The following is a 57,671-nucleotide window of genomic DNA, read 5'->3' on the forward strand; positions in this document are numbered from 1 at the left end:
AATTTTGTTTAAAGTAGCTTCTTTGTCTAACCAGACTGGCGCAATTTGTGCCATAGCTATTTTTAAGTTTGTATTCATTTATAAGCGGTTTAATACAACTGATACATCAATTAGTAAAATGGAAAACACACCAGCCACTATAATAAACTTCAAAATATTATGAAGTAAGAGATAATGTGGTTTCTTGTTGGATTTCCAGACTATAAGTAGAAAAAGTACAAGCAACATTACACTTAGATAAAAGAAATAATACATATGCCCTATTTTGAAAAACAAAATCAAAATTATTCCCGTCGCAATAGTAAGAATAGCTAATATAGTAAGCATTAGCTTTGAGGTTTTTTCACCGTATACTACAGGAACAGTCTTATAATCTAGTGCTAAATCCCCTTTTAAATTCTCTAAATCCTTGGTCAATTCGCGCATAGAGACCAATAAAAATAAAAATATAGCGTGTGCGAAAATCACAAGTTCAAAATTTCTGTAGTAAATAAAGATGGCAAAAAAAGGAGTGATGGTTAAAATTGCAGATATTAGGTTGCCCGTCATTGGCTGTTTTTTTAATTTATGCGAATAGAACCATATGGCAAATATATAGGCTGCAAAAAACATTACGGCTCTAAAGGACACATAGCTTGCACAAACGACAGCCAAAAAATTGAGCACAAAATAAAATGACAACTTGGTATTTTGACTTACCAAACGATCTAACATAGTCTTTCTAGGTCTGTTGATAAGGTCTTTTTCAGAGTCGTAAAAATTATTAATAATGTAACCTGCGGCTATAGTGGCTGAAGACGCCAAAACCAACATGAGTAAATTGATGTCAAAAAGCACAGTACCTAAAGGCTTATCTGGTGCAAAGATGTAAATGGATGCTAAGTACATAGCTACAACAATGACTAAAACATTGTAACCACGAACTACAGAAAACATACTGAAAAATTTGAGTAAAATATGTTTCTGCCGTCTTGAAAGCATAGCTATAAATTAAAAAACCTCACAAGTTTCTAGAACCCGTGAGGTTTAAATGTAATATTTTTAGAATTAAAAATTGTAAACAACCTCTAATTTCTGTCCTTTGAGAGCTTCTTTGGCTTTCTCAATATCTTCGGTAAAACCTAATATATAGCCTCCACCTCCAGAACCACAGAGCTTCAAATAATAGTCATTAGTTTCAATACCTTTTTTCCAAAGCTCATGAAATTGCTTTGGTATCATCGGCTTAAAATTGTTCAACACTACTTTAGATAATTGCTTGGTGTTTCTAAACAACGATTTTATATCCCCTTTTAAGAAATCCTCAACACAGGCATCGGTATGTTTGATGAATTGTTCTTTCAACATACTTCTAAACCCTTCATTTTTCATGTTTTCCATAAAAATGCTCACCATTGGTGCCGTTTCACCAACAATGCCACTATCCAATAAAAACACGGCGCCTTTTCCTTCTGTTTTTTGGGACGGAATTCCAGTAGCTTCAATATTATCCTTAGAATTAATTAATATTGGAAGACTTAAATAACTGTTCAATGGGTCTAAACCAGATGATTTGCCGTGAAAAAATGATTCCATCTCAGCAAATATAGCTTTCAACTTTAAAAGCTTTTCCCTAGTTAAATTTTCTAATACCGTAATCTTATCTGAAGCGTATTTATCATAAATAGCCGCAACTAAAGCACCACTGCTTCCTACACCATAACCTTGGGGGATAGAGGAATCGAAGTACATCCCAGAAGTTACATCATTTTTTAGCTTCTCAATGTCAAAAGACACTAAACTTTTATCTAGATTTTCTAAATACGTTGCAAAACGCTTTAAGCTTTCATTAGATTTAATAGCGTCATATGATGGGTTTTCATCGACCTTTAAAGCACCATTATAAAAATTGTAAGGAATGGACAATCCCTTAGAATCCTTAATGATTCCGTATTCACCAAAGAGTAAAATTTTTGAATAAAAAAGTGGTCCTTTCATTTTGTGTTGGGCAAATTTCTTGAGCAAATATAAGGATTATAATCCTACACAGCTTATAATCAAAACCTAAGACGACGTTAATTTTTCATTAATTGTGCACCTTTACCTACATAATCGGTTATGTATTTCTTGTTTTGGCAATAGTCTGCTAATTCATTTTTAATAAATCGCAGCACGCTGTCTTTTTCATTTTCTGGGTATAATACATGTACATTTGCACCAGCATCTAGCGTAAAACAGACATGAGAATCGGTAGATTCTCTATAGGCCCAAATCTTGTTGATAATTTCTAGTGTTTTTGGTTTCATTAAAATAAAGTAAGGCATGCTGGTCATCATCATGGCATGTAGCGTTAAGGCTTCACTTTCAACAATTTTTACAAAACTGTCTAAATCGCCCGAAGCAAAAACCGCTTTTAGTCTTGCCAAATTGTGATGCGCTTGTTTAAATCGCTCCGTTGCAAAAGGGTGACCATGCATTAATTGATGTCCAACTGTACTGCTCACTTGCTTTTCTCCTTTATCGACCAAAAGAATCGTATCCTGATAATTTTTAAAGTTGGGATGTACTTCGCCATCAAACTTTATTCCATATAAATTCGAACTTTCAGTACTCTCATTTTGTCCCCAAACCACTAATTCACCTTCAATACTTCTGCACGCACTTCCCGAGCCTAATCGGGCTAGAAATGATGCTTTTTTATTGAAATAATCTTGAGATTCTTCGTCCTGACGCTTGCCGTCAGGACTCTGAATGACAGATAGTTTCTCCTCAATACTCATTAGACACAAAGCGAGTGCACTCATGCCTGATGCGGATGAAGCAATTCCTGAACTGTGTGGAAACGTATTGGAGGTCTCAATAGTAAAATGGTAATCCTTAAGAAAAGGCATGTAGGTTTCAATACGCTCAAAAAATGTCTGGATTTTTGGTTTGAAAGCTTCATTTTTTTCACCTTCAAAAATTACATCAAAACTAAAACCATCGTCTTCTTTTTTAGTGTAAGTGACCTCAGTAATGGTTTTACAATTTGAAAGTGTAAAACTTATTGAGGGATTTTCCGGGATTTGATGTTGGCGTTTTCCCCAATACTTTACTAGAGCGATATTACTTGGCGAAGACCATTTCACCTTGCCTTTTTCAATATTAGAATTATAGGATTCAAGAATAAAATCTTGTGCTGTCATATAAGTAAATTTCTGATGCAAAAATAACGAAATTCGATGGCTTGATTTAGTTTTCTAAAGACATGTCTAACAACTTTACCATCGTCTTGAAGTTTCTTGATGTGGCATTAACATTTAATTTCTTTTCAAAAAAATTAAGATTGAATTTTGCATTACCATAACCATTGGCGCAATAAAAATACAAACCGTCATTGAGGATAGCATATTCTTCATTCTCATAGGTTTTCTTGTAAGCTTCCTTAACTAAATCCTGATTAGGAATATCTGATAGTATAGCAAAATAGCTATTTGTTTTTTTCTCTTGCTGAAAAGGACAATCGTTAAATATCTTAAGTAGTTGATCTCTTGTTCTTACCAAAACTGGGACCTCAAAACCGAAATGGTGTAAAATTGATGCCTTTATGGTTTCTTCCAAAACTCTTGAATCATCTATTGCAGATTGAAAAACTATATTACCACTCTGAATATAGGTTTTTAAATGCTCTAGTCCAGATTTGGATAGTAATTCCCTGAGTTCGGCCATAGGTACTTTTTTATGTCCGCCAACATTAATGCCTCTCAATAATGCAATGTAAGTTTTCATTATTTAGTAATTGATTGTGATACGATGTAAGCTCCTGTCCAAGCATTCTGAAAGTTAAAACCGCCTGTAACGGCATCGACATTAATAACTTCACCTGCAAAAAATAGATTCGAAACAATTTTACTTTCAAAAGTTTTAAAGCTAATATCCTTTAAATCTACGCCTCCAGCCGTGACAAACTCTTCCTTGAATGTGCTCTTTCCCGTAACCTTAAAAACCGAAGCTGTTAATTGTTTTGACAGTTCAATCAGTTGTTCCTTGTTTATATCTGCCCAACGTTGAGCCTCTCCAATTTTTGAAGCTAAAACCAACTGTTTCCAAAGACGTTTTGGTAAACCATATTGGGTAAAACTAACTACTTGTTTTTTTGCTAATTTATGTTTTAAATCTTTAAGTGTATTGATACATACTTCCATATCTTGCTTAATAAAATTAACCTCAATCTCAAAGTTATAATGACGCTTAGCCAACTCAATAGCACCAAATGCAGATAGTTTTAAAATTGCTGGTGCACTCATACCCACGTGAGTAACCAGTAATGGCCCTTCTGACACTAAATCCGTTCCCAAAACCTTAACTTCTACATCTTTAGCTACTACACCAGGAATATCTTTTATGCGTTTATCGTTGATATCGAATGTAAAAAGTGAAGGCACAGCTGGAACAATCGTGTGACCTAAACTTTTAAGCAGATTCCAAATTTTGGGATTGCTTCCTGTAGCTACCACAAGCTTATCACATTCTAAATGCCCTTGGGACGTTTCTACAGAAAACCCGTTCCCTTTCGGGTTAATCAATTTGACAACATAATTATACAATACCTCTACATTATACTTTTTAGCTTCCTGTAAAAAACAATCTATAATCGTTTGTGAGGTATTAGACTCTGGAAACATTCTGCCATCTTCTTCAATCTTAAGTGCCACTCCTCGTTCTTCAAACCAAGCAATGGTGTCACCTGTCATAAAAGTGTGAAAAGGCCCTAATAGTTCTTTTTCGCCTCTCGGATAATTTTTAACCAGTTCTGATGGGACAAATTCTGCATGTGTAACATTGCACCGTCCTCCTCCAGAAATCCTCACCTTCTGTAACCCTTCCTTTCCGCGTTCTAAGATAGCAACAGATAATTTGGGATGTCGTTCGGCGATGTTAATGGCTGCAAAAAAACCAGCAGCTCCGCCTCCAATAATTATAATATCTTTACGTTTACTCAATGTTGTGAATTGAAAACCTAAAATTACAATGTTAAAGCCCAAAAGACTAATATTTCTTTTACTTCTTAGTACGAGTTGTAATACCGGAAACCTAAAAACCCTAATGGATTTACCATTTGATCTCAATGAAGTTTCTGGCATCGCCATCGACAAATCCAATAAGGTGATTTGGATGGTAAACGACAGCGGAAACAAACCACTCCTTTTTGGTATTGATGGTTCTGGTAAAATTTCAAAAACCATAAAAATAGAAGCAAAGAATAAAGACTGGGAAGATCTTACCATGGATCCAAGCGGCAATCTTTACATCGGCGATTTTGGAAATAACGCCAACGCTAGCAAAACACTATCCATACTAAAAATTGCAGCTGATTCTCTAAAAAACAACCCAAAGACTGTGGTTCCGGAGGTAATTCGTTTTAAGTATCCCGATCAAAAGAAATTTCCACCTAAGAAAAGTAAACGTCATTTTGATTGTGAAGCGTTTTTCTACTACCAGGATAATTTATACTTATTTACCAAAAGTCGTTCGCCAAAGCAAAAAGGAAAGACCAATCTTTACACTTTACCAACAAAAAAAGGTAATTATGAAGCGACGTATATAAGCACATTCAACACTTGTGAGGAATCTAGATGCTGGGTCACTTCGGCAGACATAAATGCTAAAGGCGATAAAATGGCGATTCTTACGGAAAATTCGGTTTTTGTATTTTCAAACCTCAACACCAGTGATTTTTTTAAGTCTGATTACAAACGCTATACGTTCGCTTACGATTCCCAAAAAGAAAGCGTTACGTTTAAGAACGATAGTATACTATATATAGCTGATGAATATCTCGGTGTTAGTGGTGGCAACCTTTATAGCTTTAAGATAGATTAAGGGGTTCTTTTTTAATCAACTGTAATTCCCCTAAATATTCTTTAAAATCCAATTGAGAATTTATTCTAGACTTACCGTCTTTTTGATATTCATTAGATTGGTTCTCATCAATTATTCTTGCCTTGGTATTATCGTACCACTGTAGATTAATACAGGTATCTATGATCTTTTTTAGCTTATGGGCTTTAATTGGCACCAAAACCTCTACACGCCGTTCTAAATTGCGCTCCATACAATCTGCCGATCCAATAAACATGTCATTTGTTCCATTATTTCCAAATACATAGACTCTAGCATGCTCTAAGTATTTACCGACTATGCTAATCACTTTTATATTTTCACTCAGCCCTTCAACACCTGGTTTTAAACAACAAATACCTCTTACCAATAATTGCACCTTAACACCTGCTTTGGAAGCTTCATAAAGTTTATCTATAATGCCTTTATCCTCTAAGCTGTTCATCTTAAAAAACAAAAAACCGTTTCCACCTTTTTCAGTAATTTGTATTTCATTATCAATTCTTTGATAAAGTTCATTTCTTGTAGAAAAAGGTGACATCCAGATTGTCTTGGGCAAAGGCTTATAAGTAGTATCCAACAAAAACTTAAAGACTTCATCTAAATCCTTAGTGATATTTTGATCAGTAGTAAGCAGTGCAAAATCGGAGTATATTTTTGCACTTTTCTCGTTAAAGTTTCCTGTACCAATATAGGCTACATCTTTGCTAGTAGTTTTAATTAATAAAATTTTTGAATGTACTTTTAAATCGGGCATACTATAAAGCACTTTAGCACCCATTTGCTGAAGCTTTTCTCCCCAATCAATATTATTCTCTTCATCAAAACGTGCCTTGGCTTCTATAAATACAGTCACCTTTTTATTATTCGCCAAGCATTTAAGCAAATTATGCGCTACTAATGAGGTCTTGGACACTCTATACAACGTTATAAATACAGAATGAACATCAGTTCTTTGAGAGGCCTCCTCTATAAGCCGTATCACAGGATCGTACTTTTGATAGGGTAATGATAATAAATGGTCTTCTTCAACGATACTATCAATAACACTATCAACGTTGTGTAGTACATGATGTGGAATCTGATCCTCATTTGTATTACCTCCTATTCTCTGTTGAATGTTTGGAAATTGAAAAAAATCGCTGAAGTTATGATAACGTGCGCCTGGCATTAAATCGGTTTTCTTCAAATTCAATAGTTCTCTTAAACGCTTAATGAATTTTTTTGGCATTTTACTATCGTACAATATACGTGTAGGAATGCCAAGGTCACGATCTTTAAGGCTCTTCTTTATAAGATTAATAAGTTCGCCATCTTCCTCTTCGTAATACAGCTCACCATCTCTAGTAATCTTAATGCTGTACAGGTCTTTCCCATTATAACCTGGCAATAAGTAACCAATATTATCTCTGATTATTTCATCAAGAAAAGTAATATGTTGTCGCTTTGCCTGTTTCGGAAATTCAACAAATCGGTTACAAGAATCCGTCGGAATATAGATTAACAAGGCCTTATCTACCGTATTAACAAAAAAGTATAGGCTTTTATCCTTAATAAAATCGAAATTAGTCTCTTTTGCCAAATCATAGATTTTAACATAAGGTCTTATCTCTGAAAGAAAAATGTTCTTGGAATATTCCTTTTCGTCGGTATTATAATCAACAGCTTCTATTAGTGATACGCCTTCTTCATTTAACTCCTTTAAAAGCTTATTTCTATAGATATGTCCAAAACGCTCTTGAAGTTTATCTACCTTAGCTTGAATAAGTTTTATGATTTTTTTGGGTTTCTCCTTGAATCGAATCGACGAGTCTTTCTGAAGCTTTCTAAACTCCCTTAATTTTGAAACTCTTACTCTATAAAACTCATCGAGATTGGAAGAAAAAATCGCCAAAAAGTTTAATCGTTCATTGAGTGTATTGCTTTTATCTTCAGCTTCTTGAAGCACTCTCTCATTAAAGGAAAGCCAGCTTAAATCCCTGTTGAAGTAATCTTTTTTTGCCATAACAACAAAAATAGATTTTCCATTTAGCCAAGGTGTTAATCAAATATTATAGGTAGGTTAAGAATAAGGAATTCTAAAACATCTATTGAATCGTATAAGTTGCTCTCACTACTTCACCCAACCTAAAATAACCTAAAACTTCTTCATCTGGATTATTCTGATTAAAGCAATTTCCGCTTAATTGTACCGGCGTGGTTTGAAATGGGCCATCATTTTCACCAGATTGCTCAATGAGAATATCGATGTAATTATAGTATGCTTCAGAAATACCATAAATACTTATATCTACTGTTGCCTCGGGACTTAATTCCTCATTGTCAAATTCAATAAAATTCTCATTCCCATCCGTAAACTGATCGCTCAAAGCTGATAACGTGAGTAAAGGATTCACCGAAGAATTAAATTCACCCAAATAGTAGTTTTCAGTATTTGCAGGGTCGTCAAAAAATACTTTAATCTGAATTTCTTCTTCGTCACCATCACCTTCAATGGTTTGTTCAATACCATTAATCTCTGTAACCGACATTAAGGTTTCTGTTGCGATATAGGTTTCACCATTGTATAAGATTTCCAAGGTATAAGATTCGTCAATCTCAGGCACAAAATCTGTTGTTAAATAATCCCCATTATTTTGGTCTTCAAATACAAATTGCATTCCATCATCATTCTTTATCACAATTACTGAAGCTCCAATAACAGGCACCTCTGGATTATTGTCAAAGAAAGCTGTAGACTCACTTAACTTAATGATTTGTGTTTGTCCCGAAGTACCTTTTTCCCAATTGATGGAAGCCTCTACCACTAATCTAGCACTACCATTCGGGACATCCACATCTACCGTATCTGTACACGAGTTTAAAAAACCAATCAATATAAAAACTAAGGTTATGTATTTATGTATTTTTTTCATTGTTTTAAAATTTAAAATTATAAGAAATTGAAGGTATGATTCCGAAAATAGCAGTGCGTGTAGCTTCGTTTACACCAGTGTCTACATTTTGTCCAAATGTTATAGACGCTGCATTTCTACGATTATAAATATTATAAATACCAAACACCCATTCGCCTTGCCATTTTCGGTCTTTATTTTTCCAAGGGGTTAATGTTGCTGAAATATCTAATCTGTGATATGCTGGTAATCGGTCAGCATTACGTTCAGAAAAGGTTGGAATAGACAATCCATTGTACTGAAATTGTCCATTGGGATAAGTCACTGGCCGTCCTGTTTGAAAAACGAAATTACTACCAAAGCGCCATTTATCATTAAGTTTATAAGTTCCAGTAAAAGATATATCGTGGGTTCTATCCCAAGGTGTACTGTACCAGTTGCCATTATTAATACCAAGACCTCCGGCTGCACCTCCAGGTGTTCTCTGTTCAGACTTTGAAAGTGTATAGGCCAACCATCCTGTAAATTTGCCCTTGTTTTTACGAAGTAATAATTCCAATCCATAAGCTCTAGACTCGCCTATGAGGATTTCAGTCTCGATGGTGTTTTGGGCAATGAGATCAGCACCATCAATATAATCGACACGATTATCAATGGTTTTGTAATATGTCTCAGCTTCTATAGAAAACATGTTGTCTCTAAAATTCCTGAAATAACCTATAGCAAATTGATTGGCAATCTGAGGTTTTAAAAACTTGCCACTTGGTGCCCATACATCCAACGGTGTTGCTGAAATCGTATTAGAAATCAGGTGTAAGTATTGTGCAATACGATTGTAACTTGCCTTAATTGATGATTTTTCGTTTAATTGATAAGACAAAGCCAATCGTGGCTCTAAATTTCCGAAGTCCGCAATGCTCTTTCCGCTACCATATTCGGTCTCCCCAATTGGATCGGCACGCTCGTAAATATCTAATTGCGAATTGTAAACTACGGGTTGCCCATTTTCGTAATCGTTAAGTGTTTGTTTTCCTAATCGGTTAAAATAGCTGTAACGCAATCCGTATTGAGCCGTGAGCTTATCTGAAATCTTATGTTCCAAGCCAGCATAGATACCTGCTTCAAAAGCAAATTTATTGTCTAGTTTTAAGGGGTTAATACCTGAAGTTTCATCAAGTGGATTTAACTCTCCAGGATTGAAATTGTAATAAATACCACTTGCACCAAAATCAAATTTAAATTTATCATTCAAATAATATCCTAAATCATACTTTAGGTTATAATTATCAATATCTGACGTCCAATCAATACCTTGTGAATTAATCTCAAGCGCATAGTTATAACGACTGTAGATTAAAGACAGATTAGAAAACAACTTATCATTGAAAATATGGTTCCAACGTAGGTTTCCTGAAAGATTTCCGTAAGAATTTGTAAAGAAATTGGATAACTCAAAATTATCATTCCCAAAATACCCTGAAAGGTAGAGTTTGTTTTTATCATTTACCTGATAATTTGTCTTAAGGTTTAAATCGTAAAAGCCTGCACGATTTTCATTACCAACCAAAGCTAAAAATATATTGGCGTAAGAAGTACGACCTGCTAAAAGAAACGAACCTTTATCCTTAAAGGTAGGACCTTCCACAGCTAATCTACTAGATATAGCTCCGATTCCACCAGAGAGTTTAAAATCTTTACTGTTTCCATCTTTTTGCCTTATATCTAAAACCGATGAAGCTCGACCACCAAAACGTGATGGTATACCACCTTTGTATAATTTAATGTCTTTAATAGCATCTGTATTAAATACCGAAAAGAAGCCAAATAAATGAGCTGCATTATAAATAATCGCCTCATCCAATAACACTAAATTTTGATCTTCAGCACCACCACGAACATTAAAACCAGAAGCACCTTCGCCAGCATTAGAAACACCTGGTAACAGCTGCAAGGACTTAATGACGTCGACTTCGCCCATAACTGCTGGTATCTGTTTAATGGTTTGACTTGATAGTTTGGCAACACTCATTTGTGGCGTACGTAGGTTAACTTTTTTTGATTCTTCTGCTGTAATAACAACTTCATCCAATTGCCCTGTATCTTCTGCAAGTTCTGCGTTAAACTTTACATTTTTATCAAGAACAATAGGGTGCTCGATGGTTTTATAACCTAAATACGAAATCATCAAGGTATAATCACCCTTGGGTGCGGTTAACGAATAAAAACCATATTCGTTGGTAGTGGCCCCTATGGTGGTCCCTTTTAAAAAAATTGTAGCTCCTAAAAGGGTTTCCCCATTTGCTTGGTCCTTTAGTGTACCACTTATGGTAAATTTATCTTGGGAGAAACTTAAATAAGTAGTTAATAAAGTTATCAAAATCAGTGTTTTATTCATAGAAAATCTATTAGTCAATTATATTAGAAAATGGTTTTTTTTTGATAATAAATAGTGTTATCAATTAGCTTCATTTAGCATATTTTGCTTTTTCATTATTTTTAAAATAAAATAGATGATTGTCGCCGCAATAGCTGCATAGAACCAAAATTTTGCTTCGGATTCAAAAGGTTCTTTCTGACAGAGTCTACAAACCACATCAAACATCCAAAAGAGCAAAAAAATTGCGCAAAAACCATTCTTTTCTTTTTTCAATACTTTTTTAATACTGAATGGATATTTGGGATTCTTATAGTATTTGAAGGTTGGAATAATTGTTGGTACTGTTTCTGCCCAATCTGAATAAAGTCGTCCAAATTTTGCACGAAGAAAACTCTCTTCTGCATACATAATACGCACATAATAAGAGACATAAAACAACACAAAAGCGATAATAAACCAAAAATTTTCTGTAAGCATTGCCACACCCAACCACATAAAAAAGTTGCCCAGATATAATGGATGACGCACAATTGAATACATGCCTGTTGTATTGAGCTCATCAGCGATTTGTCCATCTTTTGTATTTCTTCCAGATGTATTTTTAGGTGTGTGACCAACCGTAATAATTCGAATTGTCAATCCTACTAAACTGACACAAAGTGATAGAAATTCGAAACTTTCTGCGAGCCAAGTATTGGGCTCTTCAATTTCATTATACTCTTTATGGATAAAAACTAACAGTCCTATTCCTAAAGCTATTAATGGCAGATAACTTCTATTTTTAAATAAAAAATCACCTTGTACTTTTAGTTCTTCTTGTAGTGCCATAATTTTAAAATCTATATGTAAAATCGAGTGTTGGCGTATTTTCTGGAAGACGGGAGATGATATTTTCTATTGCAGTAATAGGATCAAAAAAATCTTCCTCTCCATCAACTACACAGCTAAAAAGAAAAAAGAGAATAATTAAAATGAGATTAAAAATCAATAGATTCCTTGGTGTAATGTATGACTTGAATTTCTCCATTTTTAATGGTATAAAGCTTAATTTCAAATCAAAAGTAGAAGAGCAAATAGTTCCTTAAAAATAAACTAGGTTCAGGATACGCATTCTGAACATTTTTTAAAAAAAAGATGTTTTACTTACTGATTTTCAATATTTTAAATAAAAATCTGAATTAAGATTTAAAACGTTCAGAATACGTATTTTGAACGTTTTACTATAGTTGCCATAAAAAAAGAATTGATGGTTGGTAAAATAACCTCAGATAAGTTGTTTTTTATACGCACTTGGTGTAACTCCTGTCAATTTTTTAAACGTAGTATTGAAAGAAGATTTTGAACTAAAGCCCACCTCATTAGCGATGCCCAGCAGAGTGTAGTTTTTGTAGGTCTCGTTTTTTAAACACTCTATAAACTCTTCAACCCTATATTGATTTAATAAATCCTGAAATCCAATTTTTAAATGAACGTTTAAAATCTCTGATAAATGTTGCCTTGGAATGTTCATTTTCTCTGCGACATCATTAACCGTTATCTTATTATTTTTGAAAAGCTTTTCTTCCTCCATCAAACGGAATAAATGAGCCTTATAGTTATCAATATTATTTCCATTTAAACTAGACGTTTTATATTTAGAATCGTTAGACTTTGGAAGGACTTCTTTAGGAGCAATAATAAGCTTATAAAGTACATAATAGAATAAGAAAACTGCTGCTATAATAGTCCCGTAGCTATCTAAAAAGTACGGTGACTCTGTTGAGTTGGTAATTAAAAAGGCTAATTCATCTATGGTAAAAATTATAGTCAATGGAATAATAAATACCAATAGCCACTTTTCCTTTTTCTTTGTTATGATATTGTGTATTGCATAACCAAGCATGGCTAAAAAGGATAGCTCTGTAATTACATGAGCAATTTTAAAAATCAACCCTTTTTCAATTGTATAATAGATGTCTATAGTTTGGTAAATAACAGTTACAACATATGGTACAAAAAACCACAAATCCTTATTGTTAAACTCACTTTTACCAGACTTATAATAACGAACAAACAAAAAGAAGAACGTAATGATCAAAGTATCATGAAAAAGAAACCAGTCAACATTATTTACAAATAAGTTGTAATCGTCATCACCAATTGCGTATAATATTACAGATAAAATACATCCTAGCAATAGCCAAAAATTAACCTTTTTATATTCTCTCTTGCGCTGAAATAGGACGATTAATAAAAAGACACCTTGTAACAAGGCAATTATTTGAATGGTTCTTAACATAACAACAGAAGTAGAAAATGATGCTAACGCAGAATAACAGGTCAGTATTGCATAACATTTCTATAGTTTATCCTAAAAACATAAACATTTAAAAACCAAAGCCCAATTGAAACGCCAGACGTAAATCATCACTGCTATTAAAAACAGAAATATTGGCCGTCATCATTTGTGCCATATTAACAAAGAAACCTCCGCCAACAGAATTGTTCCACTTATCGGAATTATCATTCTCTATCCAAACGCGCCCATAGTCTACACCACCATAAACACCAATATGAATTGGAAGCAATCCCGTTTTTAGCCTACCAAAATTCCAACGTACATCGGTAGATTGCGAAAAAGCCGATTTCCCAGTAAAACGTTGAAATCTATACCCTCTTAGACCTGTTCTTGCCCCTAAGGTTGCGCCTTGATAAAACTCAAAATCGTCGCCTAAATTTACGTGACCTCTTAGATTCGTAGCTAAAACCAATTGACCACTAGAAACTAATTTATAATTAAAGCCCAATTCTGGAATGATATAACCAAAACCTTTCTCTGTATCAACATTGTTTCTATAACCTACATGCAAGGTTGTTTGAAATCCTAAGGTTGGAAATGCGTCATCGTCCTTATTTACAAATTGGTACTTAGCATCTACACCATAAAAATCTTGCATATCAAAAACGGCATCATCAGCTGGTAAGGTTCCAATAAATCGTCCTTCTGTTCGTTCTACCTCATTACTTTCGTACGTAATCCCAAACTTTAAAACACCGCCCATTTTTCCGCGCCAAACTACGGATGGTGTAAATCTTAATGTCCTTATTTTAACCCTATTAAAATCCCTATCTACATCTAGGCCATCGTCCTCATCTGCTTCAGGATTTGGAGTTTCGTTACCAAAACCAAAAAAGTTAACCGCAAAATTAGGACTGTTAAAGTGTGCTTCTATCCCAAAATTGACATTTGGTAAGATATTGGCAAATTCTCCATTGTAATTAAAGTCGAAACCACTTGTTGCAAAATAATAGGACGCAGATATCTTGTGTTGAGATGTGAAAGGATTACGCTCAAACCCATAGTTTGTCAACACAGCATTGGCTCCTATTCTCAATCCATCATCCGGATTGGCTCCAAAACTAGGTAATATCTGAGTTGTATTATTTTTTAGCTTCTTATAATTATACACATTGGTTTTGTAACTATCCGAGAATTTTTTATGCCCTTTTTTTGTGACTACAGTACTATTTTTGGACTTGTAGTCATAATACGTAACACGTTTACCATTTTTTATACTGTAGGTATCATTATTTTGCCCACCGACTAATCTCACTTTTATCAATTGGTCTCCCTCACCATAGACCTCAAACATGTCATCGTCGTCTAAGGCGTAAATCCAGATTTCTTTTGTATCGTCATGGTTATAGGTTCGCTGATGAAAGATGTCTTTTTTCTTACCACCTTTAATTCTGTAAGCAGTGACTTTCGTTTTGCCATTAGGCAAACGTTCTACATCAAACCAATCGTCTTTATTGGTTCCCTTTATTACGGCAAATCTATTGATGAGCGCAAAATAACGATCAGAGATTTTCTGAAGATTGGAACACCTGGCTTTTAAGGTTCTTTTAATATCTTCTACTGTTTCATCTCTAATCTCTTCAGGTATATTCTGAAATGCTTTTTCAATGACATTATCTGTAATATTTTCTTGTATGTGTTTTACCTCAGCATCCCAAACGGCTTTTCCCGATTGCGCAATAATTTCCATATCTAAAGGATATGGCTCAACATTGACACCTTTTACATCTTCAAGATCGTCTGAATATTTACGCAGTAAGCGAGCTGTTGGAATTAATTTTACAGCAGTTCCCAATAAAAAGCCGTCAGACATTCTAGAAAATGCTTGATCTCGATCTCTGGGCATTGGTCGATATACCTTTTTACCATTTTCCTTAAACTCTATCCATCGCCACTGATCTTGGTGTCTATCCCAATCTCCAATAAGCATATCGAATAATCTTGCTTTTATATATGCAGCTTCATCAACAACTATATCTTCATCCTTATGGATTTTCTCCATCATGTCATTAGTACTTATCAATTTGTTTTGATATCCAAAACTAGCTTGATCGCTATGACCCTCTGATGTATGTTCTTCAATCATATAAAGCTCGTCTCCAAAGTCGTCATTATACTTTCCCAAGGTTTCTTGTTTGGGCACATAATAGAGCACTGGGTTGGTATGATAAACGCCTACAGCGTCAGCTAAATCTCCAACTACAAACGGCGCATAAGGATGTGCTCCTGTAAATACATCTAAAATAAGGTCTTCGGTTTCGGTGTCATCAAACTGTCCTTCTATGTATTGATCTTTAAAAATTACGGCCTGTAAATATTGTAAAGCTTGCTTTCTAAGGGCTCGCATAACATATTGTGCACCATTTTTATCTTCGAGACGCAATGATTTTGATTGATTACCGCCGCCTTTTCTCACCGGTTTTAAACCCCCAAATAAGGTATCTAACAAAACATTTGGTGCTTTTACCGGTGTGCTATAATATTTTCTAAAACGATCTCCCCATAAAAACTTACCAAAACCGCTTATGTCAGTCTCTTCCTCGCTATATATAGATGCCGAAGTGTATGGTAAGTCGGTTTTAAAATCGCTTTTGGTATTGCCTTTGTACTCTGAAAATACCTCTGTTTGAAATACGTCTTTATCATCCTTAGCCGAGTAAAAGGATAGGTGGGAAGAACCATCTTTGTACACTACCAGCTTGGCATAACCTTCAGCACCATAACCAAACTTACCGCCTCCTGTATTTCTTACGGCTGTTATTTTTGAACCAGAACCTGATACAATTTGGTGCAAATTATCTTGTACAATATATTGTAAATTATGGTCGTGTCCGGAGACAAATACTACCTTATCATTGGCTTGAGCCAGAGTAACGATATGTCTTTTTAATTCGTTATATCTTGGATTTTGAAGATCTACATTGGCTACACCACTGGTTTTTCTAATCAAGTTTTTTAGTGTTCCTAATATTGGCACAGGCTTCATATGACTACCAAATGAGTATTGACCTCCGTGCGAACCATTGGTATACATCGGATGGTGAATTGCAACTATAGTTGTCTTTCCTCTTGCTTTTTTGATAAGACTATCAAATTCATCTAAAAAATCTGATATGGTTTTAATGTCGCAATCATCGTTAATGGTTGGATGCTTATCCCAATTGGTAACATACCAATGGGAATCAACAAGTATTAATTCTATGTCGTCAGCAACATGAATTTTATCAATAGGACAACCATCTTCTGGTAAAAACGTATTCTTTCCTAAAGCCTCTTCTACAAGCTTCTCTTGTCGTTTTAGACCTTTTACACCAGAATACCAATCATGATTACCTGGAATAAAAATAGCTTCACCTTTAAAGCCTTTTACCGCATCTATTTGCACCTGTAACCTATGCTTGGCCAATTCATACTCGCTTGATGATTTTTCTGGCAGGCCCTTTTCGTAAATATTATCACCTAAAAAAATCGCCGTACTGTTTTTTGAAGCTTTTTCAAGTTCCTTACCAAATGCCTGTATGGCTTTATCTGTTTGTCCAAGTTGAGAGTTTCCTGCATCGCCGATAAGATAAAATGTATGCTTAACTTCTTTTTGAGGTGGTGCTTGCTGCTTATGTTCTTTATCATATTGCACCTTATACGTGGCACATGAATTTATGAATAAAAGAAAGGCAATAAATAAGAAGGCGTTTTTAAACTTCATTTGTCAGTTAGTTAAATAGCAAATAAAGTTACAGTTTTTATCTTATGCCGCAAAAAGTAAAAACCCTCTTAGCTAATTAGATAATCTGTATTTTGCTGGGCTTATTCCGGTTTGTTTTTTAAAGAGTTTACTAAAGTGTTGTGGGTAATCAAAACCTAAATCATATGCAATCTCGCTGATCGATTCTGTACTACCCAATAGTTTATTTTTGGCTTTATTGACCACAAAGGCATAAATATGAGCTTTGGCACTTTTGCCAGTTTCTTTCTTTAACAAGTCGCTCAGATAATTAGACGACATATTGAGTTGTTCACCACAATACTTTACCGAAGGTAACCCTAATTCGGTAGGCTTTTCTGAATTAAAATAGCCCTTTAAAAAAGTTTCAAACTCTGAGACATGGTCTTGATGTAAATTAGTCCTTACATAAAACTGCCGATCATAAAAGCGATTGCAATAATCCAAAATTAATTCTATAGTTGAGATAATCAGTTTCTGGCTGTGCTTATCGATATTCTGATTGATTTCTGTTTCTATCTTTTTTACCAAATCAGTTAAGGTGATCTTTTCATTATCAGAGAGATGCAAAGCCTCATGAACTTCATAATCAAAGAAGTTATATTGATTTATTGTTTTACCCAATACAGATTTACGAATTAGATCTGGATGAAAAGCCAGCATCCAGCCTTTGGCATCAGCGGAGATGGTTTTTTCCTCGACAGACAATACCTGATTAGGTTTAGAAAATACCATTGTTCCATCTGTAAAATCATAGCTATTACGACCATATCCCATTGAGCCTTCTATACCATCCTTTAATGAAATGGCAAACAATTCCGTATTGTATTTCACTCCTAAATACTTACTAAAATCCGGCATGTCTTTGGCCCAAACTACATTCACTAATGGATGTTTAGATGTAGGAAAACCAAAAGCTTTACTCGCTTCGTTTATTGATTTTATATGAATAATTTCGCTCATCAAATAGTTCTTTTTCAAAATAAAACAGGCAAAAGACTTGCAATTGCCTGTTTTGGTATTAGTTTACTAGTTTAAACTGAAACGCTCTTTAGTCATTTGCAAATATTCGCTATCAGACATGGTGTTTCTGGCTTGCATCATTTGCTCAGCATCTTCACCAACCAAATATCTCAATTTGTCTCCGTGTATAGCCTCATCAATTACTTGTGCTACTTTACTTGCTGGACTTGCATTTCCGACCATTTCAGTCATAGCACCCATTAATGCACTAACTATACCTTGGTATTCCGTTAGGCTCTCATCATTGTTAAAGTCTAAAGAACGTCCTGCAAAATCCGTTGCGATAGCACCTGGTTCAACAATCCTTAGTTTAATACCTAGCGGTTCTAGTTCGTATTGTAAGCTTTCTGTAATACCCTCTACAGCCCACTTTGTGCCATGGTACATACTAAACATAGGGAGTGTTACTCTGCCTCCTATCGATGAAATATTCACTATAGTTCCTGATTTTTGCTTGCGCATAACTGGTAATACAGCTTGCGTGGTTGCTAGAAGCCCAAAAACATTTACTTCAAATTGTCTTCTTATTTTTTCCATAGGAATAGCTTCAAATGGTCCACCTGCACCGTAACCTGCATTGTTTACTAATACATCTATAGTTCCGAATTGTTCAACTGTAGCATTTATAGCACTTTCAATAGATGCGTCGTCAGTAACGTCTAAACGTGTCACCAAAACATTGCCTAATTCTGATAATTCAGATCCATCACTAGTATTTCGCATAGTCGCTACTACATTCCAACCTTTTTCCTGAAAATGCTTAGCCGTAGCTTTTCCTATGCCCGAACTTGCTCCTGTAATTAAAATTGTTTTGCCCATTTTTTATGTTTTTTATTGATTATTAAGATAATTAATTTATCTCTTGCATTTGTCTAATTTGCTTAAGCAATATCTTTTTTGGTGTAAAAGGAATGGCTTTCATCATAAGATTTTGTCCAAATGTTAACCCAGAAACCACATCCAACTTCCCTTTTAACATTGCATTATAACCATCTTCGGCTACGGACCGGGCCGTAACTGTTTTCTCGAATATTCCTGTCTCATCCATCCCAGAAGTTTTGGCGAATTCCGTTTCCGTAGCTCCAGGCATTAAATTGGTGACCGTTACATTAGTATCGCTCAATTCTTCAGCAACGGCATTACTTAAGAATGTAACATAAGATTTAGTGGCAAAGTAAATGGCTTGTAAAGGCCCCGGAATAAAACTTGCTGTGGAAGATGTATTCAATATGCTTCCACTATTGCGCTTTATCATTTCCGGAAGAAATAAATACATTAATTCTGTTAATGCCACCATATTAAGATTAATCATCTGCTGCTGGCGTTCCCAAGACAATTCATGAAATTTTCCTCGCAATCCAAAACCTGCATTGTTAATTAAATAGTCTACTTTAATATTTAACTTGCTGACTTCGTTATACAATTCTCTTGCAGAGCCTAGTTTGCTTAAATCCTTTGCAACGGCAAACACCTTTACATCAAATTTCTCTTCGAGCTCAGTTTTAAGCGCTTCTAACTTTTCTTGTCGTCTTGCTACAATTATGACATCTCCTCCTTTTTCGGCATGTATTCTTGCTAGTTCTCTTCCTATGCCACTTGAAGCTCCAGTTATTAATGCTGTAGTTTTCATTCTTTTATCTATTAGTTTTACGATACAAAAGTACTTTTAGAGCAAATCATTAACTTATACATTTTACAGAAGCTTGTATATATTTTACAGTATTCGGAAAATAGATTTAAAATATAACCCTTTTAGTTTACCACTAAGACTATTTATAATACAATTTAACTTATAGATAATATACATCATCGCTAAAGCATTTAAATTTAGACACTCTTTATTTGCGTATACTAATGACAAAAACCAACATTAAAAAAATCGATTTAATCATTACCCAACTCATCTCCATTTTGGAAGCCATGGAGTCTGAGGGAGCGAATTTTGAAAATAATTTAGGTGCCATCCACCCCGATTATCAAAAAAGTGCCAGAAATTTAGCTCACTATCAAACCTTTAGAAAGTATGATTTAAGAAGTACGCAAAAAAAATTACGCAATCTTGGAATTACGCGTTTTGGAAATGCCGAAGCACATATAAAAGCCAGTTTACTAAAAGCCCTAAAACTACTTTATAGTTTAAAACAAGAAGAACCAAATGCCTTGGGCAAAGCAGGACTTTCTATGAAAAACGGAAAACGCTTGCTCAATAAACACACCAAGGAACTGCTTGGCTATCGCTCTAAAGGAAGGCGTGTGCGCATTATGGTCACTTTGCCAACACAAGCCGCTTTTGATTACGAGATGGTATACAATATGGTAAAACAGGGCATGAATTGTGCTCGAATTAATTGTGCTCATGATGATACATATATTTGGGAAAATATTATCAAAAACGTAAGAAAGGCTTCTAAACAGCAAGCCAAAAAAGTAAAAATTGCAATGGATCTTGCTGGGCCAAAAATAAGAACTGGCGCCATTGTTCCTGGCCCACAAGTACGCAAGTTTAGTCCAGAGCGCGATGACATAGGCAATATTATCAACCCCGCCAAAATAGTTTTGGTAGATATTCTAGAAGAGGATTCTGAAAAAGACTGCTTACCTATATCAAAATCTGGACGCTCTAACTTAAAAGTTGGTGAACACTACAACTTCACAGATACAAGAGATAAGTCACGTAGTATAAAGATTATTGAACTCTTAGAAGATTGTGCCATAGCACATTGTTATGAAACGTCTTATTTGGCCTCTGGTATGGTTTTAACTGCTTCAAATAATGAGGAAAAATCATTAATAGTTGGTGAATTACCCGCTATTGAACAGGCTTTAGTTTTAAAAGAAAATGATACGCTTATTATTACTAAAGAACCTCATTTAGGTAGTCCTGCCACATATGATGAAGATGGTAATACTATTGAACCAGCTAGGATTTCTTGCCAACTACCAAAACTATTTAGCTACATAAAAAAAGACGATCGGATTTTGTTTGATGATGGAAAAATAGAAGGTATAATCACATCCCTTGAAGCTGATTTGTTTAAGGTACGTATTACGCGTTCCAAACCCCAAGGTTCTAAATTAAAGGCCGAAAAGGGAATGAATTTCCCAGACACACAATTAGGCATTCACGGATTAACCGAAAAGGATAAAATAGATCTCGAATTTGTGGCACAGCATGCTGATATAGTTAACTTCTCCTTTGTTAATTCTCCGGAGGATGTCGAAGAATTACTTGACGAACTTAAGCGTCTCAATGCCATCAATAAATTGAGTATTATTCTAAAAATTGAAACGCGCACAGCTTTCTATAATTTGCCTAATATTTTGTTGAGTGCCATGAAGGTAAAGCATATAGGTGTGATGATTGCTCGTGGTGACCTGGCAGTAGAAACTGGCTGGAATAGCATCGGAAAGATTCAGGAGGAAATCCTATCCATATGTGCTGCGGCACACATTCCTGTGGTTTGGGCAACCCAAGTGCTTGAAAACTTTGCAAAAAAAGGGATTCCTTCCCGTTCAGAAATCACGGATGCCACTAATTCAATTAAAGCCGAATGTGTTATGCTGAATAAAGGGCCTTATATTTTAGAGGTCCTCAACTTGCTGAATGTAATCCTCAGCGATATGGAATCACTTCACGAAAAAAACGAAAACATGTTGCCAAAACTTCAGACTTCAAACTAAACTTTCTCCCAAAGGCTATCGGCAAAATAGTGCTTACAGTCCAAAAAGTTATTTATCGTTTTGTAGTTCGATGCTAATGCCAACTCATCTATTTGCTGCAAACTGTATTTTTTAGAAAGCTCTGTCCAGATCAATTCATTATAGCGAAAACTGACCGAAGTGTTCAACTTCTTCAATACAACGTCTTGTTGCCTTAAACTAACAATATAACTTCTTACTTCACCCGTTAATGGGTTATAGTGACAATAAAAATCGAAATCGTCAATTTTAAAATCGGCATCTAACTCTCGGTTGATTCTTAAAAGCAAGTTTAAATTAAACCGTTTTGTGATTCCATGTTTATCGTAATACGCATTGTGAATGGTAATAGGATTCTTCTTTAAATCGAAGCCAACAAGAAGCTTATCGCCTTGTTTCATGTTCTCATTAAAAAGTTTCAGTAATTCAATCGCCTTATCTTCTTGATAGTTGCCGATATTACTCCCTAAAAACAAGAGCAAGCTCGGAAAATCACTTTTTTTATTTTGCTTTAAAATCTTGAAATAATCACCCACCTTAGGTTTTATATGAATACTTGGTAAACGTTCCTTAAGTCGCTTTGTTAAAGCATCTATAGCCTCTTTTGAGATATCTATTGGCACATAATTGAAATCAATGTTGTTTTTGGATAAATACTCTAACAACTTAAATGTCTTAAAGCCATCACCAGCTCCTAACTCTACGATATTGAAAGGTTGAGAAAAATGCAAAGCGTTTACTATTTGCTTGGATTGCATGGATAAGATTTCGAACTCGGCATCTGTAAGGTAGTATTCTGGCATATTCATAATCTCCTGAAAGATGCGACTACCATTATCATCGTAAAAATATTTTGAGGACAGGTATTTGTTTTTGGCCGACAAGCCTTTGAGCACGTCTTGTGCAAATGTGTCTATCATACTATTTTGCGAGTCTTATTCCTGAAAATTGCCATCTGTTGTCTGGCGCAAAAAAGTTTCTATAGGTGGGTCTGCAATGCCCTGTGGGTGATGCAACAGAAGCGCCACGCATTACCATAGTATTGACCATAAATTTGCCGTTGTATTCGCCAATAGCACCTTCGGCCTTGGTATAATTAGGATAGGGTAAATAGGCACTATTGGTCCATTCCCAAAGCTGACCGTAATCCAAATATTGAGAAGCAATTTCCCATTCAAACTCTGTAGGAAGACGCATTCCTTTCCATTGAGAATAGGCGAATGCTTCATAAAAAGAAATATGACTTACAGGAAGACGCGCTTCAATCTCTTTAAAGCCATTAAGAGTATATTGCATCCATTTATTATTTACTTTATGCCAATACATAGGTACGCTTATAGCATTGTTTTTAATCCAATCCCATCCATCGGCGTGCCATAAGTTGAAGTCATCATAACCACCAGTTTCAATAAACTCTATAAACTCCGAGTTGGTAACCAATCGGTTTGAAATTTCAAACTCATGAAGATATACTTTATGGTTTCCTAATTCATTATCCCAACAAAAGCAATCTTCTTTATGACCTATGTTATAAACTCCTTCATCTATTTTGATGAATCTTTGGCTTTGATTTTCGGGATGAAGCTTTACTTCAAAATCTAGGGTTGGAAATGAAACTTGATGTCCAAGTATATATTTAATATCGTAAATCAACAATTCTTGGTGCTGTTGCTCGTGCTGTAACCCTATTTCTATAACATCACAAACCTGCTTTGCGACTTCACCTTCTAAAAATTGAGCCATATTTTCATTAACGTGAGCTCTGTAGCTTAAGACCTCTTCTAGAGTTGGCCTGGTCATTAAACCGCGGTTAGCTCTTATAACGCGTTCCCCCACATTATTGTAATAACTATTAAAATAATATGCGAAATCTGTATTGTAAACCTTATAATCTGGTTTGCTCTTAGTTAATACAAACTCTTCAAAAAACCATGTTGTATGTGCCAAATGCCACTTTGGTGGTGATACAAAATCTATGGGTTGCACAGATACATCTTCTGACTGCAATGATTGACAAATTTGTTCGGTGCGATTTCTAATATTTAGAAACCTTTCAGCTGTGATTGGGTTAGATAAAGCGATTTGCACTATTATTCTTGTATTATTTGTGTTTCAAAGACCACTTCGCTTTCTAGTGTTCTATGTACTGGACAACGCGAAGCTATTTCTTTAAGCCTGTCTTTTTGTATAGCATCTAAGTTACCAACAAATTTTAGTTTTTTGCTAATATGATCTAAGTATTTTGGCTTATCTACATTTACTTTTAAATCATCGCTATGTCTTCTAGAGTGTGAAATGTAAACAAAAACTTCTCTTAAGTCCCATTGTTTGCGTTCTGCATACATCTTTAAGGTCATTACCGTACAAGCTGCTAATCCAGCATTGAGATACTCGTAAGGTGAAGGGCCAAAATCATTACCTCCTATGTCTACAGGTTCGTCTGCAATGAATGTATGATTCTTTGTTTGTATAGAAGTCGTAAAATTATCCTCAACTATATTTAAATGACCAACTAACTGCTCTCCTTCTGTACTCAACATTTTATTTTCAACCTTAGGAAAATAACGTTTAGCCCAAGTCCCTATAATTTCACCAACATACTGACTGTCTTTTTCTTGTGTTAGTAAATGATCTGCATTATCTAACGTAATAAAACTCTTTGGGTGAAATGCCGTTTTATACAATTGTTCCGCATTTTCAATACCTACAATTTTATCAAAAGGCGAATGCATGATAAGTAATGGCTTTCTTAAGTTTTTTACTATTGCGGGCAAGTCTGTTTTATCAAACTCTTCCACAAAATCCTTATTAATCTTAAAAGGCCGTCCGCCAATATTTACTTCTGCCTCACCCTTTTTCTCGATTTCGTCAATGCCATGAGAAAACAAGTGCTTAACATGAGTCACTGTTGCCGGAGCACCAACTGTGGCTACCGCTTTTACGGTATCTAATTTTGACGCTGCTACGAGTACGGCCGCACCACCTAAAGAATGCCCCACTAATAAACTTGGTGCCTCATAATGCTCTGTTATGTAAGCATGTACATCTAATAAATCATCTATGTTGGCGGAAAAGTGACTATCTGCAAATTCGCCTTCGCTTCGTCCCAAACCAGTAAAATCGAAACGGACTACTGCAAAACCGTCTTGTGTAAGTGACCTGCTGACATGTCGTACCGCACTTAAGCTACTACTACATGTAAAACAATGGGCAAAAATGGCATAGTAATTAGGTTTTTGATTCGCTGGTAATTCGAGTTGCGCATTAAGGGTTAAGCCTTTTCGGTTGGTTATTTTTAGTTTGGTACTTTTCATTTTTTAAGTTTTAATTTTCCACTTGTACACCGCGCCAAAAAGCAACATGGTTATTTATTTCTTTTGCCAGCTCTGAAGCTTCGGGATAGTACCATGCAGCATCAGTATTTTGCTGCCCATCGACTTCAATTGTGTAGTAGGATGCCGTTCCCTTCCAAGGACAAACTGTATGTGTTTTGCTTGGTTTAAAAAACTCTTTTTTAATACTTTCATGAGGAAAATAGTGGTTTCCTTCAATGACAACCGTGTCATTACTTTCTGCAATAACTTTATTGTTCCAAATCGCTTTCATATATAAATTTTTATTCTTAAGAACTACAAGATAACATAGAACAACCCACTTTGTGCCGAGCCCATTCTGGTCGTTTTGCAAACCACTTCTGGTATTCTGGTTGCTCATCGTATGGCTTTTTGAGCAGATTGAACAGTTCGTCAATTAAATCATAATTGCCTTTATCAGCTTCATCAATAGCCAATTGTGCCATATAATTTCTGAGCACATACTTTGGGTTGACCGAATTCATATGAGCTTGACGCTCTTGGTCTGTTAGTGTCTCTCGTCGTAGTCTTTGGTCGTAAGACCTAAACCAAACTTTCCATTGTTCTGCTACAGCATCCGAAATCTCGGTTGGGTTATAAAACGCTTTTTCAACCTTTTTCAATCCTGTTTCCGCATCACCTTTCTTATAACCTGACAATAGCCTAAAAAATATGGTCATGTCCGTCTCTGAAAGTAGGAGACAATCCTCCAAATCAGTCATTAGATGAACATCTTTTTTATCTTCAATTATAAGTCCTAACTTAGAACGCATCATCTTTAATGACTTTGATTCAAAATCAGTTTGATATTGCTTCAAGATAGTTTCAAAGGGATCGGACTCCTCTACCAACGGATAAAGCGCATTGGCGAGCTGCAATAAATTCCAAAGCCCAATATTGGGTTGATTGCCATAACGATAGCGTTTATTTTGTCGATCAGTTGTATTTGGTGTCCAGCCAAAATCAAAACCTTCAAGCCAACCGTATGGTCCGTAATCTATGGTTAACCCAAGTATAGACATATTGTCGGTATTCATAACACCATGTACAAAACCTATGCGTTGCCAATGGATAATCATCTCTAGCGTTCTATGGGCAACTTCTTGAAAAAGTTTTATATAAGAGTCTTTCGATGGCTTACCCAATTCTGGATAAAAATATTTCAAGGTATAATCTGTAAGCTCCTTAAGGTTTTTGTAATCTTGTCTAGCTGCAAACAATTCGAAGTTCCCAAAACGAATAAATGTTGGTGCAACACGACAAACTATTGCACCCGTCTCGTAAGCTGCATTTCCATCATAGAGCATATCTCTTAAAACCTCATCGCCAGAGATCACTAAACTTAAAGCTCTTGTTGTTGGCACCCCTAAGTGAAACATAGCTTCGCTACATAAGTACTCACGAATAGACGATCTTAAAACTGCCAAACCGTCTCCTTGCCTAGAATATGGTGTTTCGCCTGCGCCTTTTAGCTGTAGTGCCCATCGTTTTTGGTTATGCTCAACTTCAAATAAGTTTATAGCCCTACCATCACCTAATTGCCCGGCCCAACTACCAAACTGATGGCCAGCATAAGCCATGGCATAAGGTTTAGTTTCAGGACACACATTAGAACCTGAAAAAACCTTTAAAAAATCTTGGGAATCGGTATCATTACCATCTAAACCAATGGCCTTAACCATCTCTAAAGAGTAATGAATTAGTTGTGGATTTGAAGGAACTTTAGGCTTTACATAGGAATACATGGCCTCAAAAACTTTTCGTCTTGTATTCTCAGTATTTGGGTCTGAAGGTAATTGGCTATTAAATGTATCGCTAATATTTAGTTTCATGTAAGTATCCTCTAAACTTTAAAAAAGGTAATTAAACGATGTTTATTACGTCTAAGCACTAGGTCGAAAAAGAGTATCTAAACTTGCTAACTCTTGTTATTGGCTAAGTTACCAATTTAGGAATTGAAAAAGGTTATAAATTATTCTTAAATTACGCTCACATTATTAGTATATGGAAAACGTCATCCTAGAAGCAGAGAAATACATAACATCTCATTTAAATGAAAATTTAGACTCGTCCTTTGTTTACCATAATCTGGCTCATACCCAACGGGTTGTAAACAAGATAAAAGAGCTTACCGAAGACAGTGAATTAAGTGAAACTGAAAAACAGCAGCTAATTCTTGCGGCCTGGTTTCATGACTCTGGATTTACCAAAACTATTGAAGGTCACGAAAAAGAGGGTGCTAAAATGGCTTCGGATTTTTTAAAATCCCATAACGTTTCGGATGAAAATATAGAAGCCGTAACCCATCTGGTTTTAGCTACTGAGATGTACTATGAGCCCAAGAATGACCTTGAAGGTTATATTAGAGATGCAGATTGTGCCCACTTGTCTAGTAAGAATTATAGTGATTATGCAGCTCTTTTAAGAAAAGAATGGGAGTTAACACTAGGTAAAAAAGTTTCTAAGGCAGATTGGTTACAAGAAAACATTAAATTCTTAACAAGCCACCGTTTCCATACAAGTTTAGCCACCAGTAAATGGCAGGGTCGGAAAAGTAAAAATTTGGCCAACTTGCTTCAAAGCCAGCACAAAACAAAAACAGACAACGAAAAGTTGAAACAAAAAAAAGCAGAGCTCAACTTTAAAAAGGGGAAATTAGATTTGCCAGATCGTGGTATTGAAACCATGTTTAGAGTTGCGCTTAGAAATCATATTACACTGAGTGATATAGCAGATACCAAGGCAAATATATTATTATCTGTAAATGCGATCATTATTTCTCTAGTGCTTTCGAATTTGGTTTCTAAATTAGACAACCCGTCTAACACCTATCTAATATGGCCTACAGCTATTTTTGCTGTTTCTACTGTGATTTCTATCATATTATCCGTATTAGCTACAAGACCAAATGTTACCAGTGGAAAATTCACCAAAGAGGATGTTGCCAATAAAAAGGTGAATCTCTTATTCTTTGGAAATTTCCATAAAATGAGCCTTTCGGAGTTTGAATGGGCTATGCAAGAAATGATGAAAGACAAAGAATATTTATATGGATCTTTGACCAAGGACTTATACTTCTTAGGATTAGTGCTTAATAGAAAATATAGCTTACTACGCCTCACCTATACCGTGTTTGCTATAGGAATAATAATCAGTGTCATAGCGTTTGGTATTGCCTTTCAGTTTTCTGGAGTTGAGACAAGTGTAAATGACATTGTCGAAACTGCAGGACTTTAAGATTTAATTTCTTTCATTAAATCGTTGTAGGTGTAAAACGCTTTATCATCTTTATCCTTATGATATAGTACACTTACCCTAATAGCTTTTAGACCTGTTACAGCCTGCAAATCTTCTAGTTCTACAATCTCTACATCGTCATCAAGATACTTTTTTGACTGTAAAAATTTAATATATCTAAGATATTCTCTTTCATCTTCTTTCTGGGAATATACAATGCTAATTTTACCTTTTTGGGTCACGCGTTCTGTTGTTCCCTTAATTGCCGCCTTATCAACACGTTTCTTTACAATTTCATATCTGGCATTATAAGTTCCATCTACATCGAAGTGTTTTTCATCCATTCTAAAGCTTATAGATAGTGGCTGATTGAAAACCAATATCATCGAAGCAACATCTAGGGCAACTGGGAATTTTGATTGCATTTGATAGTATGCATTTTCCATTTCTACCATGACTTGTAATTGCCATAACCTTAGGTTATACAAATAAATAGGATTAAAGCTATCTTCTTTGGTAATAGACTCTCCTATATACATGTTGTGCTCTACACCATCTGTTTTAAAACGTTCAAAATAGTGTGGATACATTTGCTGAGCTTCAACTTGCTTTTGGTCTAAAAGCATAGCCATTTCTCGATTAATTAAAGCGATGGTATCATCATACTTCTTTCTGTGATGATATAAAACATTCAACTCATCGTTAATGGTATCGAAATATTCATCAACTAAAGGTTTTAACGCATTGTTTTTTGATAAATGGTCTAATACCGACTGAATATCGTCCTTAAGAAAGGCTGATATTTGATGCTCGCTATCTACTTTAAAATCGTTGGTAAGTCTGGTTAAATATTCATCAATTTGATACACATATTGATTATAAATAGGTAGATCTTCAAGTTTTGAAGCACTTTCCAGAATATCTTTAACCGTCGTTAATTGCATAGTAAGGTCTTGCTTGGTAGCCCAGTTTCTGGCCTTTGAAGATCCTTTTATGTCTATTTGCCCATAGAGTGGATATATATTTTCAAAAGCAATTTTATTGAACGCAGGTTCTTTACCATTTAATTGATCTTTGATAAAATTTCTTGCTTCTTTTTCAAACCTCCAGTGCACGCTTGGGTGAATTGATGTGCATTCCTTTTGAATTATTGCATCAACAAGGTTTTCTTCATCATTTTTTGAACGTTCAACGGCAGAGACAATATATGGTAGTACATCGACCAACTTATTCGCATTAATACTATTTAAAACTTTTGGTTCTTTTGACACAATTTCAAGAATGCCCATAAGTTCATTATCGTTGGCGATTGGTGCAAAAATGGCACTTTTATATCCTTGTTCGTGTAAGACCTTAACATGAGGCGACTTTCCTTTAGAGAGTTTGTACATTCTATCGACGTCAGATACCGAAAAATAAGCCTTTTCACTGATTAGTCTGTTGTAAGACCACTCACAAAGTGCGTTGTCACAAGATAAAGTTTCCTCATTATTGAGAAGAAAACTATTCATTCCCACACCATAAACACGTTCAAACGTGCTATCTTCTTCATTATAAATCGAAAAACCAACTTCTAAATTCTTAAACCCGAATAAGGATCGGAAAATCTCATAAAAACCCTCCATAAACCCTTCATCTTGTCTCTTATCTTCTCCGATTAAAGTCGATTTTATATTTGAAATAGATTGATCGTCAGTGACATCAAAGATATTAGATATGATAATCCCTTTAAATTCATAAGAATCTGGCGGAAATTTTTCTTTCCAAAGCTCAATGTTTTCAAAATTATCCAATAGCTCATCAAAATCATCTTGTGTTATTGGTTTAGCATCTTTTCTCGCATTAATTTCCATAAAATCTGCATTGTACAGAATTTTATAATAACGCATTATACCGTTAGCATCTGGTATTTCGTAAAAAAATGGACGTTTAAAGTTAAGATCATACCCATAACAGGCCTTGAGTATAATGGCACAGGCGATGATATAAGATTGGTCGTAAGGCATGTTCTTTACCTTGAGTTCAAAATCTGGACCTACATTTTTTAAAATGGAGTCGAACCGCTCTGAGGTTTTAAATATATGGTTTTGAAAAGGTACTGTTGCTACTTTAATCTCGTTATGTGTCAGAAGCGGATTGAAGGCATCGTGTAATATATTATTGATTTCGGTCTTATGAGTTTCTAATAACGTTAAATCACTAAAACCTTCTCTCAATACAGGAAAATCTTCAGCAATCTTTAATACTCTATTGGCATTAGAAGCCACATGATCGCTATCCGATGACTTAAGCTTTTCGTATTCATTAAAGAGTTTATTAAAACTTACCTTAATGATAAAAGGAGATTCTATTTGGTCGTTAATATCCATAATATAAAGCGCTTACTTATGTAAAGTTACGAATATTTAGTATAGTCGCTAAATACTAGACTAACTTACAACCTTTTTGTTACGTCAAATATGTTAAAATTATAGCTTTTTTAAACTTATCGCAAAGCCTCCGCCCTCAGCTAAGTTTATACTGATTTTTGATGTACTGTTTAGTTCTATTTTCTCAATATCAATGGCCAAAGGATTATCATCCCAATGGGCATTTTTACCATCTTTGTATATCTTGGCTTCATACATTCCATCAGCATCTAGAAAGCTAAAATCTAACGCTATGGTTCTCGAATTTTCGTCCGTGATGCCACCAACAAACCAATGTCCTGTTCCACGCTCTTTGCGCGCTATGGTTACATAATCTCCAACCGCTCCATTTAATACTTTTGATTCTTCCCAATCTACTCCTACATCTTTTATAAATTGAAGAGGTTCGGGATTAGCTTCGTAATGCTCTACCAAATCTGCCGCCATTTGTACTGGACTGTAAATCACAACATATAATGCTAATTGTTGTGCAAGTGTAGTATTGACTTGATTATCTGCCTTATATTCATCAAATTTAATGTTGAAAATTCCAGGAGTAAAATCAATTGGCCCTGCCAACATTCTAGTAAACGCTACAATTGGCAAGTGCTCTGGTGGATTGCCGCCATCAGTAGACCAAGCATTAAATTCTTGTCCTCTAAGACCTTCGCGCGAAATTATATTTGGATACGTGCGTCTTAACCCAGTTGCCTTAATAGGTTCGTGTGCGTTTACGGCTACTTCATATTTTGCCGCTTTAATAGCTGCATTATTATACTGGTTTACCATGTATTGCCCATGGTGATATTCCCCTTTAGGAATAATCTTACCTACGTAACCCGATTTAACTGCATGCATCCCGTAGTGTTGCATTAAAGCATAAGCAGTATCTTGTTGTTTTTCATATGTTTGGGTAGCTGCAGAGGTTTCATGATGCATAATAATTTCAACCCCTTTTTCTTTGGCATAACTTGTTACTGCGTCTAGATCATAATCAGGGTAGGGTGTTACAAAATCAAAAACACCTTCCCTGTCTTCAAAACCTATCCAACGCTCCCAGCCTGTATTCCAGCCTTCTACCAAAACACCTTTAATGTTATTTTTAGCTGAAAAATCAATAAAACGTTTTACATTTTCTGTCGTTGCGCCATGTTTTCCATGAGCTTTCCCTATATCTGTCCATTGACCATCGATCATTTCCATACCATAATCCCATGTGGATTTGCCTAAGTGCATTTCCCACCAAACACCAGTATATTTCATAGGGGTGAACCATGATACATCACCTAGCTTATTGGATTCATTGAGGTTTACAATCAGGTTGGATTCTATAAGTTCTGGAGCACTATTGGTAATTTGAATCGTACGCCATGGTGTATTGAAAGGAAGACTTCGTTTTACTTTATAATCTGTGTTCTCCGAACCGACCAAGTGACTTTTTAAATTCAGATTTTCGGTATCTACCTTAAGTGTCATTCCAGAATAATCCAATAGCGCTGCTTCATGAAAGCTCAAATGCACACCATCTTCACCTACCATTGTTACTGGTGTATTAACTGCATTTTCAGGAATATATGTTTGAGCCAAGTTTGTTTTTTCTATGTAAGACTTTGCATCAATTTCCGATAACTTTGTTGTACTGTATAAATGCTCGTAAATATCCCAATCTCCAGGAATCCAAAAGGTTTTGTAATCTTGAGTTAAATTAAATTCAGTATGCTCTTCTTTAATACGTGCTTCTGCCCAACTTGGCTGTTGAGGAAATTCATACCGAAAACCAATCCCATCATTATAAACCCTAAAAACTATATTTAATTTTCGTTTTAGTTCGGTTATTTCTTCGAGTTCCACTTTTAGTTCGTTGTAATGATTAACAACATCTAATTGTTCTCCCCAAGGCATTTGCCAAGTTTCATTAAAATTAGTCACATTAGCACCTGTAATCTCTAGATTTTTTGAAAGTGCTTTAGCATCAGTAAATTCAAACCCTAAAAACGAGGTATCTGCAACAATCTTATTCTTAAAATGAACGAGATAATAAGGCCGTCCTTCCTTATTCAGTTGAAGTTTTACTTTTATGTTGCCATTTGGTGAAGTAGTGGATAAATTGACTTGGTTATTGTCAGCTTTTTTACAAGACACCATAAAGGCAATTGCTAGAATCACTAGGAGTTTCATAGAACTAAAAAATTACAGTTTAAGACATTAAAATAATGAATCTTGATTAACCTAAAAAATTAAACTAATAATTACGCTTCAATATTTTTTGGGGTACTCTTTTTATCTGGTAACAAGCTGTTCAAGAGCTTTTCTGAAAGCCTGACAAATGGAAGAAAAACTAATACACCCAATATATTAAACAACATATGGGCATTGGCAATAATACCCCCGATATCTGTTGTGCGCGAAACAGCATTAACCAAACTCACAAATGGTTGAAAAAGAAATAACCCCATAATAATTGTAGTTAAATTAAAACAAAGATGAAAGAGCCCAGCTTTTAGTGCCTCTCGCCTACCATTTATAGTTGCTAATAAGGTATCGGAACAGGTACCTAATTCAGCACCTAACATTATTGCAATGCCGCCAGCAATAGAGAGCACATTTTGTTTTCCCAATAAAATTGCCATCCCAACAGTTCCGCTTGAAGACTGAATAATTAAAGTAACCAAACCTCCAATTAGCGCTCCTTGAACAGGATGCCCTTCGACCTTTGCAATCCAATCTAAAAAGGTCTGGCTATTCTTCAGTGGTCCTAAGGCATTTTCCATAATATAAAGACCGAAAAATAACATCCCAAAGTATAAAATACCCTTACCATATAATCGCCTTTGTTTATTTTTAACAAAAACTTCAAAAATCAAGCCTACAAAAAGAGCAATGACAGCATACTTTCCAATATCAAGAGCGATAATCTGACTAGAAAAAGTCGTTCCAATATTTGCTCCCATAATCAATCCTATACTCTGTTTAAAATTAAGCGATTTGGCATTGATAAAGACAATAACGATAATAATCATTGCAGAAGATGAGCCCATCAAAATGGTTAGTAAGGTACCTATTGCAATTGCCGAAAAAATATTTGAAGTATAGGTCTTAACTATTTCTTTAGCTCTTTCAGTAAACAATTCCGTTAAGGTTTCCGAAAGTTGAGCTATAGCATAAAGAAATAAGGCAAGCCCACCTATTAGAAGCGGTAAAATTTCAGTCATAGATTTCTATAAAACTTTTAAATTACTGAACGTATGAAAAGAAATTGTTACCTAAATGTAAAATTTATTTGGTATTTCGTTGATTTAGGATTTTAAAAAGCTTTACTGCACTATTAAACGGAACTACAACTACTTTTTTTCCAACAGCACAATATCAAAATCGGAATCAATGGTTATTGTCCCATCTTTAACCTCAGCCGATGACATAGAATAAGCATCATTTATTACATCACCATTTTCAAAAACTTTAGACACATCCAAAGTTTTTTTCCCTTTTTTGAGCTCTAAACCAATGACCACAAAATCTTTATAATCCCCATTTTGAAGACTACGGTAAAATACATATGGCTTATTTGAAATCATTTGATGCACTCCTGCACCAATAGCAGGATGTTTGGCTCTAAATTGGCCTAGCTTCTGCCAGTGAGCTAAAACTTCTTTAATCTTCCTATCATTTTCGATCTCGTTCCAATTCATAAACGAACGCAATGTTGCATCGCCTTCTGCACCTTCAATGGCTAATGATCGTGCCGATTCATCACCATAATACACTTGTGAGGTTCCCGGAGACAATAACAACTTGTTGGCTGTTTCAAAGGGTTTTTCTCGTGAAGCATCAAAAGGACTTCCATCATCGTGTGAGCTTAAATAATTTAATGTCCCATAGTCTTTTAAATCCGTTGACAGATGCTTGTAGTATTTTTTAAACATATCTTCATAATCCATCTCCTTGGCGTTCCACTTAAACTCAAAATTGATTAAACTTTGAAAGCTCGGTGGGTCAAAATAGTTGACTTTCTTATCTCCAAAATCAAAAAATTGACCTCCACTTATACCATAGTTATACACCTCTCCCACTAAATAAAAGTTATTATCGTCCATAACCTTTTCTGGATTGTTTTTCTTGAATTCAGCAAATGCATAATCACATTCTTTTTTAAATTCTTGCCATACAAACTCTTCAGTATGCTTTACGGTATCCACACGATAGCCGTCAACGCCAAATTCGGTAATGTAGTCGGTTAACCACTTAATGATATAAAAGCGTGGTGCTCTTGGATGGCCTGTACGTTCAAAAAATTCGTCAAGTTCTTTTACTTCTTGTTCATAACGGCCCTCTGTTTTCCATTTTTCAACTAATTGAGGTGGCAATTCTACATTGTCATTGCTTTCGGTTCTTATATCCGGAAGATTTGCCACCAAAGTGCAGCTAATTGTATTTTCGTAATTATCGTAAGAACACTGCTTATCCGTACGCACCCATTCCTTTGGCCAAACAGGATCTTTTTCTGTCACAGGACCTGTATGATTGATAACAGCATCCAATACGATTCTAATGCCCTTAGCATGAGCTTCCTTTACCAACTCGTGTAAATCTTCTTCTGTTCCGTAATTAGGGTCTATATTTGTCCAATCTTTTGCCCAATAGCCATGGAATCCATAGGTGACTCCCGTGCCCTCATCTGTACCTCCATGAATCTGTTCCACGATTGGTGTCATCCAAATGGCATTGATGCCTAAATCCGTGAAATAACCCTCTTTAATTTTTTGGGTGATTCCCTTTAAATCACCACCCTCAAAACCTCTGAGTTTGGCAGTTTCTTTTGTTCTATCGAAATTGATATCATTGGATGTATCTCCATTATTGAAACGATCTGTCAACAAAAAATATAAATTGGCGCCTTCCCAAACAAATGGTGCCTCTATTGAACTTGTAGGCTCTACAACATTAGCCTTAATTTCTTCTTTTGTTGGATTATTTTTGCAATTGGCAAGCATAATGCAAAATGTGATTAGCGTAAGTGTTTTTTTCATGTTTTTATTAATTCTTCTCGATAGCTCTACTAAGCCTGCCGAAGCACATTTCGACGCACAAAGTCGGAATAATCGAAGTGACGTTAATTACTTTCTATTTTTAATATGAATGATTCCAAAGGCTTAATATCTATGCGTACTTGAGCCTTTCCAGTTTCTACGTTTAGGGTGGAGCTATAGACATTATACAACTGATCCTTAACTGTATATTCACCATCTTGGAGTTTTAGCTTGTTCACCAAATCTTCCGGTAATTGCAACTCAAAACCATAAGTGTTATCTGCATTAAAGTTTGAAACGATAATAAGCTGTTCATTATCGGACCAACGAACAAAACTTAAAACTTTATCATTATACCATTCAGTGTTTTGTTGATTATACAAATGAATGTCTTGATATGCTCCCATTAAGGCAGAACTGTTAATCGTGAAGTTAAGCAGGCGTTTATAAAAATCTCTAAGTTGTAATTCTTCTTTTGTAGATTGGCCGCCATCAAAGTTTTTGTTGTTGACCCATCTTACCATACTAGGCACCGATCCATAATCGAAAATTGATGTCCGAGTTGGATCACCAAAGCCTAAATCTTCGGCACCTGGCTCGCCAAATTCCTGACCAAAATACACCATAGTTGGTGATGTAGTAGATGTTGCCGAAACCACCATTGCAGGTTTACCCTTTAATGCATTTCCAGCAAAATCGGGACTTGCAATACGCTGTTCATCATGATTTTCTAAGAAATGGAGCATATGATGTTCTATATCTCTTAGCTCTTCTAGAATTGGTGGAATATGATCTGTTTTACCATGGCCTTGCATCACATGCTTTAAGGTATCATACAATTGTACCTTATCATACAGATAATCCATCTTCCCTTTTTTAATATAATCGCGATACAAATGTGGTTGATATACTTCTGCCAAAAGAAATGCATCTGGGTTTTTCATTTTTATATGAGAATTCATGTAGCTCCAGAATTCCACGGGCACCATTTCTGCCATATCAAATCGGAAACCATCAACACCTTTGGCTGTCCAATACAAGGCAATATCCCTAAACTTAACCCAAGAGCTAGGAACAGTTTTATCTTTCCAGAACTCGAAATGTTTTTTGTAATCTTCATTATCAAAACCGTCTGGTAATTCGTCAAAATCTTTTTGGCCTTCTGGATTAATGCCATAATTGACTTTTACCGTCTCATACCAATCGTACATATCTGGTTGGGATGCCCTAGATCCATTTCCCGTCCATTTTGCTGGAACTTCATCAAACTTACTATCGGCCATTGGATGATTATCTCCCCCTAAAGGTTGATAACCATTCTTCCATTCTGGTACTTTAAAGGCTTCTCCTGGGTTGTAGTAAAAATTATTGTTTACATCATAGGTAACGGTTGTATCATCTTCTGCGCCAAAATCTGTTGTTCCTTCAGGATTGGTTAAACTTTGATAATTTCGCGCAACATGATTTGGTACAATATCGATTAAAACTTTTAACCCTGCTTTGTGAGTACGTTTTATTAAAGCTTCAAATTCTTGAAGTCTATTTTCTACATTTTCTGCCAAGTCTGGATTAACGTTGTAATAATCCTTAACGGCATACGGTGACCCCGCTCTTCCTTTTACGATATCTGGGTCATCATTAGAAATACCATATTTAGTATAGTCGGTAATGACATCGTGATGAGGAACACCAGTATACCATATATGAGTTACACCTAAATCCTTAATTTCAGATAATGCTTTATCAGTAAAATCATTAAATTTTCCAACGCCATTTTCCTCAAGCGTTCCCCAAGGTTTATTAGTCGTATTTGTATTTCCAAATAATCTCGTAAAAACCTGATAAACAACTTCTTTTTTCTTCATTTCTGATTTTATTTCTCCAGTTTGACTACGGTCTGTGACCGTTTCTTTTGCATCATTTTTACAGGCTATTGATATCAATAGCACCAGTATGAGCATAAATAGATTTTGTTTTTTCATTATACTATATGTTGTGTAGTCAGTTCGAACATCACGCTAAAAGCGTGATATATTGAGAACCTTATATTTTTCACATCTCGATACATTTTTCTTCATACTTTAGAAAACAATCGATTTGATGCTTTGAGATTTAGCTTCGCTGAACCTGCGGTTTCTCGTCGTACTCCCGATAACTATCGGGACTGCTCTATCGAAATGACGAATCTTTTAGTTATTCATGTTTATTGTATATAATGAGGCTTCGACAATGCTCAGCCAGATATTCTACTTATCGAGTTTGACTCGTATTTCTTTTTCTTCTTCTTCTGATGTATCCCAAACAACATCAAGGGTTAAGGTCTTGTAATTTGAATTATAATTCCCATTCACTTTCTCCTTACCAATTTTAATTCGCTTAGGTGGCTTTGGAATATTATGAATGGTCAATTTAATGGTTTTGGTTTCTTCAGAATAATTCTTACCTGTCTCAGCTTCAAGATCTATTTCTAACCAACGACCTTCTATTTCTGCTTCGAATTCCAAAATTTGATAAAGCCCTTTGCCAATGGCGCTTACTGTCTTTCCATCGTCAAAATAAAATTCTCGTTCAGATTCTAGTACTGCCGAATCATGATAGTAATGTAATTGTATAAGCGAATCATCATAATCCTTTGTAGATTGCATAGGCTTTGCAAGCGGGATGAAAGCGCCCGCCCTAACATAAACTGGAATGTAAGCCTCATTAAGCTTTACAGTTTTTGTTTGTCCGCCTTCTATAATTTTATCAGATTCTATATCGAACCAACTACAACCTTTTGGAAAATAAACTTCTTGTTCTTTTTTGCCTGCTTCCAAAACAGGTGACACTAAAATATCTTGTCCCCATAAATAGGTTTTTGAATACTCGAATAAGTCTTTATTATTCGGCTCTTCAAAAAATAATGGTCGCATTAACGGCGTACCTTTTATATGGTTTTCTGCCATTAAATTATAGTTGTAAGGCAATAGTCTGTAGCGCATTTGTATGGCGTAGCTGGCTAATTGTTTTGCTTTTTCACTTCTAAAAACCGGTTCACTGGCTACATCTTCCTGGGCATGAGGTCTATAAATAGGCTGAAAAGCCCCATATTGTAACCACCTAACATAGAGTTCGTCATCTAAATTTGCACCGGCAAATCCTCCTAAGTCACTATGCATATAGGCAATACCTTGCATTCCCATTTGCAAGGAAATTTCAGGTTGTGGCTGTAACCCGCCCCAACCACGGCTTACATCTCCTGTCCAAGGAATCATGCCATAACGTTGTGAGCCTGAATAACCCGCTCTCATTAAAATAAAAGGTCTTTGGTTAGGTTTTGCTTCTAAACTTGCTTCTTGTACCAATCTTGCCCAATCATGACCATAAGTATTATGTACTTCACCTGCAGATCCCGTAGCATGCTGTACCCAATTTGGATGTACCTCAGGTTCGCCAAGATCTCCCCAAAACCCTGTGACACCTAAATTTGCAAGACCTTTATATATATCCTTGAACCAATTGTAACCCTTATCGTCATAGACATCTATGATTCCTGTATTTCCAAAATAAAAATCATATGTGGCGGGATTTCCTAAGCTATCCTTGGCAAGGATGTTCTTCTCTACAGCTTCGTTCCAACGATTGGACGTGGTTAAAATAAATGGCTCCGTAATGAGTATTGTTTCTACGTCTTTGGTTCTTAAATCTGATACCATTTGTTTTGGATCGGGAAAAGAGTCCCTTAAAAATTCGAGATTACCCATAGTTCCTTTTACATCTTTTCCAAACCAATATAAATCTAGAATAATGGCATCTACAGGAATATTCTCTTCCCTAAATTTTTTAATGGTATTTACGGTTTCTTCTTGCGAGTGATAGCCAAAACGACTCGAAAAATTGCCAAGAGCCCAACGTGGCAACATAGGTTGTTTGCCTGTTAAATCTGTATAACTTTCAATGAGATCGTACCATGTTTCCCCAACTATAACCTGATAGGTCTTACGACCGGAAATAGTTTCATAAGTTAGTGTGTTATCCTTTTTGCTGTCTAAGTCTAGATATCCAATGGGTGCGTTATCAAAATGAATCATGTATTTGTTAGATGATAACACTATTGGCATCGTATAATTCATTAACTCACTATGTGTTTCATAGCCATAGTGAGCTCTATTAAACAATGGTAAACGATAGCCTCGACGGTTCATCCCTAAGGCTCTGGCACCTCCGCCGTAAAGTACTTCGTCTTTAGTAAGGTTGAACTCTATTTTTTCGGTTTCGTCAGCGACGATATTATCCTTAACCAAATCCATGGATTGGTGCTTACTTTTATAGTAACCGCGCTTTTCTGATATTATGAGATCACCTTTATTATGATATAAAATCTGAAAAGGAGACTTTATAATTGTTACGGATATATTGTTTGTACTTAAGCGATATACGTCTTGACCACTAGCTATCTTACCCTCATAAGTTTCGGGTTCGTATAAAAGTGTTGGCTCAGTAATAACTGCATGCGAATCTTTATTTAACGCTTCACCATTTGGTACAAAAGTAGTCTCTACAATTTGAGATGTGAAAGGCTTAATTAAGTAATAACCATCATTAACATTAACCTTCAGTTGCTTTCCATTTAATTCAACACTTTTAAATATTCTCTCAGAATTTTGAGCAGTAATTGAAATTGCGAATAAGGGAGCTACAAGTATTAATAGTATTCGTTTCATATGTTTAAAGCAGGTTCCTGCTATTGCAGAAGTGACAAAATCAACTAATAATTATTTCCTAAAAAAAAGGTGATTGGTATATCTAAACGCTTATTCCATGAATTCTCGGAATGATCTGTGTCTTCAAAAAATATGTTTTTAGAGTTAATCTCAGTATATCCTTTTTCCTTTAAAATACTATCTACTTTTGGTGCATATTGCGGATAATGGGCATCGAGTGTTTTATTTCCATAATCAAAATAGACTTTATGCGCACCTGCCTGAGGGAAATTATCATTCATATATTTAAATATGGCTTCTGGATATGGATTATCTTCTACAGGCCTTGCACCGACCCAGTGTGTCGAAATACAACCTGCGCCACCAAAAACATCAGGATATTCTGAAATTGCATACATGGACATTAGACCTCCCATACTCGACCCCATGACATAGGTATTTGATTTGTCTGTATATACAGAATATTCCTTATCAATCAGAGGCTTTATTTCCTTAACCAGGCATTTTAGGTAATTATCGCCATTGAGCTTAAAATTCCCCTTGCCTGCGATATCTACTAGAGAGTCTTTAATTGACTCGTCTATATAATTAAAGGCCTTCTGTGGAAATAAATCTTGCCAGCGAATTTCTGAAATATTGTGAACAGCGACTACAATAAAATCCTTGGTTTTACCTTGGTTCATTAGCTTGCTTGCCCATTCATCAACTTTCCATTCTTGCTTGTTCCATGTTGATGTGCTATCGAATAACATCTGACCATCGTGCATATACAATACGGCATACTTTTCATCTTTTGAATAGTTTTCAGGCAGCCAAACATCAACAGGTCTTGGTGTAATGAATTTGGATGGAAAGCTATCAATTCTCACCAACTTTCCGCTAGATAATTGAGCGGAGTTTAATGGTGTAAAATTATATATCAACTCTGAAGATGAATCTTCAATGGGGTCATTTTTTGGTTGTGCTTTTTCATTTTTACAAGAACAAAGCATCAAAAGAAAACCGAAAACTAGTAATACGTTTTTCATCGTTAAAGTTTTGTTGTTAGGATGGTGACACCCTTAGATTTTAAATCCATTACATCGCCCCATTTTATGGTTTCATCAGTGATTACATTTTTGAGAGTTTTTCCTTTTAGGCCTATTTCCTCCTGATAGTTGAGATCAATGGAAATAACGTCTTCGTTTTTATTCAGAATTAAAACAACAGTCTCGTCACCAAGGGTTCTGTACATAAAATACGTTCCACTAAATGGGGCAAAATGAACGGTTTTACCATCGTGAATGGCTTTACTATCCTTTCTATAGTTGAATAGTTTTGTTATAAACGATTGCATATCTTTTTGAGCCTCAGTGAGGCCTTTACCTGTAAAGGCATTTACAGCATCACCTTGCCAACCACCAGGAAAATCGGTTCTTATAAGACCATGGTCGCCTGGTTTTTCGAAATCATTCATTAGTATTTCCGTTCCATAATACATCTGTACTATTCTTGGCATCATGGCATACGTTGCTAGAGCCATCTTTGTGTTTTCTATATCACCTTCCAATTGGGTGAAAATACGGCTCATATCATGGTTATCTGGAAACACTAATATGTCCTTTGGGCTTGGATAATGAAAATCATTGGCCAAGCCTTCATAAATTTTTACCAATCCTTTATCCCATGATTCTTTCTCATTAAGGGCTTCAACGACTTTTTGCTGCATTGCAAAATCCATAGTTGACCTTAGGTTAGAATCGTAGCCATCTTTGTTATTAGCTCCTTCTTGCCAATAGCCAATCAATAAAGGATTGTAGCTCCATTCTTCGCCTACAATACTAAAGTTTGGATACTCATTCATGATTGCACCCGCCCAATCACTCATAAACTCCTTATCAGGGTAAGGATAGGTGTCTTGACGAATACCGCCTAGCTGTGCCGTTTCAATCCACCATATACTATTTTGTATAATATATTTTGCCATGAAAGGATTGCGTTGATTTAAGTCTGGCATTGCGGCTACAAACCAACCTTCATTATTTCCTTTTCTGTCAGCTTCGGAGGCATAAATATCTTGATTGGTCGTACGTCTATGATTAGAGTTAATGGTATAGGCATTCCCCCAATTCTCTATGTTCTCTTCATAGTTCTTTTGAAGGTTTATCCAATCTTTGAACGGTAAATCTTTCATCCACCAATGGTATAGTCCACAATGATTTGCCACCTGATCCATGATAAGCTTCATCCCTTTTTCCTTCAATTTTGCTGATAAATCTTTGTACTCTTGGAGAGTACCAAATCGTGGATCAATCTCATATAAATCCGTCACTGCATAGCCATGGTAAGACCCTTGTTTCATATCATTCGTTAAAAGAGGTTGTGGCCAAATAGCCGTAAATCCTAAATCGTGGATGTAATCAATATGATTTGTAATACCAACGATGTCACCGCCATGCCTTGCATAATCATCGGTTCTGTCAATAGTGCGCTCTAGCATATTGGACTTTCCTTCAATACTTAATGGCGTATCATTAGCGGTAATTCCGTTTACAAAACGATCAGGTGTTATTAAATAAATTGCATCCGAACTATTAAAGCCAATATAATCTTCAGGTGAATTCTCACGCTCCTTTAATTCATAGGTTTGAGTTAGCTCACTACCATCTTCTTGCTTAAAAACAATGTTGAACTTACCCGGTTTTACATTTTCAGAAATTTCTAAATCCAAAAACAAATAATTGGGGCTATCTGCTTTATTGGCTTTAACTAAGGTTATCCCAGAATGAGAAATCTTAGGTGACGCTGCACCAATATTTGGGTGCTTTACCAAAAGCTGTAGATCATGGTTTTTAAATCCTGTCCACCAATGTGGAGGTTCTACTTTTTCTATATCATTAGCTTCTACTAGGGGTTCACTAGTAGACTTATCATTAGTATTTGATGGTTGCTCTTTACAAGACATCAAAACAACTAATAGAAATGCCATTAGAGTTCTAAATATTGTCATATTTCTAATCTTTTAATGTTCTTGATTTGGGTAACACATTGTTTTAAACTGTTACTAAATTATTGGGTGAGATCGATATTATTTTTCCGTTCACCATAATTTGCAAATCTTTATTGCCTTCTAATTCAAAATGTGTATGGCCTTGACATACGTTTACCTTAAGAATTTGATGTCTAAAATTCACCTTAAACGAGTATGCTTCCCATTGTTTTGGGATTTTTGGTTCAAAGCTCAGCATATTGTTTTTGATACGCATACCACCAAACCCTTCCACTATACTCATCCAAGTACCCGCCATAGATGTGATATGCAAACCTTCATGTACCTCATGGTTATAATCATCTAAATCTAATCGAGATGTTCTTAAATAAAAGGTATAGGCTTGTTCCATGCGATCTAACTTAGCTGCTTGAATGCTATGTACGCATGGTGACAATGAACTTTCATGAACTGTAAAAGGCTCATAAAAATCAAAATGGCGCTCTAATTCTTCCAGACTAAAATGATCTTCAAAGAAGTAAAACCCTTGAAGCGTATCTGCTTGTTTAATATATGGTGAGCGTAATATTCTATCCCAAGACCATTTCTGATTTATTGGTCTTTGGGTTTTGTCTAAATCCGAGACCGTAATTAATTCTTTATCTAAGAAACCATCTTGCTGCAGATAAACACTATGCTTTTCGGAATAAGGGAAAAACATATTATCAGCTACTTTTTGCCAATCCTTTACTTCTGCTTTCGATAATTTGGCCTTGTGCATTACCCGTGTGTAATCTGTAGCATACTCAGATTCTACACGTTCTATATTCTCAATGGCGCAATTTATGCACCATTGTGCAATATAGTTGGTATACCAATTATTATTAACGTTATTTTCATATTCATTAGGACCTGTTACACCTAATATAACATACTTATCCTTGTCTGTAGAGAATGTTGCCCTTTGATGCCAGAAACGCGCAATGGCAATAAGAACTTCAAGTCCCATCTCTGGGATATAACTATAGTCACCAGTATAGCGATAGTAGTTAAAAATAGCAAATGCGATTGCTCCATTTCTATGAATTTCTTCAAAGGTAATTTCCCACTCATTATGGCATTCTTCGCCATTCATAGTCACCATGGGGTATAATGCAGCCCCATTAGAAAAGCCTAGTTTTTCAGCATTTTCTATTGCTTTTTCTAAATGCTTATATCTATATGTCAATAAATTTCTGGCGACACTTTGGTCTTTAGTCGCCATATAGAATGGAATACAATAAGCCTCGGTATCCCAGTAAGTACTTCCTCCGTATTTTTCTCCAGTAAACCCTTTTGGGCCTATATTCAACCGTGCATCCGTTCCGAGATATGTTTGGTTTAAATGGAATATATTAAATCGAATACCTTGTTGTGCTTTAACATCGCCAGTAATGGTAATATCTGCCATATCCCAAATCTTTGCCCATGCTTTTTTCTGGTCTTCCAATAAAGTGGCAAAGCCAGACTTTATAGCTTTCCCCAAAACATGCTTAGCTGCAGTTACTAATTCATATTTATTATGATTTCTGTCTACAGTATATCCGCCAAACTTGTGTAATGTATAGGTTTCATTTTGCTTAACGTTATATTTATAGCTAAATGCAGCACTATTAGAATCGGCACTGATATTTGGTTCAATAATAACCGATTTCCCATCGATAAAAACCTGGGATTCCATGAATGTACAGGTATAAAAATCGGTTTTCATGGTCTTAGCCTGGATAAATGCCTGATTGTTTTCGTGACTTACATTTAAAGTATCCCAGAACTTATCGTCCCAGTTAGTATCTTCGTTGGTTATACCACTGTCTATATAGGGTCTATATGTTATAGATGCATCTGAATTTAAAGGCTTAACCGAATAATTGATCGCACCTAATTCGTCAATATCCAAACTGAGAAAACGTTTAGCAAATACCTCTACCTGTATATCATTTTGAAGTGTTGCTATAAAGCTTCTAGATAGCCAACCCTCTTTCATGTTGAGTTCTCTTTTAAAATTTTCAACATTTTTACAAGTATGTAGGTCTAGTGCTTGATCGTTTACAAACACATTGATTCCTATCCAATTTGGCGCATTGAGTACTTTGGCAAAATACTCTGGGTAACCATTTTTCCACCAACCTACTCTGGTCTTATCAGGATAGTAAACTCCTGCTATATAACTGCCTTGAAAAGTAGGTCCTGAATATTTTTCTTCGAAATTTGCACGTTGCCCCATAGCCCCGTTTCCAATACTGAATAAGCTTTCTGAAGCTTTTACATTATCTGGATCAAATCCTTCTTCTAAGATCGACCAATCATTGGGTATGATATAATCTAAATTCATGAATATTTTAATTTGAAGCCCTTATTAAGCCTCCTAAGTTTTAATTTTCGATTAATGATTTTATAAACTCATCTGAGATTTCTGTAAAATCCCTGAATACATATTTGGCATGTCCTAAAACATACTCACTACCAATGCCAATAGAAATCATACTAGCTACATTTGCGGCCTCAATACCAGCAACAGAATCTTCAAAAACAATACAATGTTCTGGTTTTATGCCTAGTTGTTTTGCAGCTATTAAAAAGACCTCTGGATCTGGTTTAGCTTTGCTTACATCATTACCATCCACTATGGCATCAAATGAAGCCTTTAGATCAACACGCTCTAATATTGTTCTAGCATTTTTACTTGCCGATCCCAATGAGATAGCTTGTTGTAGTTCTTTTAAAAGTTTAAGTATGCGCGGAACATCTGGTAAAATTTCGTCTTCATCCATTTTTGAAATATGGCTTAGATAATCTTCATTTTTCTCTGCCATCAATTCCATAAATTTTTCTTCTGAAATTGTTTTATTTCCCCAAGACAAAATCTTCTCTAGAGACTTTACACGACTAACGCCTTTAAGCTGTTCGTTCTCTTCTTCCGTAAAGTCTATACCCAAGCTATTCGCCAGTTTTTTCCACGCCAAAAAGTGGTATTTAGCAGTATCTACTATAACACCGTCTAAATCAAATATGAAACCTTTTTTAGTCATTTTTTAAACTATTGCGTGTCTTCAACTCTTAAGGTTAAAAAGCCGGCAACTATCATAGATATGCCTCCAACAACTAATGCATAAATTGGTTGCGTATCAAAAAAGGCTGTTAGCATAAATCCTAAAATAGATGCTGCAACAATTTGCGGTATTACAATAAAGAAATTGAATACACCCATATAATACCCCATCTTATTTGAAGGTAAAGATCCTGTTAACATAGCATATGGGATAGATAAAATACTGGCCCAAGCAATACCAACTCCAATCATAGAGACTAATAAATAATCAGGGTTTGACACAAAATAATAAGATATTAAGCCTATTCCCCCTAATATTAAACAAATAAGATGTGCAACTTTTCGGCTCGTTTTTCTAGCTAAAATTGGAATCAAAAAAGCCACCAATGCAGCTACAAGAAATTTAATCCCCATTAAAAAACCAACCCAATCTGCCCCTTCATTATAAAGTTTACTTGTCGTATCTGAAGTACCATATATATGACTCGTAACTCCAGACGTCGCATAAATCCACATGGAAAACATAGCAAACCATGAGAAAAACTGCACGTAGGCCAATTGTTTCATCGTCTTGGGCATACACAAAAGGTCTGTCATTATATGAATAAATCCATTCTCCTTTTTGGACTTTCTTAATTGAGCAGCAATAACAAATAGTAATCCAACCAAAGCTATCCCCACGGTAAGTATGTACAAATCCTTTCTCAAATCAAAATAAGCAAGTGCCATGGTTGAGATTAATCCAACTAACGCCATAATCATACCTGTAGAACTTTGCTTTTTTATTGAAACTGTGTTTGAGTCCGATGCCTCTGATTCTTCCTCATTTGCTTTCTCAAAAGCTTCAAATTCTTCAGGCGAGTATTCTTTACTTCTAATGACTGTCCACAAAACTGCGAGTAAAAAAGCTGCTGCTCCGAAATAAAAGGAATACTTAACCGTATCTGGAATTACACCTTCGGCCGCTTCACTAGATATATTCAACCAGTTTGAAAATACCCATGGCATAGCAGATCCTACAAACCCACCTAACCCAATAAAGAAACTTTGGGTGGCAAAGCCTAAGGTACGCTGTTCGTCTGGTAAATTATCACCTACAAATGCCCTGAAAGGCTCCATGGATATGTTTATTGAGGCATCCATAATCCATAATGTACCGATGGCCATCCATAACACGCCAGAATTTGGCATTATGCATAAAGCTATAGAGGCAAGAATTGCCCCAATTAAAAAATATGGCCTTCGTCGTCCTAATTTTGGATGCCATGTCCTGTCACTAAAATAGCCTATAATTGGTTGTACAATTAAACCTGTAACAGGTGCAGCAAGCCAATAGACAGCAAGATCATCTATCTCTGCGCCAAGTGTTTCAAATATGCGCGAAGTGTTAGCATTTTGAAGGGCAAAACCGAATTGGATTCCTAAGAAACCGAAACTCATGTTCCAGATTTCCCAAAAACCGAGCTTACGCTTTTTCATAAAATAGTATAGTTTAAATTAATACTATTCTGACAAGCTACGCTTATCAAAACTCATGTTAAGAAGTGAAAATATAAGTTTTGATTTCGGCATTAAAGATATAAAAGATTTTAAAACGGCAATGTTAAATTTCTATTTGGTGGATTCGCGTTCTATCAAATCCGTAGCAATTACAATGGTTTGAAACTCTTCTTCTTCGGTGTTGATTTCGTTTTCCAACTTATCTATTAAAAGATCTGCAGCTCGCTCTCCCATTTGCTGCGCATGCTGACTTACAGTAGTTAAACTTGGTGTAGCATGTTTCGATAAGACACCATCCGTGAAACCAATAACCTGTAGGTCATTAGGTATATTAAGGCCTAACTTTCTGGCCACTTTCATTGAAGATAGTGCATAAAGCTCATTTACAGCAAAAACACCATCAATATTGGTATTAGATTTAAAAAGCTGTTCTATCTCCTGTTCAAGCTTATCGATGCGTTCTTCAAAATCTAATGTATCGTCAATCTTTAATATGAGATTTGCTTTAGGTGTCATTTTATGATCTTGAAGTGCTTCAAGATAGCCTTGGGTTCTAAGCTTACCAACACTAACATAGTCCTTCGTTGTGATTAGCGCAATAGATTTACAGCCATTCAAAATTAATTTTTCGACAGCGTTTTTTGCACCGTTTAAATCATCAACAATAACCTTGTCGCATTTAATTTCTGAAACTACGCGGTCGAACATAACTATGGGCATACCCTGGCTCATGGTTTCATTAAAATGATGAAAGTCTTGTAACTGCTGCGTCTCTTTAGAAATCGACAAAATAAACCCGTCTATACTACCATTAGCTAGCATTTCCATGTTTATAACCTCTTTAGAAAAAGATTCATTAGATAAACCTATAATAACATTATATCCTCTTTTGTTTGCTACTAACTCTACACCGCGAATAACCTTTGAAAAGAAGTGGTGCACAATCTCTGGTATTATAATCCCAATAGTATTTGTTTTCCTATTCTTAAGGCTTAAGGCGATATTGTTAGGCCTGTAATTATATAATTTAGCAAATGCTTGTACTTTTTGCTTGGTGTCATCACTGATTTCTGGACTGTTTCTCAAGGCTTTAGATACTGTAGAGATAGAAACATCCAGTTCTTTAGCTATTTGTTTTAGGGTTATTTTTCGCTTCATACTCAGTTAACAATAAGGAGACATAATTTACGAATATAAGCCAAATTTGACTTTAGCGAAATTTTTTGACTTCTTAATTTTAACAGCCAAATATTGAAAATATATCATTTTTTTACTACATTTAGATTGGTATGAGTAAATTTTAAAAAGTTTTTAACACGAAAACGTTTTCGTGACTTTCGTCATGTTTTTTAACACTCATATCACACTAATTTTACATAGATTTAACCCGAGAAGTGAAAATATAAATCAATTAACTAAAGCAATTAATTTAAAATTATTGTATGAAAACATTCTTAAATGCTGTATTAATCTGTATAATTATGTTACCTGCAACCATGTTTGCTCAAACCTTAGTTTCAGGTACAGTTACAGACAAGGCAGACGCTATGCCTTTACCAGGTGTTAACATCGTGATTAAAGGCACTTCTAGAGGAGCATCAACAGATTTTGATGGTAAATATTCCATAGAAGTAAATCAAGGAGAAACTATTGTTGTTTCTTATGTGGGTTACAGTACCCAAGAAATTATTTATAATGGCGAGGCAACCATTGACGTTGCGCTAGAAGAAGACGCAGCGCAGCTAGATGAAGTGGTACTTGTCGGTTACGGTACAACAACCGTAAAAGATGCAACTGGATCCGTTGAATCTGTAACTTCAAAGGATTTTACACGCGGTAACATTGTAACGGCAGAAAATTTAATAAGCGGACGTGTTGCTGGGGTAAATGTAAGTACTGCTGGCGGACAGCCTGGTGCTACAGGGGCTATCAGAATACGAGGTGGTTCTTCTATTAATGCCTCTAATGATCCTCTAATTGTTATTGATGGTTTGCCTATATCTAACCAATCTGTTGCTGGAGCTAATGGTGTACTTGCAACGATTAATCCGAATGATATTGAATCTTTTTCGGTTTTAAAAGATGCTTCTGCTACTGCAATTTATGGATCCCGTGCAGCAAATGGTGTTATTATCATCAAAACTAAAAAGGGCCGTACAGGTTTTAGTGCAGATTTAGATACTCAATATACCTTTGGACAAGTTGATGAAACTATTGACGTCCTTTCGGCTGATCAGTATAGAGACTTGATTAATTCTCAACCTCTAAATGGAACTACCTTTGATACTTCTCAATTAGGTGAAGCCAACACAGACTGGCAAGATGAAATTTTAAGAGAAACGGTTTCTGCAATACATAATGTAACACTTAGAGGTGAACTCTTTAAGTTCTTACCTACACGTTTCTCATTTGGTGTTACACGACAAGAAGGTGCTTTAATTACCTCATTGTATGAAAGACGCACACTGTCGCTATCCTTAAACCCAAGTTTTTTTGACGACCATTTAAAAGTAAATGTCAATGCTAACATGGCCTTTGAAGACAATCGTTTTGCTGATAGAAATCAAGTTGGAGCTGCTTTGTCATTCGACCCGACACAGCCTGTTTTAGATCCTGATGCTCCTGCATTTACTCAAGGATTCTTCCAGTATCTAAATAGTTCAGGTACTGATTTTGCTGCTCAAGTAAACAGAAATCCAGTGTTTAAGTTAACCCAACGAAGAGATATAGGTGATGCTAATAGAACTTTTGGTAATATTAATCTAGATTATAAGTTTCATTTTCTTCCTGAACTGAAAGCAGTACTTAATTTAGGATACGACCGTATAGAATCTGTATCTACTATAAATGAACTGCTAGCAACAGATGATGATGTTAAAAGAGATGTTCGTAGAACCGAGGAAACACGTACAAACGAATCCCTCGACACCTATTTAACTTACGCCAAAGATATTGGCGATTTCGGGTTTGACGTAACTGCTGGATATTCCTACCAAAGATTCAGCTTTGATGGATTTGAGACTAACAATATTTTTGATCCTGAAACTTTCCCTGATACTTTTGCTGATCCAGATGTTGTATTAATTGGTTTCTTAGGACGACTTAATTTAAACTATAAGGGTAAGTATTTATTAACATTGAATTACAGACGTGATGGTACATCGCGTTTCAGTGAGGAAAATCGTTGGGGTGATTTTGGTGGTGCTGCATTGGCATGGCGTATAAGTGACGAGAACTTCTTGAAAGATTCTAACACTATCTCAAATTTAAAGCTACGTGCAAGTATTGGTTTCAATGGTCAACAAGAATTATTTAACGAGAACGATATATTTTTAAATAGATTACGATTAGGTGATGAAAATTCTATCTTTCAATTTAATAACCAACCTGTAAGAACCTTAGTACCTTCAGCCATTAATCCAGATTTAAAGTGGGAAGAAACCAGAACCATAGAGTTTGGTGTGGATTACGGGTTGTTTAATAACCGAGTATCAGGCTCTATAAGTGTGTTCCAAAAAGATTCTGAAGACTTACTTTTTAATGCGCCTGTTGCTGATGGTACCAACTTTACCAATAATATTGTCCAAAATGTTGGTAATTTACGTACACTTGGTTTAGAATTTAGTATTGACTACAACGTCATAAATAAAGAAGATTTTAACTGGAATGTAAACTTTAATGCTACATTACTCGATAGAGAAATTACTGAATTGGCTTTTGGCCAAGATATTTTTGCTGGAGGCGTTGATGGAGCTACTGGACTTTTAGGACAAGTGCTTAGAGAAGGTGAAGCACCTAATTCGTTCTTAGTATTCAAACAGTTATATGATACAAATGGTAATGCAATAGAAGGCGCCTATGCCGATTTAAATGGAGATAACATAATTAATGATGAAGACCGTTACATTAGAGAGAACCCAGACCCTGATGCTTTATTGGGATTCCAATCTAATTTAAACTATAAAAACTGGGATTTTTCCTTTAACTTGAGAGCAAGTATAGGCAATCATGTATATAATAATGTTAATTCTTCTAGAGCACAATTTGACCAAGTCATAAACAATGCGTCATTAGGTAATCTCCCTACATCGGTATTTGATAATAATTTCCAACGAAGAGATAATGTAATCCTTTCTGACATATACGTAGAAGATGCATCATTTTTGAGAATGGACAATATTACTTTGGGCTATACGTTTAGGGATTTTTCAAAGTATATTAAGAGTATAAGGCTTTGGGCAGGTTTACAAAACGCATTTGTAATCACAGATTACAGTGGTGTAGATCCTGAAATAGATATTACGGGAGATGCTCCAGGTATTGACAAAGCTATTTTTCCAAGAACACGTAATATTTTAGTAGGTGCTCAATTTAGATTTTAAAACAAAAAAAAGTTAAATAAATGAAAAGAATGATGAAACAAATTAAAAGCGTAAGTGTTGTCTTGCTTTCGGTCTTATTCATGTTTTCCTGTACGGACGACTTAGATATTGTACCATTAGACGATGATACTTTATTAGGAAGTGAAGCCTTTAATGATGAAGCAGCTTATGAGCAGTTGCTTGCAGGTGTATATGCTAATTTAGCATTAACGGGAACAGAGGGCCCTTTAGATTCTAACCTACAGGGTATTGATGCGGGTACAAGTCAATTTGGTCGTGTCTTGTTATATTTACAAACCTTATCAGCAGACCAAATGATATGGTCTTATGAAGGAGATGCGGGAACAAGAGAAATACAACGTAATATATGGACTTCTGCAAATCCATTGTTGTTGGGAATGTTTAGTAGAACGCATGCTACAATCGCATTTGCAAATAATTTTTTACGTGAAACAACTCCAGAATTGTTAGACAGCAGAAATGTATCTCAAGCAACAAGAGATGAGATTGTGGCCTATAGAGCTGAAGCACGACTATTGCGTGCATTATCTTATTATTATATGATGGATCTTTTCGGAAAGGCAAATTTTGCCACTGAAGAGACTCCGATCAACGCAGTGACTCCAGTATTTGATAGAGCCGAACTTTTTAGCTATATAGAAAGTGAATTGTTAGATATAGAAAACGATTTAGTTGACGCTAACCAAAATGTTTACGGTAGAGCTGATAAAGGTGTAGCTTACATGATTTTAGCTAAAATATATTTAAATGCTGAAGTATATATAGGCGAAAATCGCTATTCGGATTGTATAAACTACTGTAATCGAATTATTACTTCTGATTATATGCTGGCTAGCTCATACGCTCATAATTTTATGGCGGATAATAATACCAATTCAGCAATAAACGAGATTATTTTCCCTATTGTATCTGACGGTAGAGATACCCAAAACTTTGGTCCAACTACGGTTATGATCAACGGATCGGTTGGTAGTATTGAGGAAAATGGTGTTGAAGTTGGTGTAAATGAAGGTGGATGGGGTGGTGCCCTAAGAGTTCGTAGACAGTTTGTTGAATTATTTGAAGGTAGTATGTTTTCCTCCGATGAAAGAAATACAATCATCTCAGGTGATAGACCTATTGACATAATTGATATTGCAAATAGAGATACAGGATACATAATTCAGAAGTATTCTAATGTAGCTTCAACTGGTACTCCTGGAACTGACAGAACATATGTAGATACCGATTTCCCCCTATTCAGATTAGCTGATGTATACCTAATGTATGCTGAAGCACATCTGCGTGGTGGTGGTGGTACTATTTCTGAAGCCGTGAGTTATGTAAATGCATTAAGAACTAGAGCTAATAATCCCAACTCAATAACTGCTGGTCAGTTAACATTAGATTTCATACTGGATGAGCGATCCAGAGAATTACATTGGGAAGCACATCGACGACAAGATTTAATTCGATTTAACAGATATACTGGAGGTACATACAATTGGATTTGGAAAGGTAATAGTGATAATGGTATAGCTATACCATCTACTTTTAGCATTTATCCAATACCTGCATTAAGTTTATCATCAAATCCTAACTTAACTCAGAATCCTGGGTATTAATAAAAAGATTATGAAAAATATACTATCAAAAATACTATTCTTTACCATTGCTATGTTTACCCTCTTTCAATGCAGTGAAGATGAGGATACATTCGTTGCCACGCAAGTCTTAGAATCTGCGTTACTTGAGGTTGATGTTCCTGAAAATTTAGTACTAGACCCTCAATTTTCGAGTACCACAATCATCAATTTCTCATGGCAAGAAGCTGATTATGGTCAACCAACGCAAATAAATTACAGACTCGAAATGGACGATTCAGCTGATTTCGCTGAACCCATTCAGGTATCATCAACTACTCAGCGTTCTCTAGCGTTAACAGTTAGTCAATTAAATAGTGCTATAGGTGATGCTGGTTTGCCTCCATTTCAAACTGGTACTGTTTATGCAAGGATTGTCTCTACAATTGGAACAGAAGGTAGTTTAGAACAATTTAGTAACGCTGTTTCATTTGATGTCTTTCCTTATACCACTGAATTCCCTCGCCTTTATGTAGTTGGTGCCTATCAGGAAAATAGCGGTTATGGCCCTGAAGATGCAGATGCGCCAACTATAGCATCAAGCGAGTTTGGAAATGAAACAGACTATGAAGGTTTTGTTTACTTTAGTGGCTCAGATCTTAATTTTAGGTTTCATAGATCAGGTTTTGTTGGCGAATATGTTCAAGGCAATCCAGAATATGGAAACGATGGTGGTACAGTAGTAGAAGGAGCTAGTGGTTCTTTTAGTGCCCCTTCGGAAGGTTATTATCTAATAAGAGTTAATCTCGAGGATGGAACCATTTCTATGATGCAAACCGATTGGGCTATGACTGGTGAAGCAACACAAAATGGATGGGTGGACGCTGATGATCCGACTATCAATCCTGATTTAGATATGACCTATAATCCAGAAACACGCCTTTGGACAGTAGAAGAGGATATTAATCCTGCTGAGTTTAAGTTCAGAATAAATGATTCTTGGAGTCTAGAAATTGGAGATAATGAAGGAGATGGAAATCTTGAACTTGGTGTTAATGCTTCGAATCTCTCAACTAATGCATCTGGTCCGTCTTTAGTTACTTTAGATTTGAGTAGTCCTAGAGCGTATAGATTTTCAATTTCCCCACTATAAAAAAAATGAGTTATGAAAATAAATTTTAAAATTTTAATATTAGTATTAGCAACTCTTTTCGTAGGTTGTGAAGAGGACAATACGCTAGAGCTGACCACACAAGATGGTATTATATTAACCGATCCTGGAATTGGTCTAGTAGTAATAAATTCACAAAATTTAAACAACCAAGCTTTCAATATTACTTGGACCGACCATAACAATGCAAGTGGAACTTATAATATTGAGCTTAGCACTGATGATTTATTTGAAAGCAGTACTAGTATTGGTTCTACGGAATCCAATAGTTTTACATTTACACAAACGGAACTTAATACTACACTGGCATCATTAGATAACACTCCATTTATAGAGACCACAGCTTATCTAAGAGTAAGTTCAGGTTCTGATGTTTCTAATTTTGTAAGTTTTGCAGTAGTTTCTATTCAAGATGGTCCTGTACTTCTCTCACCAGAAGATGGAGAAAGTTATACACTGTTACCCGAAAATTTATCCGATGAAGTATTTACTTCTTCATGGCAATTTTTGGATGATCAGAATTTAACTATCACCTACACTTTAGAAGCAGCTTTAGCAGATACTGATTTTGCAGTGATTGAGTCTTTTAGCAGTCTAGAAAATATAAACAGTTTAACTGTTAACACCAATACACTCAATAACATCGCCCTCAATTTAGGTATAGAAGGAGATACTTCTGGAAATATTGATTTAAGAGTTAAGGCCAACTATATGGATTATGACAATATGATGGTTGAGACTTATTCAAATACCGTTACTATTACTGTTACATCATTCCCTGTTCTTATTGGCCCTTCCCCTTGGGGCGTTGTTGGCTCTGGATATAATGATTGGGGTAGTGCTGGTCCTGATGGACAGTTTTATACAACTATTGTACCTGGTATCATTGTTGCATATGTATCCTTAATTGATGGGCAAATCAAATTTAGAACTAACAATGATTGGGATAGTGGTGATGACCTCGGAGATGGAGACGGCGATGGTGTTTTAGATCAGCTTCCAGGTAATAATATTGATGTGACTGCAGGTGATTATAGAATAACAATTAATACCAATGATAATTCTTACACCATCGAAGAGTGGTCATGGGGTGTTGTTGGTTCTGGTTATAATAATTGGGGCGCAGATGGTCCTGATGGTAAGTTCTACTATGATTATATCACGGACACTTTTAAAGCAAGTGTTAGGTTAGTAGATGGTGAGATTAAATTTAGAACAAATAATGACTGGTCAAGTGGTGATGATCTTGGTGATGCTGGTAATGATGGTATTTTAGATCAAGATCCTGATAATAATATCGCTGTAACAGAGGGGCATTATTTAATCACAATTAATTTTAATGATAATAGCTATTCCATCGTTGCAACAGATGTATGGGGTGTTGTTGGTTCTGGTTTCAACAATTGGGGTGCAGATGGACCTGACTTTGCCCTTACAGAAATACAACCAAATATATTTGTTGGTGATATCGCAACTTTTGTTAATGGTGAAATTAAGTTTAGAACGAACAATGACTGGAGTAGTGGTGATGACCTTGGTGATGCTGGTGATGATGGATTCTTAGATCAGGACCCAGACAACAATATTGCTGTTAATGCTGGTCTATACCGCGTGAGGGTTAACCTCAACGATAGCAGTTATAATTTATACAGAATAGGAGATTAATATTTATCATTCTATTTTTTGAATCAACTTAAAGGCTTTTTGGAATGTTAAGTATTTGTTTTATTTCAAAAAGCCTTTTTTAATCTTGAATTATGATAAGAAAATTACACTATTTTTAATATCATGCTCGATTATTTACGATCTAAATAAAAGGTCAATTCTCATATTGACCCTTTTGAGCTATAGACTTCTAGAACTATAACCGTTATATCCCCATATCTAAATAAACGAATTTTAGAGATAACTATAGCATTACATTTATTAATCGAAACTCAATTTACTAAATCTCTAAATGCCTTTACATAACTAAGATTTTAAAAAACAATTATATACTCATGAAAAAGATTATTTTTTTGATGGCTATCTTTGCGACAGGTTTAACATTCGCTCAAAATATAACAGTTAGCCCCCCAACATTTAATGAAGATGATGAAATAACGTTAACACTTACCGGAGTAACTTGGGATCCTACAGATGTGTATTTGTGGGCCTGGTATTTTGATCTTAATGATGATTTTGTTGGCAATAGCCCGCTTACAGGTGACAACTTTAGTAATTCACCAGCCGCTGCAGAGTTTACTGATCAAGGTAATGGTACATACACTTATACTTTTACACCAACTACCTTTTATAACGACACTGGAATAGGTAGAATCGGCGTTTTGGCCAAGTCCC

40 protein-coding genes (1 of these 40 running past the window's edge) are annotated in these 57,671 nt (G+C 35.5%); 8 read left to right on the forward strand and 32 right to left on the reverse strand.

Annotation, left to right across the window (positions count from 1 at the left end):
- Positions 1-78: 78 nt before the first annotated feature.
- The 5 genes from Q0972_RS13945 to Q0972_RS13965 all read right to left on the reverse strand — a co-directional run bounded on the left by Q0972_RS13945 (position 79) and on the right by Q0972_RS13965 (position 4,961).
- Positions 79-981, reverse strand: a complete 903-nt coding sequence (locus Q0972_RS13945; protein WP_299366593.1) for a geranylgeranylglycerol-phosphate geranylgeranyltransferase — start codon at positions 979-981, stop codon at positions 79-81.
- A 66-nt stretch (positions 982-1,047) separates the two neighbouring features.
- On the reverse strand, positions 1,048-1,977 hold the full coding sequence (locus tag Q0972_RS13950; RefSeq protein WP_299366595.1) for a mevalonate kinase: 930 nt from the start codon (positions 1,975-1,977) through the stop codon (positions 1,048-1,050).
- Positions 1,978-2,054: 77 nt separating this feature from the next.
- Complete coding sequence (locus Q0972_RS13955; protein WP_299366597.1) at positions 2,055-3,164, reverse strand: diphosphomevalonate decarboxylase; 1,110 nt, start codon at positions 3,162-3,164, stop codon at positions 2,055-2,057.
- Positions 3,165-3,210: 46 nt separating this feature from the next.
- Complete coding sequence (locus Q0972_RS13960) at positions 3,211-3,747, reverse strand: DUF1697 domain-containing protein (RefSeq protein ID WP_299366599.1); 537 nt, start codon at positions 3,745-3,747, stop codon at positions 3,211-3,213.
- Complete coding sequence (locus Q0972_RS13965; RefSeq protein WP_299366601.1) at positions 3,747-4,961, reverse strand: NAD(P)/FAD-dependent oxidoreductase; 1,215 nt, start codon at positions 4,959-4,961, stop codon at positions 3,747-3,749. Before Q0972_RS13965 ends, Q0972_RS13960 begins: the two co-directional genes overlap by 1 nt.
- 28 nt (positions 4,962-4,989) lie before the next feature.
- On the opposite strand from Q0972_RS13965, the gene Q0972_RS13970 reads away from it, so the two are divergent.
- On the forward strand, positions 4,990-5,841 hold the full coding sequence (locus Q0972_RS13970) for a hypothetical protein (RefSeq protein ID WP_299366602.1): 852 nt from the start codon (positions 4,990-4,992) through the stop codon (positions 5,839-5,841).
- On the opposite strand, the gene ppk1 is transcribed toward Q0972_RS13970, so the two are convergent.
- From ppk1 to Q0972_RS14020, 10 genes are all read right to left on the reverse strand, one after another.
- Complete coding sequence (gene ppk1, locus Q0972_RS13975) at positions 5,828-7,864, reverse strand: polyphosphate kinase 1 (protein ID WP_299366604.1); 2,037 nt, start codon at positions 7,862-7,864, stop codon at positions 5,828-5,830. The genes Q0972_RS13970 and ppk1 overlap by 14 nt on opposite strands.
- A gap of 82 nt (positions 7,865-7,946) precedes the next feature.
- A complete protein-coding gene (locus tag Q0972_RS13980) occupies positions 7,947-8,774 on the reverse strand; it encodes a DUF4249 domain-containing protein (RefSeq protein ID WP_299366606.1) in 828 nt (275 codons plus the stop codon).
- Between the two features lie 4 nt (positions 8,775-8,778).
- A complete protein-coding gene (locus Q0972_RS13985) occupies positions 8,779-11,148 on the reverse strand; it encodes a TonB-dependent receptor (protein ID WP_299366608.1) in 2,370 nt (789 codons plus the stop codon).
- Between the two features lie 60 nt (positions 11,149-11,208).
- Positions 11,209-11,958, reverse strand: coding sequence for an isoprenylcysteine carboxylmethyltransferase family protein (locus Q0972_RS13990; RefSeq protein WP_299366609.1), 750 nt, complete (start codon positions 11,956-11,958; stop codon positions 11,209-11,211).
- A 4-nt stretch (positions 11,959-11,962) separates the two neighbouring features.
- Positions 11,963-12,157, reverse strand: a complete 195-nt coding sequence (locus tag Q0972_RS13995) for a hypothetical protein (protein WP_299366611.1) — start codon at positions 12,155-12,157, stop codon at positions 11,963-11,965.
- Between the two features lie 237 nt (positions 12,158-12,394).
- Positions 12,395-13,408 (reverse strand): AraC family transcriptional regulator, encoded by a 1,014-nt coding sequence (locus tag Q0972_RS14000; protein WP_299366613.1) that lies wholly within the window; start codon positions 13,406-13,408, stop codon positions 12,395-12,397.
- A gap of 88 nt (positions 13,409-13,496) precedes the next feature.
- A complete protein-coding gene (locus Q0972_RS14005) occupies positions 13,497-17,171 on the reverse strand; it encodes a metallophosphoesterase (protein WP_299366615.1) in 3,675 nt (1,224 codons plus the stop codon).
- Between the two features lie 72 nt (positions 17,172-17,243).
- A complete protein-coding gene (locus Q0972_RS14010) occupies positions 17,244-18,152 on the reverse strand; it encodes a helix-turn-helix domain-containing protein (RefSeq protein WP_299366617.1) in 909 nt (302 codons plus the stop codon).
- Positions 18,153-18,218: 66 nt separating this feature from the next.
- Positions 18,219-19,031 (reverse strand): SDR family oxidoreductase, encoded by an 813-nt coding sequence (locus tag Q0972_RS14015; RefSeq protein WP_299366618.1) that lies wholly within the window; start codon positions 19,029-19,031, stop codon positions 18,219-18,221.
- A 31-nt stretch (positions 19,032-19,062) separates the two neighbouring features.
- Entirely contained in the window at positions 19,063-19,842 is a 780-nt protein-coding gene (locus Q0972_RS14020; RefSeq protein ID WP_299366620.1) for an SDR family oxidoreductase, read from the reverse strand.
- A gap of 224 nt (positions 19,843-20,066) precedes the next feature.
- On the opposite strand from Q0972_RS14020, the gene Q0972_RS14025 reads away from it, so the two are divergent.
- Entirely contained in the window at positions 20,067-21,893 is a 1,827-nt protein-coding gene (locus tag Q0972_RS14025; protein ID WP_299366622.1) for a pyruvate kinase, read from the forward strand.
- Here the strand turns inward: Q0972_RS14025 and Q0972_RS14030 are convergent.
- From Q0972_RS14030 to Q0972_RS14050, 5 genes are read right to left on the reverse strand one after another with little or no spacing between them, the layout of a single operon-like run.
- Positions 21,890-22,831, reverse strand: a complete 942-nt coding sequence (locus tag Q0972_RS14030; protein WP_299366624.1) for an L-histidine N(alpha)-methyltransferase — start codon at positions 22,829-22,831, stop codon at positions 21,890-21,892. The two genes, Q0972_RS14025 and Q0972_RS14030, sit on opposite strands and share 4 nt — an antisense overlap.
- Before the next feature lies 1 nt (position 22,832).
- A complete protein-coding gene (egtB, locus tag Q0972_RS14035) occupies positions 22,833-23,999 on the reverse strand; it encodes an ergothioneine biosynthesis protein EgtB (protein WP_367182405.1) in 1,167 nt (388 codons plus the stop codon).
- Positions 24,000-24,001: 2 nt separating this feature from the next.
- Complete coding sequence (locus Q0972_RS14040; RefSeq protein WP_299366626.1) at positions 24,002-25,225, reverse strand: bifunctional alpha/beta hydrolase/OsmC family protein; 1,224 nt, start codon at positions 25,223-25,225, stop codon at positions 24,002-24,004.
- Positions 25,226-25,235: 10 nt separating this feature from the next.
- Positions 25,236-25,517, reverse strand: coding sequence for a DUF427 domain-containing protein (locus Q0972_RS14045; protein WP_299366628.1), 282 nt, complete (start codon positions 25,515-25,517; stop codon positions 25,236-25,238).
- Between the two features lie 16 nt (positions 25,518-25,533).
- On the reverse strand, positions 25,534-27,096 hold the full coding sequence (locus Q0972_RS14050) for a YdiU family protein (protein ID WP_299366630.1): 1,563 nt from the start codon (positions 27,094-27,096) through the stop codon (positions 25,534-25,536).
- A gap of 172 nt (positions 27,097-27,268) precedes the next feature.
- Between Q0972_RS14050 and Q0972_RS14055 the strand changes: the two genes are divergently transcribed.
- Entirely contained in the window at positions 27,269-28,501 is a 1,233-nt protein-coding gene (locus tag Q0972_RS14055; protein WP_299366632.1) for a Pycsar system effector family protein, read from the forward strand.
- On the opposite strand, the gene Q0972_RS14060 is transcribed toward Q0972_RS14055, so the two are convergent.
- The 12 genes from Q0972_RS14060 to Q0972_RS14115 form a co-directional block, all read right to left on the reverse strand.
- Positions 28,498-30,870, reverse strand: coding sequence for a GAF domain-containing protein (locus Q0972_RS14060; protein WP_299366634.1), 2,373 nt, complete (start codon positions 30,868-30,870; stop codon positions 28,498-28,500). The genes Q0972_RS14055 and Q0972_RS14060 overlap by 4 nt on opposite strands.
- A 99-nt stretch (positions 30,871-30,969) precedes the next feature.
- Positions 30,970-33,087 (reverse strand): glycoside hydrolase family 97 protein, encoded by a 2,118-nt coding sequence (locus Q0972_RS14065; protein WP_299366635.1) that lies wholly within the window; start codon positions 33,085-33,087, stop codon positions 30,970-30,972.
- Between the two features lie 71 nt (positions 33,088-33,158).
- Positions 33,159-34,121 carry a Na/Pi symporter gene (locus Q0972_RS14070; RefSeq protein ID WP_299366637.1) on the reverse strand — a complete coding sequence of 321 codons (963 nt, stop codon included), beginning with the start codon at positions 34,119-34,121 and terminating at the stop codon, positions 33,159-33,161.
- Positions 34,122-34,250: 129 nt separating this feature from the next.
- A complete protein-coding gene (locus tag Q0972_RS14075; protein ID WP_299366639.1) occupies positions 34,251-35,936 on the reverse strand; it encodes an alpha-amylase family glycosyl hydrolase in 1,686 nt (561 codons plus the stop codon).
- An 83-nt stretch (positions 35,937-36,019) separates the two neighbouring features.
- Positions 36,020-37,918: an alpha-amylase family glycosyl hydrolase gene (locus tag Q0972_RS14080; RefSeq protein WP_299366641.1), complete on the reverse strand. Its 1,899-nt coding sequence runs from the start codon at positions 37,916-37,918 to the stop codon at positions 36,020-36,022.
- Positions 37,919-38,182: 264 nt separating this feature from the next.
- Positions 38,183-40,639, reverse strand: a complete 2,457-nt coding sequence (locus Q0972_RS14085; protein WP_299366643.1) for a TIM-barrel domain-containing protein — start codon at positions 40,637-40,639, stop codon at positions 38,183-38,185.
- Between the two features lie 44 nt (positions 40,640-40,683).
- Positions 40,684-41,667 carry an alpha/beta hydrolase-fold protein gene (locus Q0972_RS14090; protein WP_299366645.1) on the reverse strand — a complete coding sequence of 328 codons (984 nt, stop codon included), beginning with the start codon at positions 41,665-41,667 and terminating at the stop codon, positions 40,684-40,686.
- 2 nt (positions 41,668-41,669) lie between these two features.
- The gene (locus Q0972_RS14095; RefSeq protein WP_299366646.1) at positions 41,670-43,607 is read right to left on the reverse strand and encodes a glycoside hydrolase family 13 protein; all 1,938 of its coding nucleotides are present in this window, start codon (positions 43,605-43,607) and stop codon (positions 41,670-41,672) included.
- A 64-nt stretch (positions 43,608-43,671) separates the two neighbouring features.
- A complete protein-coding gene (locus Q0972_RS14100) occupies positions 43,672-45,978 on the reverse strand; it encodes a glycoside hydrolase family 65 protein (protein ID WP_299366648.1) in 2,307 nt (768 codons plus the stop codon).
- 40 nt (positions 45,979-46,018) lie between these two features.
- On the reverse strand, positions 46,019-46,675 hold the full coding sequence (gene pgmB, locus Q0972_RS14105; RefSeq protein WP_299366650.1) for a beta-phosphoglucomutase: 657 nt from the start codon (positions 46,673-46,675) through the stop codon (positions 46,019-46,021).
- 8 nt (positions 46,676-46,683) lie between these two features.
- Positions 46,684-48,174 carry an MFS transporter gene (locus Q0972_RS14110; protein WP_299366652.1) on the reverse strand — a complete coding sequence of 497 codons (1,491 nt, stop codon included), beginning with the start codon at positions 48,172-48,174 and terminating at the stop codon, positions 46,684-46,686.
- Between the two features lie 132 nt (positions 48,175-48,306).
- Complete coding sequence (locus Q0972_RS14115; protein WP_299366653.1) at positions 48,307-49,353, reverse strand: LacI family DNA-binding transcriptional regulator; 1,047 nt, start codon at positions 49,351-49,353, stop codon at positions 48,307-48,309.
- Between the two features lie 284 nt (positions 49,354-49,637).
- Between Q0972_RS14115 and Q0972_RS14120 the strand changes: the two genes are divergently transcribed.
- The 5 genes from Q0972_RS14120 to Q0972_RS14140 all read left to right on the forward strand — a co-directional run.
- Complete coding sequence (locus Q0972_RS14120) at positions 49,638-52,577, forward strand: SusC/RagA family TonB-linked outer membrane protein (protein ID WP_299366655.1); 2,940 nt, start codon at positions 49,638-49,640, stop codon at positions 52,575-52,577.
- A 29-nt stretch (positions 52,578-52,606) separates the two neighbouring features.
- Positions 52,607-54,202 carry a RagB/SusD family nutrient uptake outer membrane protein gene (locus tag Q0972_RS14125; protein WP_367182406.1) on the forward strand — a complete coding sequence of 532 codons (1,596 nt, stop codon included), beginning with the start codon at positions 52,607-52,609 and terminating at the stop codon, positions 54,200-54,202.
- A gap of 10 nt (positions 54,203-54,212) precedes the next feature.
- Positions 54,213-55,313 (forward strand): SusE domain-containing protein, encoded by a 1,101-nt coding sequence (locus Q0972_RS14130; RefSeq protein WP_299366659.1) that lies wholly within the window; start codon positions 54,213-54,215, stop codon positions 55,311-55,313.
- A gap of 12 nt (positions 55,314-55,325) precedes the next feature.
- The gene (locus tag Q0972_RS14135) at positions 55,326-56,996 is read left to right on the forward strand and encodes a SusE domain-containing protein (protein WP_299366661.1); all 1,671 of its coding nucleotides are present in this window, start codon (positions 55,326-55,328) and stop codon (positions 56,994-56,996) included.
- 335 nt (positions 56,997-57,331) lie between these two features.
- A protein-coding gene (locus Q0972_RS14140) for an alpha-amylase family glycosyl hydrolase (RefSeq protein WP_299366663.1) crosses the window boundary here: on the forward strand, positions 57,332-57,671 show its 5' portion. It continues 2,456 nt past the right edge of the window; 340 of the gene's 2,796 nt are visible here — the first part of the coding sequence; its start codon is at positions 57,332-57,334; its stop codon lies beyond the right edge, outside the window.

The sequence above is a fragment of the Winogradskyella sp. genome, from assembly GCF_028282165.1.
Lineage (GTDB): Bacteria > Bacteroidota > Bacteroidia > Flavobacteriales > Flavobacteriaceae > Winogradskyella.

What these genes read in the sequence shown, in the direction of transcription:
- Q0972_RS13945 (WP_299366593.1), bottom strand. Translation starts at nt 981, where the DNA reads ATGCTTTCAAGACGGCAGAAACATATTTTACTCAAATTTTTCAGTATG.
- Q0972_RS13950 (WP_299366595.1), bottom strand. Translation starts at nt 1,977, where the DNA reads ATGAAAGGACCACTTTTTTATTCAAAAATTTTACTCTTTGGTGAATAC.
- Q0972_RS13955 (WP_299366597.1), bottom strand. Translation starts at nt 3,164, where the DNA reads ATGACAGCACAAGATTTTATTCTTGAATCCTATAATTCTAATATTGAA.
- Q0972_RS13960 (WP_299366599.1), bottom strand. Translation starts at nt 3,747, where the DNA reads ATGAAAACTTACATTGCATTATTGAGAGGCATTAATGTTGGCGGACAT.
- Q0972_RS13970 (WP_299366602.1), top strand. Translation starts at nt 4,990, where the DNA reads ATGTTAAAGCCCAAAAGACTAATATTTCTTTTACTTCTTAGTACGAGT.
- ppk1 (WP_299366604.1), bottom strand. Translation starts at nt 7,864, where the DNA reads ATGGCAAAAAAAGATTACTTCAACAGGGATTTAAGCTGGCTTTCCTTT.
- Q0972_RS13980 (WP_299366606.1), bottom strand. Translation starts at nt 8,774, where the DNA reads ATGAAAAAAATACATAAATACATAACCTTAGTTTTTATATTGATTGGT.
- Q0972_RS13985 (WP_299366608.1), bottom strand. Translation starts at nt 11,148, where the DNA reads ATGAATAAAACACTGATTTTGATAACTTTATTAACTACTTATTTAAGT.
- Q0972_RS13990 (WP_299366609.1), bottom strand. Translation starts at nt 11,958, where the DNA reads ATGGCACTACAAGAAGAACTAAAAGTACAAGGTGATTTTTTATTTAAA.
- Q0972_RS13995 (WP_299366611.1), bottom strand. Translation starts at nt 12,157, where the DNA reads ATGGAGAAATTCAAGTCATACATTACACCAAGGAATCTATTGATTTTT.
- Q0972_RS14000 (WP_299366613.1), bottom strand. Translation starts at nt 13,408, where the DNA reads ATGTTAAGAACCATTCAAATAATTGCCTTGTTACAAGGTGTCTTTTTA.
- Q0972_RS14005 (WP_299366615.1), bottom strand. Translation starts at nt 17,171, where the DNA reads ATGAAGTTTAAAAACGCCTTCTTATTTATTGCCTTTCTTTTATTCATA.
- Q0972_RS14010 (WP_299366617.1), bottom strand. Translation starts at nt 18,152, where the DNA reads ATGAGCGAAATTATTCATATAAAATCAATAAACGAAGCGAGTAAAGCT.
- Q0972_RS14015 (WP_299366618.1), bottom strand. Translation starts at nt 19,031, where the DNA reads ATGGGCAAAACAATTTTAATTACAGGAGCAAGTTCGGGCATAGGAAAA.
- Q0972_RS14020 (WP_299366620.1), bottom strand. Translation starts at nt 19,842, where the DNA reads ATGAAAACTACAGCATTAATAACTGGAGCTTCAAGTGGCATAGGAAGA.
- Q0972_RS14025 (WP_299366622.1), top strand. Translation starts at nt 20,067, where the DNA reads ATGACAAAAACCAACATTAAAAAAATCGATTTAATCATTACCCAACTC.
- Q0972_RS14030 (WP_299366624.1), bottom strand. Translation starts at nt 22,831, where the DNA reads ATGATAGACACATTTGCACAAGACGTGCTCAAAGGCTTGTCGGCCAAA.
- Q0972_RS14040 (WP_299366626.1), bottom strand. Translation starts at nt 25,225, where the DNA reads ATGAAAAGTACCAAACTAAAAATAACCAACCGAAAAGGCTTAACCCTT.
- Q0972_RS14045 (WP_299366628.1), bottom strand. Translation starts at nt 25,517, where the DNA reads ATGAAAGCGATTTGGAACAATAAAGTTATTGCAGAAAGTAATGACACG.
- Q0972_RS14050 (WP_299366630.1), bottom strand. Translation starts at nt 27,096, where the DNA reads ATGAAACTAAATATTAGCGATACATTTAATAGCCAATTACCTTCAGAC.
- Q0972_RS14055 (WP_299366632.1), top strand. Translation starts at nt 27,269, where the DNA reads ATGGAAAACGTCATCCTAGAAGCAGAGAAATACATAACATCTCATTTA.
- Q0972_RS14060 (WP_299366634.1), bottom strand. Translation starts at nt 30,870, where the DNA reads ATGGATATTAACGACCAAATAGAATCTCCTTTTATCATTAAGGTAAGT.
- Q0972_RS14065 (WP_299366635.1), bottom strand. Translation starts at nt 33,087, where the DNA reads ATGAAACTCCTAGTGATTCTAGCAATTGCCTTTATGGTGTCTTGTAAA.
- Q0972_RS14070 (WP_299366637.1), bottom strand. Translation starts at nt 34,121, where the DNA reads ATGACTGAAATTTTACCGCTTCTAATAGGTGGGCTTGCCTTATTTCTT.
- Q0972_RS14075 (WP_299366639.1), bottom strand. Translation starts at nt 35,936, where the DNA reads ATGAAAAAAACACTTACGCTAATCACATTTTGCATTATGCTTGCCAAT.
- Q0972_RS14080 (WP_299366641.1), bottom strand. Translation starts at nt 37,918, where the DNA reads ATGAAAAAACAAAATCTATTTATGCTCATACTGGTGCTATTGATATCA.
- Q0972_RS14085 (WP_299366643.1), bottom strand. Translation starts at nt 40,639, where the DNA reads ATGAAACGAATACTATTAATACTTGTAGCTCCCTTATTCGCAATTTCA.
- Q0972_RS14090 (WP_299366645.1), bottom strand. Translation starts at nt 41,667, where the DNA reads ATGAAAAACGTATTACTAGTTTTCGGTTTTCTTTTGATGCTTTGTTCT.
- Q0972_RS14095 (WP_299366646.1), bottom strand. Translation starts at nt 43,607, where the DNA reads ATGGCATTTCTATTAGTTGTTTTGATGTCTTGTAAAGAGCAACCATCA.
- Q0972_RS14100 (WP_299366648.1), bottom strand. Translation starts at nt 45,978, where the DNA reads ATGAATTTAGATTATATCATACCCAATGATTGGTCGATCTTAGAAGAA.
- pgmB (WP_299366650.1), bottom strand. Translation starts at nt 46,675, where the DNA reads ATGACTAAAAAAGGTTTCATATTTGATTTAGACGGTGTTATAGTAGAT.
- Q0972_RS14110 (WP_299366652.1), bottom strand. Translation starts at nt 48,174, where the DNA reads ATGAAAAAGCGTAAGCTCGGTTTTTGGGAAATCTGGAACATGAGTTTC.
- Q0972_RS14115 (WP_299366653.1), bottom strand. Translation starts at nt 49,353, where the DNA reads ATGAAGCGAAAAATAACCCTAAAACAAATAGCTAAAGAACTGGATGTT.
- Q0972_RS14120 (WP_299366655.1), top strand. Translation starts at nt 49,638, where the DNA reads ATGAAAACATTCTTAAATGCTGTATTAATCTGTATAATTATGTTACCT.
- Q0972_RS14125 (WP_367182406.1), top strand. Translation starts at nt 52,607, where the DNA reads ATGATGAAACAAATTAAAAGCGTAAGTGTTGTCTTGCTTTCGGTCTTA.
- Q0972_RS14130 (WP_299366659.1), top strand. Translation starts at nt 54,213, where the DNA reads ATGAAAAATATACTATCAAAAATACTATTCTTTACCATTGCTATGTTT.
- Q0972_RS14135 (WP_299366661.1), top strand. Translation starts at nt 55,326, where the DNA reads ATGAAAATAAATTTTAAAATTTTAATATTAGTATTAGCAACTCTTTTC.